The 57671-nt window shown below is 74.6% G+C and carries 49 protein-coding genes, 1 pseudogene and 1 riboswitch (2 of these 51 running past the window's edge); of the genes and pseudogenes, 15 read left to right on the top strand and 35 right to left on the bottom strand.

Annotation, left to right across the window (positions count from 1 at the left end):
- The 13 genes from ACI789_RS09915 to ACI789_RS09855 all read right to left on the bottom strand — a co-directional run.
- Nucleotides 1-714, bottom strand: the 5' portion of a protein-coding gene (locus ACI789_RS09915; RefSeq protein WP_457008490.1) for a hypothetical protein. The gene continues 168 nt to the left of window position 1, outside the view; 714 of the gene's 882 nt are visible here — the first part of the coding sequence; its start codon is at nucleotides 712-714; its stop codon lies beyond the left edge, outside the window.
- Between the two features lie 318 nt (nucleotides 715-1032).
- Nucleotides 1033-1494, bottom strand: a complete 462-nt coding sequence (locus tag ACI789_RS09910; RefSeq protein WP_456920742.1) for a chemotaxis protein CheW — start codon at nucleotides 1492-1494, stop codon at nucleotides 1033-1035.
- 1 nt (nucleotide 1495) lies between these two features.
- Entirely contained in the window at nucleotides 1496-3931 is a 2436-nt protein-coding gene (locus ACI789_RS09905) for a chemotaxis protein CheA (RefSeq protein ID WP_457008488.1), read from the bottom strand.
- A gap of 385 nt (nucleotides 3932-4316) precedes the next feature.
- A complete protein-coding gene (locus ACI789_RS09900; RefSeq protein WP_457008486.1) occupies nucleotides 4317-5930 on the bottom strand; it encodes a methyl-accepting chemotaxis protein in 1614 nt (537 codons plus the stop codon).
- Nucleotides 5931-6554: 624 nt separating this feature from the next.
- Entirely contained in the window at nucleotides 6555-8162 is a 1608-nt protein-coding gene (locus ACI789_RS09895) for a methyl-accepting chemotaxis protein (protein WP_457008484.1), read from the bottom strand.
- Between the two features lie 630 nt (nucleotides 8163-8792).
- Nucleotides 8793-10427: a methyl-accepting chemotaxis protein gene (locus tag ACI789_RS09890; protein ID WP_457008482.1), complete on the bottom strand. Its 1635-nt coding sequence runs from the start codon at nucleotides 10425-10427 to the stop codon at nucleotides 8793-8795.
- Nucleotides 10428-10518: 91 nt separating this feature from the next.
- Nucleotides 10519-12162: a methyl-accepting chemotaxis protein gene (locus ACI789_RS09885; RefSeq protein WP_457008480.1), complete on the bottom strand. Its 1644-nt coding sequence runs from the start codon at nucleotides 12160-12162 to the stop codon at nucleotides 10519-10521.
- Between the two features lie 522 nt (nucleotides 12163-12684).
- On the bottom strand, nucleotides 12685-13428 hold the full coding sequence (gene otsB, locus ACI789_RS09880) for a trehalose-phosphatase (protein WP_457008477.1): 744 nt from the start codon (nucleotides 13426-13428) through the stop codon (nucleotides 12685-12687).
- Nucleotides 13425-14840 carry an alpha,alpha-trehalose-phosphate synthase (UDP-forming) gene (locus ACI789_RS09875; protein WP_457008475.1) on the bottom strand — a complete coding sequence of 472 codons (1416 nt, stop codon included), beginning with the start codon at nucleotides 14838-14840 and terminating at the stop codon, nucleotides 13425-13427. The genes otsB and ACI789_RS09875 overlap by 4 nt, the downstream gene beginning before the upstream one ends.
- Nucleotides 14841-14891: 51 nt before the next feature.
- Complete coding sequence (locus ACI789_RS09870; protein WP_456921000.1) at nucleotides 14892-15245, bottom strand: fluoride efflux transporter FluC; 354 nt, start codon at nucleotides 15243-15245, stop codon at nucleotides 14892-14894.
- Complete coding sequence (gene crcB, locus ACI789_RS09865) at nucleotides 15242-15664, bottom strand: fluoride efflux transporter CrcB (protein WP_457008472.1); 423 nt, start codon at nucleotides 15662-15664, stop codon at nucleotides 15242-15244. The genes ACI789_RS09870 and crcB overlap by 4 nt, the downstream gene beginning before the upstream one ends.
- 119 nt (nucleotides 15665-15783) lie before the next feature.
- The gene (gene ngg / locus ACI789_RS09860) at nucleotides 15784-17541 is read right to left on the bottom strand and encodes an N-acetylglutaminylglutamine synthetase (RefSeq protein WP_457008470.1); all 1758 of its coding nucleotides are present in this window, start codon (nucleotides 17539-17541) and stop codon (nucleotides 15784-15786) included.
- On the bottom strand, nucleotides 17538-19328 hold the full coding sequence (locus ACI789_RS09855; protein WP_457008468.1) for an N-acetylglutaminylglutamine amidotransferase: 1791 nt from the start codon (nucleotides 19326-19328) through the stop codon (nucleotides 17538-17540). The genes ngg and ACI789_RS09855 overlap by 4 nt, the downstream gene beginning before the upstream one ends.
- Before the next feature lie 290 nt (nucleotides 19329-19618).
- Here ACI789_RS09855 and ACI789_RS09850 point away from each other — a divergent pair, with 290 nt between their 5' ends.
- Entirely contained in the window at nucleotides 19619-21289 is a 1671-nt protein-coding gene (locus tag ACI789_RS09850) for an alpha/beta hydrolase (protein ID WP_457008466.1), read from the top strand.
- A gap of 31 nt (nucleotides 21290-21320) precedes the next feature.
- Here ACI789_RS09850 and ACI789_RS09845 read toward each other — a convergent pair whose 3' ends face one another.
- The 4 genes from ACI789_RS09845 to ACI789_RS09830 are packed head-to-tail and all read right to left on the bottom strand — an operon-like array spanning nucleotide 21321 to nucleotide 25152.
- The gene (locus tag ACI789_RS09845) at nucleotides 21321-22079 is read right to left on the bottom strand and encodes an iron ABC transporter ATP-binding protein (RefSeq protein ID WP_457008464.1); all 759 of its coding nucleotides are present in this window, start codon (nucleotides 22077-22079) and stop codon (nucleotides 21321-21323) included.
- Nucleotides 22076-23092 (bottom strand): iron chelate uptake ABC transporter family permease subunit, encoded by a 1017-nt coding sequence (locus tag ACI789_RS09840; RefSeq protein WP_457008462.1) that lies wholly within the window; start codon nucleotides 23090-23092, stop codon nucleotides 22076-22078. Before ACI789_RS09840 ends, ACI789_RS09845 begins: the two co-directional genes overlap by 4 nt.
- On the bottom strand, nucleotides 23082-24101 hold the full coding sequence (locus tag ACI789_RS09835) for an ABC transporter permease (RefSeq protein ID WP_456921007.1): 1020 nt from the start codon (nucleotides 24099-24101) through the stop codon (nucleotides 23082-23084). The genes ACI789_RS09840 and ACI789_RS09835 overlap by 11 nt, the downstream gene beginning before the upstream one ends.
- A 37-nt stretch (nucleotides 24102-24138) precedes the next feature.
- Nucleotides 24139-25152 carry a siderophore ABC transporter substrate-binding protein gene (locus tag ACI789_RS09830; protein ID WP_457008460.1) on the bottom strand — a complete coding sequence of 338 codons (1014 nt, stop codon included), beginning with the start codon at nucleotides 25150-25152 and terminating at the stop codon, nucleotides 24139-24141.
- Between the two features lie 124 nt (nucleotides 25153-25276).
- Here ACI789_RS09830 and ACI789_RS09825 point away from each other — a divergent pair, with 124 nt between their 5' ends.
- Nucleotides 25277-26269, top strand: coding sequence for an aldo/keto reductase (locus ACI789_RS09825; protein WP_457008458.1), 993 nt, complete (start codon nucleotides 25277-25279; stop codon nucleotides 26267-26269).
- Here ACI789_RS09825 and ACI789_RS09820 read toward each other — a convergent pair.
- Complete coding sequence (locus ACI789_RS09820) at nucleotides 26239-27084, bottom strand: PaaX family transcriptional regulator (RefSeq protein ID WP_457008456.1); 846 nt, start codon at nucleotides 27082-27084, stop codon at nucleotides 26239-26241. The two genes, ACI789_RS09825 and ACI789_RS09820, sit on opposite strands and share 31 nt — an antisense overlap.
- Nucleotides 27085-27219: 135 nt before the next feature.
- On the opposite strand from ACI789_RS09820, the gene ACI789_RS09815 reads away from it, so the two are divergent.
- Together ACI789_RS09815 and ACI789_RS09810 are read left to right on the top strand one after the other, a co-directional pair.
- Complete coding sequence (locus ACI789_RS09815; protein ID WP_457008454.1) at nucleotides 27220-27585, top strand: hypothetical protein; 366 nt, start codon at nucleotides 27220-27222, stop codon at nucleotides 27583-27585.
- Nucleotides 27578-28018 (top strand): hypothetical protein, encoded by a 441-nt coding sequence (locus ACI789_RS09810; RefSeq protein WP_457008452.1) that lies wholly within the window; start codon nucleotides 27578-27580, stop codon nucleotides 28016-28018. The genes ACI789_RS09815 and ACI789_RS09810 overlap by 8 nt, the downstream gene beginning before the upstream one ends.
- Nucleotides 28019-28040: 22 nt before the next feature.
- Here the strand turns inward: ACI789_RS09810 and ACI789_RS09805 are convergent, their stop codons facing one another.
- Nucleotides 28041-28760 carry a hypothetical protein gene (locus tag ACI789_RS09805; protein ID WP_457008450.1) on the bottom strand — a complete coding sequence of 240 codons (720 nt, stop codon included), beginning with the start codon at nucleotides 28758-28760 and terminating at the stop codon, nucleotides 28041-28043.
- 146 nt (nucleotides 28761-28906) lie between these two features.
- Here ACI789_RS09805 and ACI789_RS09800 point away from each other — a divergent pair, with 146 nt between their 5' ends.
- Nucleotides 28907-31201 (top strand): SpoIIE family protein phosphatase, encoded by a 2295-nt coding sequence (locus tag ACI789_RS09800; RefSeq protein ID WP_457008448.1) that lies wholly within the window; start codon nucleotides 28907-28909, stop codon nucleotides 31199-31201.
- A gap of 41 nt (nucleotides 31202-31242) precedes the next feature.
- Here the strand turns inward: ACI789_RS09800 and ACI789_RS09795 are convergent, their stop codons facing one another.
- Entirely contained in the window at nucleotides 31243-31764 is a 522-nt protein-coding gene (locus tag ACI789_RS09795; RefSeq protein ID WP_457008446.1) for a flavin reductase family protein, read from the bottom strand.
- A 65-nt stretch (nucleotides 31765-31829) separates the two neighbouring features.
- Nucleotides 31830-32768 carry a hydroxymethylglutaryl-CoA lyase gene (locus ACI789_RS09790; protein WP_457008444.1) on the bottom strand — a complete coding sequence of 313 codons (939 nt, stop codon included), beginning with the start codon at nucleotides 32766-32768 and terminating at the stop codon, nucleotides 31830-31832.
- 154 nt (nucleotides 32769-32922) lie between these two features.
- On the opposite strand from ACI789_RS09790, the gene ACI789_RS09785 reads away from it, so the two are divergent.
- Nucleotides 32923-33801: a diguanylate cyclase domain-containing protein gene (locus ACI789_RS09785; protein ID WP_457008442.1), complete on the top strand. Its 879-nt coding sequence runs from the start codon at nucleotides 32923-32925 to the stop codon at nucleotides 33799-33801.
- 70 nt (nucleotides 33802-33871) lie between these two features.
- On the opposite strand, the gene ACI789_RS09780 is transcribed toward ACI789_RS09785, so the two are convergent.
- The 4 genes from ACI789_RS09780 to ACI789_RS09765 form a co-directional block, all read right to left on the bottom strand.
- Complete coding sequence (locus tag ACI789_RS09780; protein WP_457008440.1) at nucleotides 33872-34291, bottom strand: hypothetical protein; 420 nt, start codon at nucleotides 34289-34291, stop codon at nucleotides 33872-33874.
- 364 nt (nucleotides 34292-34655) lie between these two features.
- Nucleotides 34656-35741, bottom strand: a complete 1086-nt coding sequence (locus ACI789_RS09775; protein WP_457008438.1) for a M20 family metallopeptidase — start codon at nucleotides 35739-35741, stop codon at nucleotides 34656-34658.
- Between the two features lie 52 nt (nucleotides 35742-35793).
- On the bottom strand, nucleotides 35794-37428 hold the full coding sequence (gene pgm / locus ACI789_RS09770; RefSeq protein WP_457008436.1) for a phosphoglucomutase (alpha-D-glucose-1,6-bisphosphate-dependent): 1635 nt from the start codon (nucleotides 37426-37428) through the stop codon (nucleotides 35794-35796).
- A gap of 110 nt (nucleotides 37429-37538) precedes the next feature.
- Nucleotides 37539-38384 carry an alpha/beta fold hydrolase gene (locus ACI789_RS09765; RefSeq protein WP_457008434.1) on the bottom strand — a complete coding sequence of 282 codons (846 nt, stop codon included), beginning with the start codon at nucleotides 38382-38384 and terminating at the stop codon, nucleotides 37539-37541.
- A gap of 98 nt (nucleotides 38385-38482) precedes the next feature.
- Here ACI789_RS09765 and ACI789_RS09760 point away from each other — a divergent pair, with 98 nt between their 5' ends.
- From ACI789_RS09760 to ACI789_RS09740, 5 genes are all read left to right on the top strand, one after another.
- Nucleotides 38483-40234 carry a helicase gene (locus ACI789_RS09760; protein ID WP_457008432.1) on the top strand — a complete coding sequence of 584 codons (1752 nt, stop codon included), beginning with the start codon at nucleotides 38483-38485 and terminating at the stop codon, nucleotides 40232-40234.
- Nucleotides 40235-40357: 123 nt separating this feature from the next.
- Nucleotides 40358-40452: riboswitch (TPP riboswitch) on the top strand.
- Nucleotides 40445-41242: a hydroxyethylthiazole kinase gene (gene thiM / locus ACI789_RS09755; RefSeq protein ID WP_457008430.1), complete on the top strand. Its 798-nt coding sequence runs from the start codon at nucleotides 40445-40447 to the stop codon at nucleotides 41240-41242. It overlaps the preceding riboswitch by 8 nt.
- The gene (thiE, locus tag ACI789_RS09750; protein ID WP_457008428.1) at nucleotides 41239-41907 is read left to right on the top strand and encodes a thiamine phosphate synthase; all 669 of its coding nucleotides are present in this window, start codon (nucleotides 41239-41241) and stop codon (nucleotides 41905-41907) included. Before thiM ends, thiE begins: the two co-directional genes overlap by 4 nt.
- Entirely contained in the window at nucleotides 41904-42797 is an 894-nt protein-coding gene (gene thiD, locus ACI789_RS09745) for a bifunctional hydroxymethylpyrimidine kinase/phosphomethylpyrimidine kinase (protein WP_457008426.1), read from the top strand. Before thiE ends, thiD begins: the two co-directional genes overlap by 4 nt.
- Entirely contained in the window at nucleotides 42794-43504 is a 711-nt protein-coding gene (locus tag ACI789_RS09740) for a TenA family protein (RefSeq protein WP_457008423.1), read from the top strand. Before thiD ends, ACI789_RS09740 begins: the two co-directional genes overlap by 4 nt.
- Before the next feature lie 44 nt (nucleotides 43505-43548).
- Here the strand turns inward: ACI789_RS09740 and ACI789_RS09735 are convergent, their stop codons facing one another.
- Both ACI789_RS09735 and ACI789_RS09730 read right to left on the bottom strand, forming a co-directional pair.
- A complete protein-coding gene (locus ACI789_RS09735; RefSeq protein ID WP_457008421.1) occupies nucleotides 43549-45129 on the bottom strand; it encodes a flotillin family protein in 1581 nt (526 codons plus the stop codon).
- On the bottom strand, nucleotides 45120-45671 hold the full coding sequence (locus ACI789_RS09730; protein ID WP_457008419.1) for an NfeD family protein: 552 nt from the start codon (nucleotides 45669-45671) through the stop codon (nucleotides 45120-45122). The genes ACI789_RS09735 and ACI789_RS09730 overlap by 10 nt, the downstream gene beginning before the upstream one ends.
- Nucleotides 45672-45816: 145 nt before the next feature.
- Here ACI789_RS09730 and ACI789_RS09725 point away from each other — a divergent pair, with 145 nt between their 5' ends.
- Nucleotides 45817-47187, top strand: a complete 1371-nt coding sequence (locus ACI789_RS09725) for a DNA polymerase IV (protein WP_457008417.1) — start codon at nucleotides 45817-45819, stop codon at nucleotides 47185-47187.
- Here the strand turns inward: ACI789_RS09725 and ACI789_RS09720 are convergent.
- The 4 genes from ACI789_RS09720 to ACI789_RS09705 form a co-directional block, all read right to left on the bottom strand.
- Nucleotides 47153-47422 carry a hypothetical protein gene (locus ACI789_RS09720; RefSeq protein WP_457008415.1) on the bottom strand — a complete coding sequence of 90 codons (270 nt, stop codon included), beginning with the start codon at nucleotides 47420-47422 and terminating at the stop codon, nucleotides 47153-47155. The two genes, ACI789_RS09725 and ACI789_RS09720, sit on opposite strands and share 35 nt — an antisense overlap.
- A 379-nt stretch (nucleotides 47423-47801) precedes the next feature.
- The gene (locus ACI789_RS09715) at nucleotides 47802-49085 is read right to left on the bottom strand and encodes a CoA transferase (protein ID WP_457008413.1); all 1284 of its coding nucleotides are present in this window, start codon (nucleotides 49083-49085) and stop codon (nucleotides 47802-47804) included.
- A complete protein-coding gene (locus ACI789_RS09710; RefSeq protein WP_457008411.1) occupies nucleotides 49082-49660 on the bottom strand; it encodes an RBBP9/YdeN family alpha/beta hydrolase in 579 nt (192 codons plus the stop codon). The genes ACI789_RS09715 and ACI789_RS09710 overlap by 4 nt, the downstream gene beginning before the upstream one ends.
- Before the next feature lie 31 nt (nucleotides 49661-49691).
- On the bottom strand, nucleotides 49692-50879 hold the full coding sequence (locus ACI789_RS09705) for a PucR family transcriptional regulator (RefSeq protein ID WP_457008409.1): 1188 nt from the start codon (nucleotides 50877-50879) through the stop codon (nucleotides 49692-49694).
- 107 nt (nucleotides 50880-50986) lie between these two features.
- Between ACI789_RS09705 and ACI789_RS09700 the strand changes: the two genes are divergently transcribed.
- Nucleotides 50987-52084 (top strand): ferredoxin reductase, encoded by a 1098-nt coding sequence (locus ACI789_RS09700; RefSeq protein WP_457008407.1) that lies wholly within the window; start codon nucleotides 50987-50989, stop codon nucleotides 52082-52084.
- Between the two features lie 52 nt (nucleotides 52085-52136).
- Nucleotides 52137-53351 (top strand): fatty acid desaturase family protein, encoded by a 1215-nt coding sequence (locus tag ACI789_RS09695; protein WP_457008405.1) that lies wholly within the window; start codon nucleotides 52137-52139, stop codon nucleotides 53349-53351.
- Here the strand turns inward: ACI789_RS09695 and ACI789_RS09690 are convergent.
- From ACI789_RS09690 to ACI789_RS09675, 4 genes and pseudogenes are all read right to left on the bottom strand, one after another.
- A complete protein-coding gene (locus ACI789_RS09690) occupies nucleotides 53266-53784 on the bottom strand; it encodes a DUF7715 family protein (protein ID WP_457008536.1) in 519 nt (172 codons plus the stop codon). The two genes, ACI789_RS09695 and ACI789_RS09690, sit on opposite strands and share 86 nt — an antisense overlap.
- Nucleotides 53774-53881 (bottom strand): annotated as a pseudogene (locus ACI789_RS09685) (DUF7715 family protein); the annotation flags it as partial. The pseudogene ACI789_RS09685 and the gene ACI789_RS09690, both read right to left, overlap by 11 nt.
- 116 nt (nucleotides 53882-53997) lie before the next feature.
- Complete coding sequence (dnaB, locus tag ACI789_RS09680; RefSeq protein ID WP_457008403.1) at nucleotides 53998-56613, bottom strand: replicative DNA helicase; 2616 nt, start codon at nucleotides 56611-56613, stop codon at nucleotides 53998-54000.
- Nucleotides 56614-57088: 475 nt separating this feature from the next.
- Nucleotides 57089-57520, bottom strand: coding sequence for a cupin domain-containing protein (locus ACI789_RS09675; RefSeq protein ID WP_457008401.1), 432 nt, complete (start codon nucleotides 57518-57520; stop codon nucleotides 57089-57091).
- Nucleotides 57521-57594: 74 nt separating this feature from the next.
- Between ACI789_RS09675 and ACI789_RS09670 the strand changes: the two genes are divergently transcribed.
- Nucleotides 57595-57671, top strand: the start of a protein-coding gene (locus ACI789_RS09670; RefSeq protein ID WP_457008399.1) for a MarR family winged helix-turn-helix transcriptional regulator. 421 nt of this gene lie beyond the right edge of the window; only the first 77 of its 498 coding nucleotides appear in the window; the start codon lies at nucleotides 57595-57597; its stop codon lies off the right edge, out of view.

Below are 57671 nucleotides of genomic sequence, written 5' to 3'. Positions count from 1 at the left end.
CAGGGTGCGGGTGCGCCCGGAGACGTGCGCGGCCCAGGACGCCTCGTGCATCGCCGCGGCCCACGGGCGGCGCTCGGCCCGGCGGGCGTCGACGGTCGCCTGCCACCGCGCGCGGCCGGCGGCGTCCAGGCCGCGCAGCTCGTGGAGCAGCGCGGTGAGCTCCCCGGTGGCCGGTCCGAGGTCGGGCACCGCGCTGCCGACTCCGCCTGCGGCAGCCGCCGCGGCGAACGGCCCGGTCAGCCGGCGGCGCACCAGCGGCGGCAGGACGGCGGCGGCCCAGGAGCCGATCGCGGCGTCGGCCAGGACGTCGGCCGCGGCGGCCAGCGTGTCGTCGTCCACGAGGCCGACGGCGGGGTGCTCGGGGCCGAGGACGTCCTCGCGCAGGACCCGCTCCAGGGCCGCGGCGTCCCCGATGGTGCTGCGCTGCAGCTGGTCGACCAGGACGGCGGCGCGGTCGGCGGCCGGCAGGTCGACGGCGAAGTTGCGCACGTGCGGGATGCCCACGGCCAGCTCGCGCGCCTTGCGAGCGCGGACGGCGAGCACCGCGCGCTCCTCGCGGTCGCGCCCCGCGGCGGGGTGCGCGGCGGCCAGCTGCTCGAGGGTGGCGGCGTCGGCGGCCAGCCCGGCGAGCAGGGCGTCGGCGACGTCCCGGCCGGCCGGGATGCGGACCAGGTCGAAGCCGAGTGTCGCGGCACTGACCAGTGAGTACGGCATGGCGGCGCCTCCCTTTCCGTCCCCCGAGGCGAGTCGACCCATGCTGACCGTGATCGGGGGGAAGCGCCACGTCACCGTCACCCGATGGCTGGACCCCTCCAGCGGGGCGCACGCGTGTCCGGTGCGGATCGGTGAGGACTCGGTAGCTCAGCGTGATGAGCCGTGGAGACGCCGCGACCCCCGGCCGGACGACCCTCCGGAGAGAGGGGCCGCCCGACCGGGGGTCGGGGGTGATCAGGCGTCGGCCGCCGGGGAAGTCCGGCCGTGCCCGGGTCAGGCGTCGGTCCCCGCGGGAACCGACGGGAGGGAGGGTTCAGTTCAGGCGCTGACCGCCTTGTGGACGTCGAGTGCCAGGAGCAGCTGCCCGTCGAGCTTGAACGCCCCGCGGATCAGCTCCCGCGCGGACCCGTCGAGGGTGTCCGGCGGCGCCTCGAAGTCGGCCGGGTCGACGTCCACGACGTCGGCGATGGCGTCGACGAGCAGGCTGACCGCCTCGCCGTGCAGCCGGACGACGATGACGACGGCGTCGGTGTCGGCCGGCCGCGGCGGACGACCGAGCCGCTCGCGCAGCTCGATGGCGGTGACCACCTGGCCGCGCAGGTTGATCAGGCCGGCGACGGCGGCCGGCGCCAGCGGGACGCGGGTCAGGCCCTGGCTCTTCAGCACCTCCTGCACGTGCGCCACCTCGACGCCGTAGAGGTCGCCGTCGAGCCAGAAGGTGGCCAGCTGGCCGCCGATGGCCGGGGCCGCGGTGTCGACGCGCCGGGTGTCGGTGGGCATCTCAGACCTCCAGGAGGGACGCGGGGACGCCGTCCGGCGTCGCGTTCGCGGTGTAGAAGGCGGGGTCGGCGGCGAGGATCGCCGCGCGGACGTCGAGCAGCTCGGTGACCTTGTCGCCGAGGACGGCGGAGCCGAGCAGGCCCAGGTCGTCGATGTCGCTGCGCACCGCGGCCTCGCCGTCGACGATGTCGAGGATCTCCTCGACCACGATGGCGACGCTGCGGCCGTGGTCGGAGTAGACGATCACCTCGAGCACCTCGCTGTCGGTCTCGCCGTAGGCGCCCAGGTGCCGGTCGAGCCGGACGATCGGCAGGATCGCGCCACGGTACTGCACGACCTCGCGGTTGCCGACGCGCTCCACCGACTCGAGGCGGACCTGCTCCAGGCGGGTGACCGTGTCCAGCGGGATCGCCACCCGGCGGCCACCGCCGATGGCGGCCAACAGCATCCGCTGCCGCTCGGAGTCGGCCGCCGCCGCCTGCAGCGCCGCCTCGCGGGACTCCTGACGCTCGGTGGTCTCGGTGCGCAGCGCCCGGCGGGCGAGGGCCTGGACGTCGAGGATCAGCGCCACCGTGCCGTCGCCGAGGACGGTCGCGCCGGAGTAGAGGCCGATCGCCTTGAGCTGGCCGCCGACGGCCTTGACCACGATCTCCTCGGTGTTGATCACGCGGTCGACGACGAGGCCGAAGCGCCGGCCCTCGGAGCGGAGGACGGCGATGACGACGTGGCCGTCGTGCCGGTCGGAGGTCAGCCCGAGGACGTCGGTGAGCCGGACCAGCGGGAGCAGCTCGCCGCGCAGCCGGTAGACGGGGGCGCCGCCGACCTCCTCGACGGCGTTGGCCGCCTTCTCGGCGTCGAGGGAGACGAGCTCCTGCAGGCTGATCTGCGGGATCGCGTACCGGTCCCCCGCGCACTCGACGGTCAGCGCCGGGACGATCGCCAGCGTCAGCGGGATCCGCAGCCGGCAGACGGTGCCCTTGCCGGGGACCGACTCGACCTCGATGGTGCCGCCGATCGCCTCGATGTTGGTCTTGACGACGTCCATGCCGACGCCGCGGCCGGAGACGTTGGTGACCTTCGCCGCCGTCGAGAAGCCCGGCAGGAAGATCAGCTGCAGGACGTCCTGCGGGCCCATCCGGTTGAGGGCCTCCTGGGTGACCAGCCCGCGCTCGACGGCCTTGGCCCCGAGCTTGACCGGGTCGATGCCGGCGCCGTCGTCGGCGACCTCCACCACGACCTGGCCGCTCTCGTGCCGGGCGCGCAGGGTGAGCACGCCCTCGGCCGGCTTGCCGACCCGGAGGCGGGTGTCGGCGTCCTCGATGCCGTGGTCGACGGAGTTGCGGACCAGGTGGGTCAGCGGGTCCTTGACCGCCTCGAGCAGGGTCTTGTCCAGCTCGGTCTCGCGGCCCTCCATCTCCAGCCGGATGGTCTTCTCCAGCTGCAGGCCCAGGTCGCGGACGACGCGCGGCAGCTTCGACCAGATGTGGTCGATCGGCTGCATGCGCGTCTTCATGACGCCCTCCTGCAGCTCGCTGGCGATCAGGTTGAGCCGCTGCGAGGCGCGCACCAGGTCGGTGTCGTTGGAGCGGCCGACGTACTGGACGATCTGGTTGCGGGTCAGCACCAGCTCACCGACGAGCAGCATCAGCTCGTCGAGCAGGTCGACGTCCACGCGGATGGTGCTGTCGGCGACGGCCCGCCGGGCCTGGCCGCCACCGTTGTCGGCGGCGGGGGCGACGTCGCCCTCGGCGTCCCGCTCCGGGGCGGTCGCCTCGGGCGCGGGGCGGGGCGCGGGGACGGGCGTCTCGGCCACGGGGGCGGGCACCTCCACGACGGGGGCGGGGACGGCGGCCTCGGCGGGCTCCGCGGTCTCGACGGGCTCGGCGGTCTCGGCGTCGGCGACGGGCTCGACCTCGGCGACCGGGGCCGCGGCGGTCGCCGCGCTCGTCGTCGCGCGGGCCGTGGTGGTGGCGCGCTCGGTCCCGGCGGTCTCGGCCGCGGTCACCGGGGCGGGCTCGGCCGCGACCTCGGGGGCCGGCTCGGGCGCGGGCCCGTCCTCCATGGCGGCGCTGATGGCGGCGACGACGGCGGAGACGTCGACCGATCCCTCGCCGCCGGTCGCCTCGATCGAGGCCAGCAGGGAGCGCACGGTGTCGACCATCTGGAGCAGGACGCTGGTCCGGTGGGGGGTCAGCGCCAGGGCGCCGTCCCGCAGCCGGGAGAGCATGTTCTCCCCGACGTGGGTGACCTCCTCGAGGCGGTGGAACGCCAGGAAGCCGCTGGTCCCCTTGATCGTGTGGATCGTGCGGAAGATGCTCGACAGCCGCTCGCGGGAGTCGGGCTCCTGCTCGAGGGCGACCAGGTCGGTGTCCAGCTGGTCGAGGTTCTCGTGGCTCTCGACCAGGAACTCCTCGACGATGTCGTCCAGACCGTCCACGTTGCTCTTCTCTCTCGTCTCCGGCGCTGCGGGCGCTTCGGAGGGGTCATCGGCCGGATGGGGTCGGTATCAAGGCGAACCCGCGCGCCGGCCGTCGTCTGTTCTGTCGTTGCGCGGGCCCGCCGGAGACGGGCTGCGCCCTCCCGCCTCAGCGCGAGGAGGTGCCGCACGGGAACGGCCCGGGAGAACCCGTTGCGACCGGCGCCGGCCGGTACGGACACGGGCAACCTAGGAGCTCCTGGGGCATCGGCGGCCGTGTCGGGGACCGTGTCGCACGACGGCCGCAAGAGAGGTCGGCGACCGTTCTCCCGGGTGTCGACTCCGCCGGTCCCGGAGGGGGCGGAGCGCCCGACCGTGCACCGATCGGGCGCTCCGCCTCCGGTTCTCAGTAGGTGAAGCGGGCGACGCTGGTGCGCAGGTCGGCGGCCATGCGGGACAGCTCGTCGACCGCGGTGCGCGTCTGGGTGAGCGCCTGGGTGGTCGAGTCGGCCGCGCCGGAGACGCCGGTGATGTTCTGGGCGATCTCGCCGGCACCGCCGGCGGCCTCCACCACCGACCGGCTCATCTCGTTGGTGGTCGCGGTCTGCTCCTCCACCGCGCTGGCGATGGTCGTCTGCCGGTCGGAGATCTGCGCGACGATCGAGCTGATCTCCCCGATCGCGGCCACCGCCGCGGTCGTGTCGCCCTGGATCGCCTGCACCCGCTTGGCGATGTCCTCGGTGGCCTTGGCCGTCTCCTGGGCCAGCTCCTTGACCTCGTTGGCCACCACCGCGAAGCCCTTGCCCGCCTCCCCGGCCCGTGCCGCCTCGATGGTCGCGTTCAGGGCCAGCAGGTTGGTCTGCTCGGCGATCGAGGTGATCACCTTCACCACGTTGCCGATCTCGATGGAGGACTCGCCCAGCTTGGCCACCGTCGCCGTCGTGGTCTCCGCCGCGGTCACCGCACGCGCGGCCACGTCGGAGGCCTCCGCCGCGTTCGTGGCGATCTCCCGGATCGACGCGCCCATCTGCTCGGCCCCGGCGGCGACGGTCTGCACGTTCCGGCTGACCTCCTCGGCCGCCGACGCCACCACACCCGACTGGGCCGAGGTCTCCTCCGCCGACGCCGAGATCTGCGCCGACGAAGCGCTCAACTCCTCCGAGGACGCCGCCACCGCGTCCGCCGACGCGGCAACCGACGCCAGCACCCCGCGGAGGTTCTCCTGCGCGCTGGTGAGCGCGCCGGCCATCCGGCCCAGCTCGTCGCGGCCGTTCACCTCCGGTGCGACGGTCAGGTCGCCCTCGGCGAGGGCCTCCACCGACCGCTGCACCGACGTGACGGTGGACACGATGCGTCGGACGACGAAGACGGTCAGCGCACCCGCGACGGCAACGCCCGCGGCCAGGGCGAGCCACAGGGTGAGGACGGCGGACGAGGCGATGGCGCTGGCGTCGTCGGTGTCGGACTGGCCGGCCGCGACCCGCCGCTCCTGCATGGCGTTGTACTCGTCCATCAGCTTGTCGGAGGAGTCCTGCAGCGGGCCGGTGATCAGCGCGGAGGCGGTCCGCAGGTCGCCGGCGTTCGCTGCCGGGACGAGCTGGTTGTCGGCGACCTCGTAGTAGTCGTCGACGTACCCGCGGAAGACCTCGAACGCCTCCCTGTTGACGGTCACCTCGGCATAGGCGTCCAGCTGCGCCTCGATGGTCTCCCGCCGCTCGGCCAGGTCGGCCATGAGGGCGGCCCGGGTCTGCGGATCGGCCAGCGGGTAGGTGTTGAACCGCGATCGATCGCCCTGCCACGAGCGCTGGATGTTCGACAGGTCCGCCAGGGTCACGACGTTCTCGTTGATCCGGGTCGACGCCGCATCGAGGGCGTTGATCCGGCTGACCGCGAGGACGGTCATGCCGACCGCGACCGCGGCGAGCACGGCCAGGGCCGCGCCGATCTTGACGCCGATCGGGCGGTCGGCGAACCAGCCGCCGGACCGGCGGTCGGCGACGGGCGGGGCGGGGGTGCTCATGGGGCGTCTCCTGGACAGGCGGGTGCTCGGCGGGTTCGGGTCTCCGTCGACCCGGCGTTCGTTTTTCGGCAGCGCCCAGAACCATTTCAGGGACCTTGGTCCCTATTCGGGAGATTTCCGGTCACACTGCCGAAAATGGCACGCGACCGCCACTCCGAGGGAAACACGGACACATGTCGACAGTCGCCGTTCGACGCCATTCTCGGCATGGTCGGCGCAAACCCCGCCACTCCTGGCCCTCCTGCAGGGACCCGCCGCGAGCCTGCGAGCGGTGGGGGCAGGAGGGTCCTTTCCCAGGAGCTGAGCGGGCGACGCCCGTGCGCAGGTCGGCGGCCATGCAGGCCAGCTCGTCGATCGCGGTGCGGGCGGCGGCGCAGCGCGGGACGCGTGGTGCGGGTGGTGCCGCGCGGAGGTGTAGGGCGATACAGCACCGGCCCGTGCCGCCATTCGCGGCGCGTCCCGGGAAAGGCGCGGTAGAGCTCGGTCACCGCCTCCCCGTGTCGACTCGGCGCCATTTACGGCTGCCTGCACGCGCTCGTTCCCCGACGGCGGGGAGCCCGTCCTCGAGACGAGGAGAGCGCCCGGCCGGGAGTTCCGGCCGGGCGCTCTCTCGTGGGCGGTGGGTCAGTAGGTGAAGCGGGAGACCCCCGTGCGCAGGTCGGCGGCCATGCGGGAGAGCTCGTCGACGGCGGTGCGGGTCTGGGTCAGCGCCTGCGTGGTCGCCTCGGCCGCGCTGGAGACGCTGCCGATGTTCTCCGCGATCTGCCCCGACCCGCCGGCGGCCTCGGCCACCGACCGGGACATCTCACTGGTCGTGGCGGTCTGCTCCTCCACGGCGCTGGCGATGGTCAGCTGGAAGTCGTTGATCCGCCCGATCACCTCGCTGATCCGCCCGATCGCGGCCACCGCCCCGGTCGTGTCGCCCTGGATGGCCTCCACCCGCTTGGCGATGTCCTCGGTGGCCTTGGCCGTCTCCTGGGCCAGCTCCTTGACCTCGTTGGCCACCACCGCGAAGCCCTTGCCGGCCTCCCCGGCGCGCGCGGCCTCGATGGTGGCGTTCAGGGCCAGCAGGTTGGTCTGCTCGGCGATCGAGGTGATCACCTTGACCACGTCGCCGATCTCCCGCGAGGAGTCGCCGAGCTTGGTGATCGTCGCGGTGGTGGCCTCGGCCTCGCTCACCGCGGCCGCGGCGACCTTCGCCGCCTCGTTCGCGTTCTGGCTGATCTCCCGGATGGAGGCGCCCATCTGCTCGGCACCCGCGGCCACCGTCTCCACGCTGCGCGAGACCTCTCCGGCCGCGCTCGCGACCACGCCGGACTGCGCCGAGGTCTCCCCCGCCGACGCAGCGATCTGCGCCGACGACGCCGACAGCTCCTCCGAGCTCGCCGCCACCGCGTCCGCCGACGCCACCACGCCCGCCAGCACCTCGCTCAGTGCGGCCCGGGTGGAGTCGAGCGCCGCAGCCATCCGGCCCAGCTCGTCGGCGGACTGCACGCCGGTGGCGACGGTCAGGTCACCGGCGGCCATCGCCTCGGCGGTCCGCTGCACGGAGCGGACGGTCCGGGTCATGCGGCGCACGACGAAGACGGTCAGCGCCGCCGCGGCGGCCACCGACGCCAGAGCGGTGACCACCAGCAGGGTCACGGCGGACTCGGCCGCGTCGGCTGCCTCGGCGTTGCGCGCCGCCGCCTCGGCGGACTGGGCCACGCCCTCCACCTCGAGCTCGTCGGCGATGACCTGCAGCAGCGGCTGCAGCAGCTCGGTCTGGACGGCGGCGAAGCCGGCCAGGTCACCCCGGTCGGCGGCGGGGAACAGGTCGCTCTGGACCCGCGCCAGGAACTCGTCCCGGGCGTCGGAGAAGCTCGCCATCGCCTCCTCGTCGACGACGTAGGGCTCGTACGCGGCCAGGCCGGCGAGCACGTCGGCGTTCTTGTCCACCAGCTCCTCCCGGAGCTCGGCGCGACGCTCGGGGGAGGAGACCGCGTACTCGAGCGTCCGGGCGCGGTACGCCGCGTGCCCCCGCTGGACCTCGGAGAGCGCGTTCAGCGGGAGGAGGTTCTCCTCGTAGATCGTCGCCTGGCTCTGCCGCAGCTCCGAGATGCGCAGGACGGCCAGGAGGTTGGTGGCCAGGACCACCGCGGCCAGCAGGGCGACGACCGCCCCGATCTTCACGCCGAGGGGTCGGTCGGCGAACCAGCCGCTGCGGCGGCCGGAGGTCGTGCTGTGGGACATGGCGGGGACTCCTGCTGTCACGGTGGGGGAGTGGAGCGAGCAGCCCGCCACCATTCCTCGGCCGCGGTCGCTACAGCTGGAAAAGTAGGTGCAAGAACCCCTCCGACAACAGCTGTGGCGCGTGTCGCAACCATTCCGATACGCATTCCCGAAGGCCTGTCGAATTGTCGACGACGAGGCGGCGGTGACCGTTCTGGAGAAAGTCGACACCCGCGTCTCGGTGGCACACGACAAGGCCCCGGCCGCGCGACCCGTGCAGGGAGCCGGGCGACGCCGGGTGGTCGCTCCCGCCGCCTGCGAGGCGCCGGTGGTGCTCTCCGTGATCTACCCCGAGTCCCGGCGGCCTCGACCACCGACAGAGACATCTCGTCGGTGGTCGCGGAAGTGCACACAGAAACGGGCCGAGCGGCGTCCCTCACGACTCGGTGACCATTCCGACCGGGTCGACTCGGCGCCTTCTCGCCTCCTCCAACCATTTCCCCCGGAATGCCACGGAGCGCCTGACCGGCGGACCGGTCAGGCGCTCCGTGGCTGGTCACCCAGCGTCTCGCGGGGCCGGGGCGGCGGGGGAAGACGCCGCGCCGGCCCGGGCCGTGCCGCGGGGGAAGACGCGCCACGGACCGGGGTGGTTCAGTAGGTGAAGCGGGCGACGCTGCTGCGCAGGTCCGACGCCATCCGGGAGAGCTCGTCCACGGCGGTGCGGGTCTGGGTCAGCGCCTGGGTGGTGGAGTCCGCCGCCTGGGAGACCCCGGTGATGTTCTCCGCGATCTGCCCCGACCCCTGCGCCGCCTCCTGCACCGAGCGGGACATCTCGTTGGTGGTCGCGGTCTGCTCCTCCACCGCGCTGGCGATGGTCGTCTGCCGGTCGGAGATCTGCGCGACGATCGAGCTGATCTCCCCGATCGCGGCCACCGCCGCGGTGGTGTCGCCCTGGATGGCCTGAACCCGCTTGGCGATGTCCTCGGTGGCCTTGGCCGTCTCCTGGGCCAGCTCCTTGACCTCGTTGGCCACCACGGCGAAGCCCTTGCCGGCCTCGCCGGCCCGCGCCGCCTCGATGGTGGCGTTGAGCGCGAGCAGGTTGGTCTGCTCGGCGATCGAGGTGATGACCTTGACGACGTTGCCGATCTCGGCCGAGGACTCCCCCAGCTTGGCGACGGTCACGGTGGTGGTCTCGGCCGCCGTGACGGCGCGGGCGGCGACCTGGCTCGCCTCGGCGGCGTTCGACGCGATCTCCCGGATGCTCGCGCCCATCTGCTCGGCCCCGGCCGCCACCGTCTGCACGTTCCGGGACACCTCCTCGGCCGCGCCGGACACCACCCCGGACTGCGCCGAGGTCTCCTCCGCCGACGCCGAGATCTGCGCCGAGGAGGCGCTCAGCTCCTCCGAGCTCGCCGCCACCGCGTCCGCCGAGGCGGCCACCGACGCCAGCACGTCACGCATCGAGTCGACGGCTGCGTCGATGGCAGCGGCCGCCCGGCCCACCTCGTCACCCTGGCGAACGCCGGTAGACCGGGTCAGGTCACCGGCGGCCAGCCCCTCCGCGACCGCGGTCACAGCCTGCAGGGGACGGACCACCTTCCGGGCGACCGCCAGTGCGAGCGCCGCGACGCCCAGCGCCCCCAGGGCGATGATCGCGAGGACCATCGACCGGCTGCGGCTCGCCTGCGCGTCTGCTGCCGCGTCGGCGGCCGCCACCCGCGCCGCGACCGACTCCCGGAGCTGCGCGGTCTGCTCCAGGACGTCGAAGTACACCTCGTAACCGGGGCCCAGGATCAGTGCGTCGGCGGCCTCCACCCCCTGCGGCGTCCCCTGGGAGTAAGCCTCGACGACCTGGTCGTCGACGTCGAAGTAGCCCTCCCACGCCGTCCGGATGCCGGCGAAGCTGTCGGCCTCCGCGGCCGTCAGGCGGTCCTCCGGCATCACGTCCAGGCGGTCTCGCAGCACCTCGGCGGCGTCCAGGAAGCCTGCCCGGTTCGGGTTGTCCGGCTGCACCGCGGCGATCGGGTCCATGCGCCGGGCGTCCCAGGCGTAGGCGGTCTGCCATCCGGTCACGTCGGCGTTGGACGTCTGGATCTCCTGGACCGTGGTGAGCACCTCCTGGAGCGCAGTGACGTCGTCGCGGGACTGGTCGGCGTCACCCAGCCCGACGAGGCCGACGCCGCCGGCGAGGGCCGCTGCGGCCATGCCGGCGGCGCCGACGGTGAGGACCCGGCCGCGCACGCCGATGCGGCGGCCGGCTCGGTCTGCGGAGCGTGCGGTGGACATCGGGAGTGGGTCCTCGTGGTCGGGGGAGTGGTCGGTCGGTGTCCGGGACCGGCGCGGCGGGGGAAGGCGCCGCGCCGGCCTCCGGCCGTTCTCAGTAGGTGAAGCGGGCGACGCTGGTGCGCAGGTCCGCGGCCATCCGGGAGAGCTCGTCCACGGCGGTGCGGGTCTGGGTCAGCGCCTGGGTGGTGGAGTCCGCCGCCTGGGAGACCCCGGTGATGTTCTCCGCGATCTGGCCCGACCCCTGCGCCGCCTCCGACACCGACCGCGACATCTCGTTCGTGGTGGCGGTCTGCTCCTCCACCGCGCTGGCGATGGTGGTCTGCCGGTCGGAGATCTGCGCGACGATCGAGCTGATCTCCCCGATCGCGGCCACCGCCGCGGTGGTGTCGCCCTGGATGGCCTGCACCCGCTTGGCGATGTCCTCGGTGGCCTTGGCCGTCTCCTGGGCCAGCTCCTTGACCTCGTTGGCCACCACGGCGAAGCCCTTGCCCGCCTCGCCGGCCCGCGCCGCCTCGATGGTGGCGTTGAGCGCGAGCAGGTTGGTCTGCTCGGCGATCGAGGTGATCACCTTCACCACGTTGCCGATCTCGGCCGAGGACTCCCCCAGCTTGGCGACGGTCACGGTGGTGGTCTCGGCCGCCGTGACGGCGCGGGCGGCGACCTGGCTCGCCTCGGCGGCGTTCGACGCGATCTCCCGGATGCTCGCGCCCATCTGCTCGGCGCCGGCGGCCACCGTCTGCACGTTCCGGGACACCTCCTCGGCCGCGCCGGACACCACCCCGGACTGCGCCGAGGTCTCCTCCGCCGACGCCGAGATCTGCGCCGACGAGGCGCTCAACTCCTCCGAGGACGCCGCCACCGCGTCCGCCGAGGCGGCCACCGACGCCAGCACGTCGCGCATGGAACCGATCGCCTCGTCCAGGGCGGTGCCGGCGCGGCCGACCTCGTTCCGCGTGCGCAGGCCGGTCGAGCGGGTCAGGTCACCGCGGGCGAGGGCCTCCGCCGAGTCCTGCATCCGGCGCAGGCCGAGGGCGAACGAGCGGGCGATGAGGAAGCCGACGCCCAGCGCCGCCACGAGGCCGATGAGCAGCACCGCGAGCAGTGTCGTGCGGGTGCTCTCGTAGCTGTCCTGCGCGGCCACCGCATCAGCCTCGGCACCGGCCTCCGTGCGGGCGGTCACAGCCTCGAGGTCCTCGACCATCTCCTCGGTCAGCGGGGTGATCTTGTCCTTGCGGAGGGCGTTGAACTGGTCCATCTGGCCGGCCGCGACGAAGCCGTCCATCTGCAGCCCGAGGTCGAAGTACTCGTCCAGGTCGGCGAGGAACTCGTCGACCGCTGCGGTCTCGTCCGCGGTGACGTCCGGCAGCTGCTTGTACGCCTCGGCAGCGTCGCCCAGATCTGTGCGGGCCTGCTCACGGAGCTCGGTGTACGTCTGCTTGAGCTCGGGGGTGTTGGCGTAGGAGCGGCTGGTGCTGGCGAACCGGATGTTCATCAGCTGGTAGCGCATCTCCTCGGCCAGCTGGACGCCGACGACGTTCCGGGCGTGCATGTGCTCGGTGCGGTCCGCCGAGCTGCTCAGCGAGTTCAGGCCGAGGACGCCGACGACCAGGGCGGCGACGGCGGCGACGGCGACGGCGGCCAAGACCTTGGTGCGGACACCGAGGTCCCCCCACCAGGAGCGACGGGAGGAGGGCACCGGTGGTGCGGCGGGGGAGAGGGTGGAGCGGGTGGTCATGGCGGTCCTCGGAGGGCGTGGAAGCGGTGGCACTGCACCCCACCCGCCATTCCAGGAATGGCGGTGCCGGTTGAACTCGTGGTGTGCGGCGTCATGGTGTGGCTTTCCGCACGACGCTGTCGCACATCCACCCGGCGTGTCGCACCGAATCGACCAGAAAGGTGGGTGACCTCATTTCTCCGGCCCCTTTGTCGACATGTTGCGCACGTCGCTGCCGACCATTCCCGGGCGGACGGCGGCACATCCTCGCCCCGGCGATCCTCAGCAACCGGATCTGACCCACCGGCGGCCGCTCGGCGGACCACGACGGCGGGGCGGGGGAGCGGACTGCGGGTGCACGGGGATCTCCTGCGATCTGCCCAGGTAGTGGGAACCGGTGACAGGAGTCATCTTTGGAATGGCTACAAGTGTGATGTGGCTCCCACGACGCGCCGTCACCGAATCGTGTCCGGAATGGCGGTCACCCGACCCCGGAAAGGCGTCATGTCGACCGCGGTCGAGCCATTTGCGCGGAACCGCCGATCAGGCGAGGAGCTCGGCCAGTTCGTCGAGGAACGGCACCACCGCGGCGGGGCCCTCGAGCCGGAACCGGGCTGCGGTCTCGCCGTCCCCGACCTTCACCGACACGTCGCCGGGGGAGAGGGCGCGGAAGGCGTCCTCGTCGGTGCGGTCGTCGCCGAGGTACAGGGCCCCGGCGACCCCGAGCTCGTCCCGCAGCCGCCGGAGGGCCCGCCCCTTGTCGGCGTCGGTGACGGCGAGCTCGAGCACCTCCTTGCCGGGCTTCTTCGTCAGTGACGGATCGGCGGCGGCATCGGCCTGGAAGAGCAGCTGGGCCGCCGCGGCGCGGTCCGCCACCTGCCGCACGTGCACCGCCACGCTGGCCGGCTTGACCTCCAGCCGGGCACCGGGGACGGCGGCCACGAGGGGGGCCAGCCGCTCGGCGAGGGCGTCCCGCCGTCCGGCCAGCTCGCCGGTGAGCGGGCCGTCGAACTCCGCGCCGTGGCTGCCCACCCAGCGGTAGGGGCCGGTCAGCCCGCTGACCGCCTGCAGGTCGGCCACCCCGCGCCCGCTGACCAGCGCGACGACCACACCGGGCCGGGCGGCCACGCGGGCCAGCGCCTCGGCGACCCCGGGGGAGGGGACCGCGGCCGACGGGTCGCCCACCAGCGGGGCCAGCACGCCGTCGTAGTCGCTGGCGACCAGCACCGGCCGCCGTCCGGCGAGCTGCCGGAGCGCGGCGGTCAGGTCGGCGGGGACGGCGCTCATGCCTGCGCGCGCAGCGCGTCGAAGAACGAGGTGGCCCAGTGCTCGAGGTCGTTCTTCGCCAGGTGGCGGCGCATGGCTCGCATCCGCTTGGCGAGCTCGGCCGGCTCGGCGCGCAGGGCCCGCACCAACTGGTTCTTGACGCCGGCGATGTCGTGCGGGTTGACCAGGAAGGCCTGCTTGAGCTCGGCGGCAGCGCCGGCGAACTCCGACAGCACCAGGGCGCCGCCGAGGTCGGTGCGGGCGGCGACGTACTCCTTGGCGACCAGGTTCATCCCGTCCCGGTACGGGGTCACCAGCATGACGTCGGCGGCGCGGTAGAGGGCGGCCAGCTCCTCGCGGGGCACCGACTGGTTGATGTAGTGGACGGCCGGGCCACCGAGGCTGCCGAAGACGCCGTTGATGTGCCCGACCTGCTGCTCGATCGTCTCGCGCATGTGCACGTAGTGCTCGACGCGCTCCCGGCTCGGCGTGGCCACCTGCACCATCACCGTGTGCGGGGCCTCCAGGGCGCCGTCCTCCAGCAGCTCCTGGAAGGCGTTCAACCGGACGACGATGCCCTTGGTGTAGTCCAGCCGGTCCACCCCGAGGATGATCTTGTCGGGGTTCCCGAGCTCGGCACGGATCTCCGCGGCCCGCTTCACGACGTCGGGGGAGTCCGCCAGCTGCTCGAAGCCCTTGACGTCGATGGAGATCGGGAACGCCCGGGCGGTGACCGTCCGGCCGTCGTACTCGATGGTCTGGCCGCGGGCGGGCAGGTCGTGCAGCCGCCGGGCCAGCTGGACGAAGTTCGTCGCCGCGTTGGGACGCTGGAACCCGACGAGGTCGGCGCCGAGCAGGCCCTCGACGATCGCCGACCGCCAGGGCAGCTGGGTGAACAGCTCGTAGGGCGGGAACGGGATGTGCAGGAAGAAGCCGATGGTCAGGTCGGGTCGCCGCTGCCGCAGCATCGCCGGCACCAGCTGCAGCTGGTAGTCGTGCACCCACACGATCGCGCCCTCGGCGGCGACCTCCGCGGCGCGGTCGGTGAACCGCTTGTTGACCTGGACGTAGGTGTCCCACCAGGTGCGGTGGTACTCGGGCTTCTCGACCACGTCGTGGTACAGGGGCCACAGCGAGGCGTTGGACATGCCCTCGTAGTAGCGGTCGACCTCCTCCTCGGAGAGCTCGACCGGGATGAGCGACATGCCCCCGGACTCGAACGGCTCCGGGGCCTCGCCGGCCGACCCCGACCAGCCCACCCACGCGCCGCCGCGGCCGGCGACGAACGGCTCCAGGGCGGTCACCAGACCGCCGGGGCTGCGCTGCCAGCGCGTCGTCCCGTCCGGGTCGGTCACCTGGTCGACCGGTAGCCGGTTGGCCACCACGACGACGGGGCTGTCCGCCCGCTCGTTGCCTGTCGATGTCCCAGCCATACCGCCTCCGACCCTACTGACCGCGGTGCCCGGCGGCAGCCGCGGCCCTCGTCACCGCACCAGCAGGTAGGCGCCGGCGGCCACTCCCAGCCCCAGCACGACGGTGCCGCCCGCGTAGGCCAGCGCGCGGGCCAGCGCCCGCTCCTCCACCAGCCGGACGACGTCGTTGCCGTACGTCGAGAAGGTCGTCAGCGTGCCGCAGAAGCCGGTGCCGACCAGCGCGACGACGGCGGGGGAGACCGATCGCAGCCCGAGCACGACGCCGAGCACCGCGCTGCCGACGACGTTGACCGTGAGGGTCCCCAGCACGCTGCCCCGGCCGCGCCGGGCGACCGCGAGCCGCTCCGCGAACAGCCGCAGCGGCGCACCCACGAGGGCACCGGCGGCCACCAGCAGCGCCGTCACGCGACCTCCTCCTCGGCCGCGACCTCCGCGCCCAGGGACACCGGCTGCGGGGCCAGCGCGCGGCCGAGCACCACCCCGGCGGCCGCGGCGAGCACCCCGCCGAGCACGGACACCGCGACGTAGGCCACGGCGGTCGTCCACGCACCCACGTCGGCCAGCTCGACGGTCTCCACGGCGAAGGTGGAGAAGGTCGTGTACCCGCCGAGGACGCCGGTGCCGAGGAACGGCCGCAGCCACGGGTGGTCGGGGTACCGGGCGAACAGCACCCCGAGCAGCACGCCGAGCACCAGGCACCCGGTGAGGTTGACCAGCGTCGTCGCCCAGGGCCAGCCGTCGGGGGAGCGGGGGAGTGCCGTACCGATGCCCCAGCGCGCCAGTGCACCCAGCACACCGCCGAGTGCGGCCATCAGGTACGCCACCCGCGACCTCCCCGGGCATAGGAGGCTGTGCATCCGTCTCGCCGCCTCAGGGCGTATGCATAGCCTCCTATGCCCGGGGCGGCACGTGGGGGGCCGTCGGCGCGCCGTGGCGCTCCGCTTCAGCGGCGGCGCGTCTCCGGGAAGAGCAGGTCGACGAAGCGCTCGACCGTGGGCTGCGGCTCGTGGTTGGCCAGCCCGGGGCGCTCGTTGGCCTCGATGAACACGTGCTCGGGGCCCTCGACGTCGGGCACCAGGAAGTCCAGCCCCGTCACCGGGATGCCGATCGCCCGGCTGGCCCGCACCGCGGCCTGCGCGATCGCCGGGTTCAGCCGGTCGGTGACGTCCTCGATGGTGCCGCCGGTGTGCAGGTTCGCCGTCCGCCGGACGCGGATCCGCTCGCCCGACGGCGGGACGTCGTCCATCGCGTAGCCGGACTCGGCGACCACCTCGGCGGTGGTGTCGTCCAGCGGGATCCGCGACTCCCCGCCGGTGGCCCGCTCGCGGCGCCGGCTGGTGGACTCCACCAGCCGGGTCACCGGGCTGCGGCCGTCGCCCACCACCTCGGCCGGACGGCGGACAGCGGCGGCCACCACCTCGTGGTCGATGACCACCACGCGCAGGTCGTCGCCCTCGACCAGTTCCTCGACGAGCACGTCGGGGCAGAACTGCAGCGCGAGACCGACCGCCCGCTCGAGCGCCTCGGGGGAGCTCACCCCGACGGTGATGCCGCGCCCCTGCTCCCCGCGGGCCGGCTTGACGACGACCTCCCCGCACTCGCCGAGCAGCCGGCGGGCGTCGTCGAGGTCGCCGTCGGCCGCCCGGACACCGCGGGGCACCCGCACGCCGGCGCGCTCCACGATCCGGCGGGTGACCCGCTTGTCGTCGCAGCGGCTCATGGCCACCGCGGTGGTGAACTCCGACAGCGACTCCCGGGTGAGCACCGTCCGGCCGCCGAGGGCCAGCCGCATCTCGCCCCACTCGGGGTCGGTGACCTCCACCCGCACCCCGCGCTCGAGCGCCTCCTCGGCGATGATCCGGGCGTAGGGGTTGAGCTCCTCCAGCCCCGGCGGGCGGGAGGCGAACAGCGGGGTGTTGATCGGGTTCTTCCGCTTGACGCACAGCGCGGGCACCCGCTGGAACCCGAGCTTGCGGTAGAGCGCGATCGCCCCCGCGTTGTCGTGCATGACCGAGAGGTCGAGGTAGGCCCGGCCGCGGCCGACGTAGCGCTCGGCGAGCACCCGCACCAGCGCCTCCCCGGTGCCGGGCGGGGCGTCCTGGGCGTGCACGGCCAGGCACCACAGGCTCGTGCCACCCTCGGGGTCGTCGAAGGCGAGCACGTGGTCGACGCCGGTGACCGTGCCGACGATCGCGCCGGTCCGGCGGTCCTCGGCGACCAGGTAGGTGAACGTGCGGGTCCGGTGGTTGGCCCACATCGTCTCCGCGTCGCCGGTGACCATGCCGTTGCGGGCGTAGATCCCGTTGATCGCCTCCATCTCCGCCAGCGCGGTCACCGTGCGCACGAAGACGCCGCGGATGAGCTCCGAGCGCGGCCGGTAGCGGTGCAGGTCCAGCCGGTAGGTGTAGCTCGGGTCGATGAACAGCTCGTCGGGGGCCAGGCCGACGAGCACGTGCGGGTCGCGGGCGTAGATGCAGATGTCGCGGCGGCCGGTCTCCTCGGCGCGCAGCGCGTCGACGATGCCGCGCAGGTCCGGGAAGGTCTGGCCGAAGACCAGCCGCCCCCAGCCCATGTCCAGGACGGCGTCGGTACCCATGCCCTGGCGCTGGTGCTCCGAGGGCTGCTGCCAGGACCGGCTGGTGAACGAGGGGGTGTCGGTCACCGCCGTCCGGCGCCGGTGGCCGGCGACTCGAGGACTCACCCGGCGCCCACCCCGTGCGACTGCAGCCAGAGCTCGAGCAGGCCCAGCTGCCACAGCTTGTTGCCCCGCAGCGGCGTGAGCTCGCCGTTCGGGTCCGACAGCAGCGCGCGCACGTACTCCGGGCGGAACAGGCCGCGCTCCCGGGCCGCCTCGCCGGTGAGCGCGTCGCGCACCAGGTCGAGGACCTTGCCCTCGAGGTGGGTGATCGCCGGCACCGGGAAGTAGCCCTTGGGGCGGTCGATGACCTCCGGCGGGATGACCCGCCGGCCGATCGCCTTGAGCACGCCCTTGCCGCCGTCGGCGAGCTTCAGCTCCGGCGGGCACATCGCGGCCAGCTCGACCAGGTCGTGGTCGAGGAAGGGCACCCGGGCCTCCAGGCCCCACGCCATGGACATGTTGTCGACCCGCTTGACCGGGTCGTCGACGAGCATCACCTCGCTGTCCAGGCGCAGCGCGGCGTCCACCGCCGTCTGCGCGCCGGCCATCGACATGTGCCGGCGGACGAACTCCAGGCTGGGGTCGCCGTCCACCGTGTAGCGGTCGGTCACCAGGCGGGCCATGTCGGCGGCGCCGCGGTCGAAGAACGCGGCGGCGTACCGCTCGACGGCCTCCTCGCGGTCGACGTCGGCCAGCGGCGGGTACCAGTGGTAGCCGGCGAAGACCTCGTCGGCGCCCTGGCCGGACTGCACCACCCGGATGGACTGGCTGACCCGCTCGGAGAGCAGGTCGAAGGCGACGACGTCGTGGCTGACCATCGGCTCGGCCATCGCGCCGATCGCGTGCCCGAGGGCGGCGGCGAGCTCGTCGGAGGCCACCCGGATGCGGTGGTGGTCGGTGGCGAACCGCTCGGCGATGACGTCGGAGTACTGGAACTCGTCGCCCTCCCGGCCGCCCACCGCCTCGAAGCCGATGGAGTAGGTGGCCAGCCCGGTCTGCCCCTCCTCGGCGAGCAGGCCGACGATCAGGCTGGAGTCCAGGCCGCCCGACAGCAGCACGCCGACCGGGATGTCGGCGACCAGCCGCCGGCGGACGGCGACCCGCAGCGCCTCCTCGATGGCGTCCTCCCAGTCGCGGGCGGACCAGGAGGCGTGCTCGGGACGGCGCTCGTAGGTCGCGTTCCAGTAGCGCTCCTCGCGGGAGGTGCCGTCGGCCTCGACCACCCGCACGGTGGCCGGCGGGAGCTTGCGGACCCCGTTGAGGATCGTCCGCGGCGCCGGGACGACGGCGTGCCAGGTCAGGTAGTGGTGCAGGGCGACCGGGTCGATGGAGGTGTCGACGTCCCCGGCCCGGAGCAGTGCCGGCAGGGACGAGGCGAACCGCAGCCGGCCCGGGCCCTCGGCCAGGTAGAGCGGCTTGATGCCCAGCCGGTCGCGGGCGAGCACCACCCGGCCGGTGTCCCGCTCGTGGATGACGAACACGAACATGCCGTGCAGGTGCGAGACGACGTCGGTGCCCCAGTGGTGGTAGCCCTTGAGGATCACCTCGGTGTCGCTGGTGGAGAAGAAGCGGTAGCCGTGCCCCTCGAGCTCGGCGCGCAGCTCCTTGTAGTCGTAGATGCACCCGTTGAAGACCGCGGTCAGGCCCAGCTCGCTGTCCACCATCGGCTGGGAGCCGTGCGGGGACAGGTCGATGACCGACAGCCGGCGGTGCCCGAAGGCCACCCGCCCGTTGCTCCACATCCCCTGCCCGTCCGGGCCGCGGGGGACGAGGGCGTCCACCATCCGCGCCACGGCGGTGGTGTCGGCCAAGGAGCCGTCGAACCGGATCTCGCCGGAGAGGCCGCACATGCCGTCGATCCAACCCCACGTCTCGGGGCCCCGCGACGGGGCGGGGAGAACGTCACACCGACGCAACACGACCCGGTTCCACGTGGAACAGCCGGCCCCGCCGGCGACCTGCGGGTGCCCGCACCGGAACGGTCCGGTGACCCCGCGTGGTCGGCGCCCGCGGGGCCCTTCCGCGGCCGGTCGCCCTCCCGGCACAGTCCTCCCGGAGGGGCCGGACGCGGCCGGTGGAGGCCCGGGCGGCCCGAGTTCCCGAGCCGGTGCCGGGGCCGGTCCGGACGCCGGAGGTGCCCATGTCCATCGCCGTTCCCGCCCCCCTCCGGCGCCGTGCCGCAGCCGCCGCCTGCGCGGTCGCCGCGTGCGCCGCCCTGCTCGCGGTGCCGCTCGGCGGCGTCGCCGCCGCCGCCCCGGAGATCCCCGCCACCGCGGAACCCGGCGAGCCGCCACCGGGCGGCGTGCCGGGCGTGCCGGTGCCGTCGATCGTCTGGGCCGACGCGGGGGAGGGCTTCCAGCAGGCCGACGTCGACGTCCCCTACGACTACGCCGACCCGACCGGCCCGACGTTCCGCCTGCACGCGGTCCGGCTGCCCGCCACCGACCCGGCGAACCGGATCGGCGCGCTGTTCGTCAACTTCGGGGGTCCGGGCGGCGGCGCGGCGGCGACCGTGCGGGCGGCGGGCCCGCTCCTGGTGCCACCGGAGGTGCTCGCGCACTACGACCTGGTCGGCGTCGACCCGCGCGGCACCGGCGAGAGCCGGCCGGTGCGCTGCACGGGCAGCACCGCGGAGCAGGCCGCCCTGCCCTACGCCACGCTCGCCGACTTCCCCACCGACCGGGTCCAGGAGGAGCAGGCGATCGCGCAGGTGCGCGCGTTCGCCGAGGAGTGCCGGGCGCGCAACGGCGACCTGCTCGACCACGTCGGCACCCTGCAGTTCGCCCGCGACCTCGACGTGCTGCGCGCGGCGATGGGCGACGCGCGGATCAACCTCTACGGCCTGTCCTACGGCACCTTCCTGGGCCAGGTGGTCGCCAACACCTTCCCCACGCGCACCGGCGCCCTGGTGCTCGACGGCGTGGTGGACCCCGGCTGGGCGGTCGGTCCGCCCGACTCCGTCAGCTGGGTCCGCGAGGGCGCGGCCGGGGGCAGCACCGAGACCCTGGACCGGTTCTTCGAGCTGTGCGCGCAGGCCGGGCCGCCGCTGTGCGCCTTCGCCGCCGACGGCGCCCCGGCCCAGAAGTACGCCGAGCTCGCCGCCCGGCTGCGGGCCGAGCCGCTGCCGGTCCCGGTGCCCGACCAGCCGCCGCTGCCGCTGACCTACTCGGCGGTGGTCGGGCTGACCGTGGCCCTGCTCTACGACGGGGGCACGTGGCCGGACCTCGGCCGGCTGCTCCAGGCGGCCCACAGCGGGGACGGCGCCGCGGTCGCCGACGTCCTGGGGACCCTGCCCCAGCCGACCCCGCAGGGCTACGACAACTACCCCGACGCGAACGCCGCCATCACCTGCGCCGACACCGACAACCCGGTCGACCCCCACCGCTACGGCGAGGTCGCGCGCGAGCTGGACGCCACGACCGACCCCTACGTCGGCTCCCGCTGGGCCTACCTCGGACTGGTCTGCGCACCGTGGTCCGGCCGCTCGACCGAGCGGCACACCGGCCCCTGGGACAGCTGGACCCGCAACCCGGTGCTCGTCATCGGCACGCGGTACGACCCCGCCACCCCCTACCGCAACGCGGTGGCGGTGCACGACCTGCTGCCGAACAGCACCCTGCTGACCGTGGACGGCGTCGGGCACACCTCGCTCGGCAGGAGCACCTGCGCCGCCTCGCTCACCTCGCAGTACCTGCTCACCGGCGCGACCCCGCCGGCGGGGACGGTCTGCGCGGCCGACCACGGCGCGTTCGAGCCGGTGCCGGTGCCCGCCGTCGCGGCCGCCGTCCGGCCGGGCGTGGTGCCGTGGTGAGCCGGCGGTCCCGCGCCGGCCGGCTCGACGGTCAGCCGTAGTACAGGGCGACCGGCCGGCCGTCGATCTCCCGGACGTCGACGGTCGTGTCGTACACGGCCGCCAGCACCTCGGGGCGCATGACCTCGCGCGCCGGTGCGTCCGCCACGACCCGGCCGTCGCGCATGGCGACGATCCGGTCGGACCAGGTCGCGGCGAAGTTGATGTCGTGCAGCACGACGACGACCCGCTTGCCGAGGTCGTCGGCCATCGTGCGGACCAGCCGCATGATCTCGGTCATGTGCCGCAGGTCGAGGTTGTTGAGCGGCTCGTCGAGCAGGACGTACTTCGTGTCCTGGGCGAGCACCATCGCGATGAAGGCCCGCTGGCGCTGACCGCCCGAGAGCTCGTCGAGGAACCGGTTCCGGTAGGGGTCGAGGCCGAGGTAGTCGATCGCGCCCTCGATGTGCGCGCGGTCCTCCACGGTGAGCCGCCCCCGGGAGTGCGGGAAGCGACCGAACTCGACGAGGTCGTGCACGGTCAGCCGCGCGGCGACGTGGTTGTCCTGGCGCAGCACCGCGAGGGTCCTCGCGAGCTGCTTCGACGGCGTCCGCGCGACGTCCATCCCGTCCACCGTGACCCGGCCGGCGTCGGGCTGGACGAGGCGGCCGACGAGGCCGAACAGGGTGGACTTGCCGGCGCCGTTGGGGCCGATGAGCGCCGTCACGCCCTCCCCACCGAACCCGATGGAGACGTCGTCGACCACCGGCTGGCCGGCGTAGCGCTTGGTCACGCCCTCGAGCGCGATCATCGCGCCCCCTTTCGCAGGACGAGGTACAGGAAGAACAGGCCGCCGGCGAAGTCGATGACCGTGGAGAGGGTGCCGCCGAGGTCGAGCACCCGCTCGAGGACCAGCTGCCCGCCCAGCAGGCAGACCACGCCGATCAGCACCGCGGTGGGCACCGTCCACACGTGGCGGAAGGACCCCGCGTAGGAGTAGGCGAGGTTGGCGACGATCAGGCCGAGGAACAGGATCGGCCCCACCAGCGCGGTCGACGCGGCGATCATGACCGAGACGATCGTGAAGAGGGTCATCACCGCGCGCCGGTGGTCGATCCCCAGGCCCACGGCCGTCGGCTCGCCCAGCGTCAGCACGTCCAGGGTGCGCAGCAGCGGCACGACCGCGGCACAGCCGAGGACGACGAGGACGCCGGTGAGCAGCAGCAGCGTCTCGTCGGGCCGGGTGAGCGAGGCGAACATCGCGTCGGAGAGCACCTGGAAGTCCAGCGGGTCGAGCATCCGCTGCATCCACTCGGTGAAGGCGCGGAAGAACGTGCCCAGCACGATGCCGACCAGCAGCATGAGGTGGATCGACCGTCGCTTGCCGCCGAACAGCCAGGTGAACAGCACGACGCTGAAGGCCACCATGACGACGACCTGGACCAGCCACAGGGTGAGCGGGTCGACCGCCAGGAACGAGGCTGAGCCGGCGGTGAACACCAGAACGGTCGAGATCAGCACGTAGAACGCGTCGAACCCCATGATCGACGGGGTGAGGATGCGGTTCTGCGTGATGGTGTGGAAGACCACCGTGGAGACCCCGACCGCGGCCGCCACGACCAGCATGGCGAGCACCGTGAGGCTGCGGATCTCCAGCGCGAAGGCGAGCGAGCCGGGGACGTCGGTGAGGCAGTAGACCGCGGCCAGGCCCACGACGGCGGCGCCGAGCGCGGCCAGGCGCACCCCGGGCCGGGCCCAGCGCGCCCGGATCCCGGGGCGCTCGGTGCGGGGGAGGGACGTCGTCCCGGGAGCGTCAGTGAGCACGGCTCCGCCTCCGCAGGAGCAGCCACAGGAACAGCGCCGCGCCGATGATGCCGACGATGACCGACAGCGGGATCTCGTAGGGGAAGCGGACGACCCGCGCGAGGATGTCGCAGCCGAGGACGAACACCGCCCCCAGCCCGGCCACCCAGGGGATAGAGCGGCGCACGTTGTCGCCGATGAGGAGGCTGACCACGTTCGGGACGACGAGCCCCAGGAAGGGGATCAGCCCGGCCGTGACCAGCACCGCCGCCGTGATCACCGAGACGACCACCATGCCGACAGCCACCCACCGGCGGTGGTCGAGCCCCAGGTTGGTGGCGAACTCCTCGCCGAGGCCGATGACGCTGAAGCGGTCGGCGGCCAGCCAGGCGACCCCGACCATGGCTGCTGCGAGCCACACGAACTCGTAGCGCCCCTGCATGATGCTGGCGAAGCTGCCCTGCGACCACTGGCCGAGGGACTGCAGGAGGTCCAGGCGGTAGGCGAAGAAGGTCGTGACGGCACCCACGACACCGCCGAGCATGATGCCGACGAGCGGGACGAGCACGAGCTGGCGCACGGGCACGACCCTGACCACCTGGAGGAACAGCCAGGTGCCGACGAGCCCGAAGACGGCGGCCACGGCCATCTTCCCGATGACGGCCAGGCCCGGGGCGAACACCGTCGTGACGAGCACGCCGAGCATGGCGAACTCGCTGACGCCGGTGGTGCCGGGCTCCACGAACTTGTTGCGGACCAGCATCTGCATGATCAGGCCGGCGATGCCCAGGGAGGCGCCGACGAGGACCACGGCGACGGTTCGCGGGATCCGGCTGACCACGAGCAGGAAGGCGGCGTTGCTCTCCGGCCCGCCGGCCAGGACCGAGACCGGGGAGACGTCGGAGACGCCGACGAACAGGCTCGCGAGGGCGAGCACCGCGAGCAGGACGCCGACGAGCACCCCCACCCAGGCGCGGCGGGGGCGCGCGCGGGCGGGGGTGCTCGTGGCGGGAGGAGCGAGCGCCGTCACGGACGACGGGGGAGGCGCTCGGCCGGTGCCGGGTCGGTCATGCGGCGATCTGCAGGACGTCGTCGATCATGATCTTCGTGGTGTCGATGCCGCCGAACACGATGTACCAGGCGACCGGGTCGAGGTAGACGATGTGGTCGTCCTGGTAGGCCGTCGTCTGCTTGACGATGTCGTTGTCGAGCACCGCCGCGGCTGCCTGCGCACCCTCGGCGCCGGTGGCGGCGTCCCGGTCGACGACCCACAGGTAGTCGGGGTTGGTCTCGAGCAGGAACTCGAAGGAGACCGGCTCGCCGTGCGTGGCGGCCTCGACGTCGTCCACGACGGGCTGGACGCCGAAGGCGTCGTAGATCAGGCCGCCGCGCGCGCCGCGCCCGGACGCGTCCTCGCCGGCCGGGGCCATCGCGCTCAGCTCACCGCCGGAGACCATGAGGCCCAGGCCGGTGCCCGCGCCGGCGGTGGCGGCGCGCGCCTGCTCGATGCCCGCCTCGATCTCGCCGATCGCGGCGACGGCCTCGTCCTCGGCACCGAGGACCTCGCCGAGGAAGGTCGCGGTGCGCTCCAGGTTCTCGGTGTACGAGCCGCGCAGGCTCAGGTCGACGGTCGGCGCGATCTCGCTGAGGTCCTCGTACAGCGCCGAGGAGCGCCCGCCGATGACGATCAGGTCGGGCTGCTGCGACTCGATCTCGACGAGGTCGGCCTCGAACAGCGTGCCCGCGTTGAAGGCGTCGTCGGCGAGGTACTCCTGGAGGTAGTCGGGCACCGAGTCCAGCGGGGCGCCGGCGATCTCGCCGCCCAGCGCGCCGATGGTGTCGAGGCTGGCCATGTCGAACACGACGATGTTCTCGGGGTTCTTGGGGACCTCGACCGTGGTCTCCTCGAGGACGGGCTCCGCGTCCTCCGCGGCGGTGTTCCGGTCCCACGTGAAGGAGACGGTCTCGGTCTCCGCGGCGCCGGCTTCGGCCGTGTCCTCACCCTCGCCGCACGCGGACAGGGTCAGGGCGGTGACCACGGTGAGGGAGAAGGCGGCCAGCGGCCGGGCGGCGGTACGCATCGTGCTCCTGAGGTAAGGCTTGGCTAACTGAGGGCACCCTAACGTGCCACACGACCTGCGCCCGCTGTCAACCGGGTCCCGGCCCGCCGGTTGAGTGCTGGGTCACACGGGCAGGGGCAGGGGCATGGAGACGCGCACCATCGGAGACCTGACCGTGTCCGCCCAGGGCCTGGGCTGCATGGGGATGAGCGAGTTCTACGGCACGGGTGACCAGGCCGAGGCCGAGGCGACCATCCATCGGGCGCTGGACCTCGGCGTGACGTTCCTCGACACCGCCGACATGTACGGCCCGTTCACCAACGAGCGGCTGGTCGGCCGGGCGATCGCCGGTCGCCGCGACGAGGTCGTGCTGGCCACCAAGTTCGGCAACGAGCGCGGCGAGGACGGCTCCTTCCGCGGCATCAACGGCCGGCCCGAGTACGTCCACCGCGCCTGCGACGCCTCGCTGCAGCGCCTCGGCGTCGACGTCATCGACCTCTACTACCAGCACCGGGTCGACACCGCGGTACCCGTCGAGGACACCTGGGGCGCCCTGCGCGAGCTGGTCGAGGCCGGCAAGGTCCGGCACGTCGGCATCTCCGAGGCCGCGCCGGAGACGATCCGCCGTGCGCACTCCGTGCAGCCGGTGACGGCCGTGCAGACCGAGTACTCGCTGTGGACCCGCGACCCCGAGGACGACGGCGTGCTGGCCACCTGCGCCGAGCTGGGCATCGGCTTCGTCGCCTACTCGCCGATCGGCCGCGGGTTCCTCTCCGGGCAGATCCGCAGCCTCGACGACCTCGCGCCCGACGACTTCCGGCGGCGCAACCCGCGCTTCCAGGGTGAGAACTTCGCCCGCAACCTCGAACTGGTCGACCGGGTCCGCGAGATCGCCGAGGAGAAGGGCGTCACCGCCACCCAGCTGGCGCTGGCGTGGGTGATGGCGCAGAGCGGGCGCGACGGTGGGCCGGTCGTCGTGCCGATCCCCGGCACCAAGCGGGTCGCCTACCTGGAGGAGAACGCCGCGGCCGCCGACGTCCGGTTGTCCGACGACGACCTGCGCCGGCTGGACGAGGCCGCCCCCGCCGGCGCCACGGCCGGGGACCGCTACCCGGACATGTCCACCGTGCACCGCTGACCCGAGCGCGGCCGGTCCGGCTGCGCGAGCACGGTCGCCACGTGCTCGCGCGCCGGGGGGTGCAGCAGGGCGCAGAGCTCCTCCCAGGCCGCCCACAGCTCCGCGCCCGGCCAGCCGTGCGGCCGCAGCGCGTCGGGGAGCATCGGGTCGCTGACCCCGATCCGGCGGATCTCGGCGAGGACCCGCAGGTGGGTCACCAGCGCGGGCCTCCCGTCGGGGGGCGGATCGGCCAGCACCGCGCGGATGCGGTCGATCACCCGCCGGTACGCGGCGGCGACCCCCTGCAGGTCCCAGCAGCGGGCGGCCAGGTCGACGTCCGAGCCACCGGTCTCGGGGGTCACCTGGGCGGTGAGCACGTCCAGCCGGCTCAGCGGCTCCCGGGCCAGGGCGGTCCGGACGTCGTCCAGCGCGACCTTGTGCGGGGACAGCCAGGTGGCCGGGGCGAGCGGGCCGAACCCGTGCCGGGTGAGCGTGCGGCGCACCCGCTCGCGGGCCGACCGGTCGGTCTCGGGCACCGTGTAGATGACCATCCGCCAGCGGCCGTCCCAGGGGCCCAGCCGCTCGTCGAGCCGCGCCCACCGGGCACGGACGGCGGCCCGCAGGTCCTCGGTCGGGGTGTAGAGGGTCTCCCGGCCGCGGCGGGAGGCGGCCAGCCAGCCGGACCGGCGCAGCGCGGCAGTCGTCATGCGCGTGGTGGGCTCGGCGACGTCGAAGGCCTCGAGGAGGCGCACCAGGGCCTGGAGGCGCACCGGCTCCTCGGTCACGGCGTCCAGGTGCTCGGAGAACAGGTCGACGACGAGGTCGCGGACGGTCATGGCGGTCCTTTCGGCACGCCCGTCGCTGAGCGCGCCCCCGTGGTGTCCGTCCCGGCCGAGGGCGGTGCCCGGGACGTTCCCCCTACGCGGGAGGATGGCATCCGTGCGCGCCGCCGTCCCACCGAGGTCCCCTCGGTGACCCCGGTGCTGGTCGTGGCGGTGACCGTCCTCGCCGCCGCGGTGGCCCTCGCGGGCCTCGCCTCCACCGTCGCGCGCCGGCGGATCGGCCTGCTGCACCTGTGGGGCGCCGCGCTGCTGGAGGTGCTCCTGCTGGTCCAGGCGGGCATCGCCGTCGCTGCGCTGGTGGCCGGCGACCGCCCCGCCGAGACCGCCACCTTCCTCGGCTACCTGGGCGGGATCGTGCTCGTGCCGGTGGCCGGCGCGCTGTGGGCCCGCTCGGAGCCGACGCGCTGGTCCGGCGCCGTGCTGGCGATCGCCGCCGGCGCGGTGGGGGTCATGATCTGGCGGTTGCTGCAGCTGTGGGAGGCGACGGGTGGCTGAACCGGGACGTCGGGGCGTCGACGACGCGGGGGAGCAGACGGCCGGCTCGACCGGCGGCGGCCCGGGGCGGGTGCTGGTCGCCGTCTACGGCGTCTTCACGCTCGCCGCGGGGTCGCGGGCGGTCGTCCAGCTGGCGACGCGGTTCGCCGAGGCGCCGGTGGCCTACCTGCTCTCCGCCCTGGCCGCGGTGGTCTACCTCGTGGCGACGGTGGCGCTGGCCCGCGGTGGCCGGCGCACCGCGCTGACCGCCATCTCGGTGGAGCTGGTCGGCGTGCTCGTGGTGGGGACGCTCTCCCTGGCCGACCCGGCCGCCTTCCCCGACGAGACCGTCTGGTCGGCCTACGGCAGGGGCTACCTGTTCATCCCGCTGGTGCTGCCGGTGGTCGGCCTGCTGTGGCTGCGGCGTGTGGGGCGGGAGGCCGCGACCGGCTGACGGTCGCGGCCTCCCGGCGGGCTCAGAACTCGCCGCCCCCGCCGAAGTCGCCACCGAAGTCGCCACCGCCGAAGTCCCCGCCGGAGTCCCCCCAGCCGCTGTCGGCACCGCCGGCGAAGTCGCCGCCCGGGTCCCCGCCGGGGTCCCCGGAGTCGGCGCCGTCGGCGTAGCCCTCCGCGTAGGCCTCCTCGTCCCCGCCGCCGAACAGGCCGCCGTCGCCGAGCCCGGTGTCGAACAGGGCGTCGGCGACCGCGGTCCCCACGACCAGGCCGCCCACGGTGCCCAGCAGGCTCGCGCCCATCATGCTGCCGAAGCTCGGCCCGCCGAAGCCGGGCCCGTAGCCCCCGCGGCCGTAGCCGCCCCCGTAGCCGGGGCCAGGGCCGTACCCGGGGCCGTACCCGCCGCCGAAGGCCCGCTCGAGGATGCCGGGCTGGCGCATCTCCGCCCGGGTCGCGGCGCGGGCCAGGCTGCGCGGGTCGTCGCCGCGCGCCTGCTCGCCCGCGGCGGCCAGCTGGTCGAGGACCTGCCGCCGCTGCTCCGGGTTGAGCTGCGCGAACGCCTCGGCGTGCGCCTCCTCGATCTTGTCCGGCGGCGCGGTCCGCAGCAGGTAGCGGTAGCGCTCGATGGCGCGCTCGTCGTCCGAGCCGCCGCGGGGCGGTGGCGGCGGCGCGTCGTACCCGTGCTCGCTGCCGTACTGGTGTCCGGGCCGGCGGCGGCCGAAGAGCCGGTCGAGCAGTCCCATGGCGATCGTCTCCCTCCACCTGGAGCACGGCGTGCCCCGTCGCTGGGTTCCCGCGCGACGCCCGCCCACACCTGCACCGACGGAACCGCAGGTCAGCGGCGTCCCGGTGCTGGCCGACACCGACGAGCCGCGGTTACTGTCGTCCCGTGCCGGCCGACCGGGACGACCTCCCCGAGGTGCCTCCCCTCCACGACGACATCGACGACATCGGGCAGGCCGGCATCGTGACCGCCGCGACGGCCGTGGTCTCCCGGCACGAGTCCTCCGGCACCGCCTCGGCGGCGCTCCCCGGCGTCCTGGCCGACGTGCCGGTCGCCGTGCTCGTGATCGACCAGAGCGCCGGGGCGGTCACCTACGCCAACACCGCCGCGGTGGACATGGCCGGCAACGTGGCGCTGCCCGTGGACATCGACACCTGGGGCACCTCGGCGGGCCTGACCGACCTCGGCGGCCGGCCGCTGGCCAGCACCTCCGGGCCCCTGTCCCTCGTGGCGCAGGGCCAGCCGGTCAACGGCGAGGCGGTGCGCCGCGCGCCGGACGGCGGCACCGCCGCGGGGGAGGGGTCCGGCGACCTGGGCCAGCTGCTCTGGGTGACCGGGTTCCCGCTGTCCCACCCCACCAGCCACCAGCAGCTCGCGCTGGTGGTGTTCCTGGAGGTCGACCCCGGCGCCCCGGCCGACGGCGACCCCGACCGGTACCTGCGGGCGCTGCGGGAGCGGGCCGTCGTCGCCACCGACATCGCCTTCACGATCACCGACCCCCGCGAGCCGGACAACCCGCTGATCTGGGTCAACCCGTCGTTCACCCGGATCACCGGCTACGGGTACGAGGAGGCGGTCGGGCGCAACTGCCGCTTCCTGCAGGGGCCGGCGACCGACGCCGCGGCGGTCCGGGAGATCCGGGCGGCGCTCGAGGAGCGCCGCCCCCTCACGACGACGCTGCTCAACTACCGCGCGGACGGCACGGCGTTCTGGAACCAGCTGTCGATCAGCCCGGTCTTCGACGGCGAGGGGTCCCTCGTCAGCTTCGTCGGCGTGCAGACCGACGTCACCGAGCGCGTGCGGGTCGAGGGGGAGCGCGAGGCGGCCTTCGCGGCCGAACAGACTGCCCGCCGGGAGGCCGAGCTGGCCCGCGCGACGGCCGAGCAGGCACGGGCCGACGCCGAACGGGCCCGCGTCGAGGCCGAGCGGGCGCAGAGCCGGCTGGCGCTCATGGCCGAGGCGACGAGCACGCTGATCGCCACGCTCGACCTCGGGGACCTCCTCGACCGGCTGGCCCGGCTGTGCGTGCCCCTGGTCGCCGACTGGGCGTTCATCACCCTCGTCGACGACTCCGGCACGGTGGAGCGCACGGCGTGGCGGCACCGCGAGGGACGCGAGGAGGAGCTGCGGCTGCTCGAGACGACGCACGTCCCGCACCTGCCGGAGGGCTCGCCGACCCGCCGGACCATCGCGACGGCCCGCCCGGTGGTGGTGCAGCAGGCCGAGGAGTCCCCGGCCGGGGCGTTCGCCACCGAGGCGGCGCGGCAGGCCTTCGGCCGGATCGGCGGGGCCTCGTTGCTGGCCGTGCCGATGGTCGCCCGACGGCGGACCCGGGGCGCGATCCTGCTCGGGCGCACCGCGGCGGAGCGACCGTTCAACCAGGACGACGTCGACCTCGCCGAGGACCTCGCCCGCCGCGCGGCGCTGGCCATGGACAACGTGCGCCTCTACGAGCAGGAGCACACGGTGGCCGACACCCTGCAGCGCTCCCTGCTGCCGCAGCTGCCGGACATCCCGGCCGTCGAGTCGGCCGCGCACTACGTCAGTGCGTCGGAGGCCGCCGACGTGGGCGGTGACTTCTACGACCTGCTGCACCTGCCCGACGGGTCGGTCGGCATGGTCATCGGCGACGTCGTCGGCCACGACATCGCCGCCGCGGCGGCGATGGGGCACCTGCGCGGGCTCATCCGGGCCTGCGTGTGGGAGGCGCCCGACCCCGACCCGGGCGCCGTCCTCGCCCGGGTCGACCGGCTGGTGCAGGGGCTGGGCGTGGCGTCCATGGCCACGCTGGTCTACGCGCGGGCGGAGCCGCCGGCCACGCCCGGGGCGCCGTGGCGGGTGCACCTGGCCAGCGCCGGTCACCCGCCGCCGCTCCTGCGCGCGCCGGACGGCACGGTCCGGGTCCTCGAGGAGGTGGCCGGGTTGCTGATCGGCGCCGACGGCAGCGTGCGGCGGCCGTCGACGTCCCTCGACGTCCCCTCGGGGATGACGCTGCTCGGCTACACCGACGGGCTGATCGAGCGCCCGGGCACCGACCTCGACGAGGGCCTGGCCGAGCTGGTCACCCGGGTCGCCGCCGCGCCGCGGGACGCCTCACCCCGGCAGCTGTGCGACGCGGCGGTCGCCGTGTCCCTGGACGGCCGGGACGACGTCGCGCTGATCGCCGTCCGGTTCTGCTGACGTCCCGGCCGGCTCCGGTTCCGGTGCCCGGCCGGGACCGGTCAGCCGTCGGTGCCCGCGAGCAGGCCGTAGGCGCCGCGGTGGAACAGCAGCGGACGCCGGCCACCGTCGGCGCCGAGGTCGAGCACGCGCGCGGCGACGAGGGTGTGGTCGCCGCCGTCGTACTCGGCCCACAGCTCGCAGTCGATCCAGGCCACGACGTCGTCGAGCACCGGCTGCCCCTGCCGGCTCGGCCGCCAGTGCACGCCGGAGAACTTGTCCGCCCCGGAGCGGGCGAAGGCGCTGGACAGGTCGTGCTGGTCCTCGGCGAGGACGTTGACGCAGAACCGGCCGATGTCCCGCAGCTGCGGCCAGGTGCGCGAGGTGCGGGCGGGCGCGAACACCACCAGCGGCGGGTCCAGCGACAGCGAGCTGAACGACTGGCAGGTGAAGCCGACCGGGCCGTCGTCGGCGAGCGCGGTGACCACGGTGACCCCGGAGGCGAAGTGCCCGAGGACCTCCCGCATGACCAGCGGGTCGATGACCTCGACCGCGCCCTCCGCCCCGGACCCCGCGTCGCTCATGACCCCAGCCAACCACGGCGGCCCGGATCCGGCCGCCGGTCTTCCGTCAGGCGTCAGTCGCGGGGTCAGCCGACGGCCGCGGCGTCGCGGGGGACCGAGCGGCCGCCGGCGCGGTACAGCGAGCTGGGCAGCTCGTGGCCGACGACGTCCTCGGTCACCCGCGCGGCGACCAGGACGGCGTCGAGGTCCAGCCCGGTGCGCACGCCGGACTCCTCGAGCATGTAGACCAGCTCCTCGGTGGCGATGTTGCCGCTCGCGCCGGGAGCGAACGGGCAGCCGCCGAGGCCGCCGACCGACGAGTCCAGCTGGGTGACCCCCGCCTGGACGGCGGCCAGCGCGTTGGCCTGGCCGGTGCCGCGGGTGTCGTGGAAGTGGACGCCGACCGGGACGCCGGGACAGGCGCGGCGGACGGCGTCCAGCAGTTGGACCACCCGCAGCGGCGTCGTCGTCCCGATGGTGTCGCCGAGGCAGAGCTGGTCGGCGCCGGCCGTGACCGCGGCCCGCGCGACGTCGACCGTCCGGCCGATCGGGGTGCGGCCGTCGAACGGGCAGTCCCAGGCGGTGGCGATGATGACCTCCAGCGAGCCGCCCGCGCCGTGGGCGAGGCCGGCGATCTCCGCCACGGCGCCGACCGCCTCGGCGGTGGAGCGCCCGGCGTTGGCCCGGCTGTGCCCGTCGGAGGCCGAGACGACGTACTCCAGGTTCGGCACGCCGGCGTCCACCGCCCGGGTCGCGCCGCGCGGGTTGGCGACCAGGGCCGACCAGTGGACCCCGCCCCACCGGGAGAGCTCGGCGGCGACCGCGTCCGCGTCGGCCAGCGCGGGTACCGCCTTCGGCGAGACGAAGGAGGTCGCCTCGATCCGCCGCACACCGGTCGCGACCAGGGCCTCCAGCATCCGCAGCTTGGCCTCCAGCGGCACCGGCGCCTCGAGCTGCAGCCCGTCGCGCATGCCCACCTCGCGGACGTCGACGGCGGCCGGCAGCACCAGGTCGAACTCGTTCACGGCAGCCCTCTCCTCGCGCGGTCAGGTGCAGCCCCATCCTGCCCCGCGGCGAGGTTCCACGTGGAACCGGACGGGGCATCCCAGACTGAGGACTTGCAGCGATTCGCCCATGATCTGCGCAGAATGTGCGGCAGGGAGGTGGGATGTGACGAACGTGGCCGGCACGCTCCCCCCGGCGGATCGCCGGAGCGCGTTCGCCAACGCCCCGATGGGCATCGTCCTCGCCACGCCGTCCGGCCTGCTCGTCGACGCCAACCCCGCCTTCGCCGCGATGCTCGGCCGGAGCACCGACGACCTCTACGGCTGCTCGGTGCTCGAGCTCATCCACCCCGAGGACGCGATGTCCACGGCCGAGGCCTACACCGAGCTGGTCGAGCGGCGCCGGACGATGCGCCACGAGACCCGCCTGGTGCGCCAGGACGGCAGCGTGGTGCCGGTGCAGGTCACGTCGTCGTGGGTGGAGGCGTCGCCGGAGGGCGACCCGCCGCACGTCGTGGCGATCGTCGAGGACATCACCGAGCGCAAGGAGCTGGAGGCCGCGCTGGTCCACCGCTCGCTGCACGACCCGCTCACCGGCCTGCCCAACCGGATCCTGTTCGGCGACCGGCTGCGCCACGCGCTGGAGCGCGGGCACCGGGAGCGCACCCCCACCTGCGTGCTCGGCATCGACCTCGACGGGTTCAAGGAGATCAACGACCAGTACGGCCACCCGGTCGGCGACGCCGTCCTCATCGCCTTCGCCGAGCGGCTGACGTCGGTGCTGCGGGCCAGCGACACCGCCGCCCGCGTCGGTGGGGACGAGTTCAGCATCGTCTGCGAGAACAGCGAGCGCGAGGACGCCGAGGCGCTGGCCGACCGGCTGCGGCACACCGCCACCGAGCCCCTGCGGCTGGACGCGGTGACCATCCCGCTCGGCATGAGCATCGGGATCGGCACGGTGGGCGGCGGCACCGACCCGGAGCTGGCCTTCGAGCTGCTGGTGCGGGAGGCCGACGAGGCCATGTACGCCGACAAGGCCGCCCGCCGCCGCTGACGGGTCGCGCACCCGCGCGTGGCTGCGCCCCGTCCCGAGGCTCACCCCGAGCCCGGCCCCGCCCGGCCGGTCACCCGGCGGCTGCTCCCGCCCAGCCGGTCACCCGGCGGAGCCGGGCGTAGACCGCGGTGAGCACCGGTAGCGGCGCGGCCAGCAGCAGGAACACCGTCACCCCCACCCGGTCGTCGCCGTCGTCGAACGCAACCCAGCCCGTCACGAGCGTCAGCAGCAGCACCGCGACCGCGGCCACCGCGGACCCGAACAGCAGGGTCGGCGTACGGCGCTGCAGCAACTGGGCCGCCCCGGCGATCAGTCCCACGGCGCAGGGCAGACCGAGCAGGAGGAGCACCGTGACCGGATCGTTCCCGCCGGAGGCCACGGCGACCAGGAAGAACAGGGAGGCCAGCGCGGTCAGCCCGCCGGTGACGAACCCGAGGACGATCGCCGCGGTGGCCACGCCGGGGCGCGCCGGCCCATCAGGCCACGCCACTGCTGCCGGCGACCACCCCCAGCCGGGACCGTGTCCCGGTGGAGGGCCGTAGGACGGCGGGGGGCCGTACGCCGGTGGAGGGCCGTACGCCGTCGGAGGGCCGTACGCCGTCGGGGGGCCGTACGTCGGTGGAGGGCCGCACGTCGGTGGAGGGCCGTAGGACGCCGACGGGTCGTGGCCGGGGACACGCACGGAGGGCGGCGGCGGTCCGTAGCCGGCTGGGACGTGCCCCGGAGGCTGTCCGTGGCCCGCCGGCGTCGACTGCTGTCCCGGCGGGACCGCGTCCCAGCCGTGCTCCCATCGGTCCCCGTGCATGCGGCCAGTCTGCAGCCGACCGGTGCTGCCGACGTGCAGGCGCGGGCCGTCACCCCCGCCAACGGGTGACGACGTCGGAGAACACCGCCGCGGCCTGCTCCAGCTCGGCGAGCTCCACGTACTCGTCGACGGCGTGCATCACCGCGGGCGTGCCCGGCCCCCACACGACGATGGGTGCGCCACCGACCACCTGGCCGAGCACCGACGCGTCGGTGAAGTAGGTGGCCGGCGTGGGCCGCACGGTCGCGGGCAGCGAGGCGACCCACGGGTCGTCGGCGGGGGTGCCGACCGGCGGCAGGTCCACCCGGACCTCCACGTCGGCCACCTCCGGCTGGTCGCGCCACCACGCCAGGAGCGGTGCGCCGTCGGCAACGGTGCGCATGTCGATGACGGCCTCGGCGCGGTCGGGGACGACGTTGGGAACGGTGCCCCCGGTGACCACGCCCGGGTTCCACGTCTCGGTGCCGAGGAACCCGTCGCTGCGCAGCGGCAGCGCACCCCCGGCCCGCCCGAGGACCGCCACGAGGTCCAGGACGGCGTTGTGCCCCCGCTCGGGCGTGCTGCCGTGCGCGGCCCGGCCCGCCGTCCGGGCGGCCAGCCACAGCGCGCCCTTGTGCCCGAGGACGACCTCGTTGCCGGTCGCCTCGGGGACGATGACCGCCCCCACCGACTGGTCGGCGACCGCGGCGGCCGCGGCCGCGGCGCCCTTGGAGCCGATCTCCTCGTCGCTGGTGAGCAGCAGCGCCACCGGCGTCTGCGGGTCGGCGGCCGCCAGCGCCGCGGCCGCGGCCACCACCCCGGCCTTCATGTCGCTGGCGCCCCGGCCCCACACCCGGCCCTGGTCGAGGTCGGCGCCGAAGGGGTCGCGCTGCCAGGCGGCGGGGTCGGGCACCGGCACGGTGTCGACGTGGCAGGCCAGCAGCAGGTTCGGCCGGTCGGGGTCGGCCGGCGTCCGCAGCAGGGTCCAGGGGTGGTCGCGGTCGCGGCCCTCGGTCACCTGCAGGTGCGGGGCGCGCTCGCGGAGCACGTCGGTGAGCGCGCCCAGGAGGTCACGCTGCGCGGCCGCGTCCCCCGAGATCGTCGTCCGGCTGACGAGCTCCCGCACCAGGTCCACCACGTCGAGTTGCGCAGCCATCCCCCGATCGTCGCCGGTTTCCCCGGAAACCGCCGCTCGGCCCGGGCGGGACTCAGCCGCCGAGGGACGCGCTGACGACGGCGCGCGCCTCCTCCTGCACCTGCGCCAGGTGGTCGGGACCCTTGAACGACTCCGCGTACACCTTGTAGACGTCCTCGGTGCCCGACGGCCGGGCGGCGAACCAGGCGTTCTCGGTGACCACCTTGAGGCCGCCGATCGCGGCGTCGTTGCCGGGCGCCCGGGTGAGCTTGGCGGTGATGGGCTCCCCGGCCAGCTCGGTGGCGGTGACGTCCTCGGGTGAGAGCTTGGCCAGCTGGGCCTTCTCCTCCCGGGACGCCGGGGCGTCGACGCGGGCGTAGGCGGACTCCCCGTACTCCGCGGTCAGCTCGGCGTGCAGCTGGGACGGCGAGCGGCCGGTCACCGCCTGGATCTCGCTGGCCAGCAGCGCGAGCAGGATGCCGTCCTTGTCCGTCGTCCAGACGCGGCCGTCCCGGCGCAGGAACGACGCGCCGGCCGACTCCTCGCCGCCGAACCCGACCGACCCGTCGAGCAGGCCCGGGACGAACCACTTGAACCCGACCGGCACCTCCACCAGCCGCCGGCCCAGCCCGGCCACCACCCGGTCGATGAGGGACGACGAGACCAGCGTCTTGCCGACGGCGGTGTCCTGGCCCCACTCGGGCCGGTGGGAGAACAGGTAGGAGATCGCCACGGCGAGGAAGTGGTTGGGGTTCATCAGCCCGCCGTCGGGGGTGACGATGCCGTGCCGGTCGGCGTCGGCGTCGTTGCCCGTGGCGATCGCGTAGTCGGCGCGCTTGCCGATGAGCGAGGCCATCGCGCTCGGCGAGGAGCAGTCCATGCGGATCTTGCCGTCCCAGTCCAGGGTCATGAACCGCCAGGTGGGGTCGACCAGCGGGTTGACCACGGTGAGGTCGAGGCGGTGCCGCTCGGCGATCGCACCCCAGTAGTCGACGCTCGCCCCGCCCAGCGGGTCGGCGCCGATCTGCACCCCGGCGTCCCGGACGGCGTCGAGGTCGAGCACGTTCGGCAGGTCGTCGACGTAGGCGCCGAGGAAGTCGTGGCTCTGCGCCGCCGCCCGCGCCCGGGTGAAGGGGATCCGCTGGACGCCGTCCAGCCCGGCGCGGAGCAGCGCGTTGGCGCGGTCGGCGATGGTCTTCGTCGCGTCGGTGTCCGCGGGGCCGCCGGACGGCGGGTTGTACTTGAAGCCGCCGTCGCGGGGCGGGTTGTGCGACGGCGTGACCACGATGCCGTCGGCCGGCCCCGACGTGCGGCCGGCGTTGGCGGTGAGGATGGCGTGGCTCAGCGCCGGCGTGGGCGTGTACCGGTCGGCGGCGTCGACCAGGACCGTCACGTCGTTGGCGACGAGCACCTCCAGCGCGCTGGCCCAGGCCGGCTCGGACAGCGCGTGGGTGTCCCGGCCGAGGAACAGCGGACCGTCGTATCCCTGGGCCGCCCGGTACTCGCAGATCGCCTGCGTGGTGGCGAGGATGTGCGCCTCGTTGAACGCGGCGTCGAAGGCGGACCCCCGGTGGCCGGAGGTGCCGAACGCCACCTGCTGCGCCGGGTCCGCCGGGTCGGGTTCCCGCGTGTAGTAGGCGGTGACCAGCGAGGCCACGTCGATGAGGTCGCTCGGCCGGGCCGGCTGTCCGGCGCGGGGGTCGGTCATGTGCCGATCCTGGCCCGCCGGGCACCCCCGGCGCGACCGGTGCCGGTCCGGCGCCTGCCCCGGGGCGCGCGCCGCACCCGCGCCGGGCGCTGGGCTGCACCGCGGCCGGCTCAGCCCTCGACGCGCTCCAGGAACCGCTTCAGCGTCTCCAGGAACACCTGCGGCTGCTCCGAGTGGACCCAGTGTCCGGCGTTCTTGACCCGCACCAGCCGGGTGGCGGGGAACAGCTCCTCCATCCGCGCGCGGTCCTCGGGGAGCACGTAGTGCGAGTTCGCGCCCGCGATCCACAGCACCGGACCGTCGTAGCGGGCGCCCGGGGGCGGCTCGGGGAACCCGCGCAGCTCCCCGAGGTCGCGCTCCAGCAGCTCCAGGTTCAGCCGCCAGCGCCATCCGCCGTCCGCACCGAGGCCCTCGCGGACCAGGCTCTGCAGCAGGAAGGAGCGGACCATCCGGCTGGGGACGACGGTGCGCAGCGCGGCGTCGGCGTCCTCGCGGGTCCTCAGCGCGCCGAGGTCCAGCGCGCGCATGGCGGCGATGTACGCGGCGAAGGGGGAGGCCTCCTCGTCGGGGTCGTCGGTGCGTCCGCCGGACACCGGGTACTCGGTGGGGGAGATGTCGACGACGACCAGCGCGCGCAGCAGCTCCGGGTGCCGCACCGCGACCTGCATCGCCACCTTGCCGCCCATCGAGTGCCCGACGAGGGTGACCGGTTCGGCGAACGACCGCAGCTCGTCGGCGACCATCCCCGCCATGTCGAGGTAGTCGACCCGTTCGGTCCACGGCGAGTGCCCGTGGTTGGGCAGGTCCAGGAGGGTCACCCGGTGGTCGCCGGAGAGGCCCTTCGCGGCCGTCGTCCAGTTCTTGCCCTGACCGAACAGGCCGTGCACGAAGACCACCCGCGGGCCGCGCTCGCCCAGCGTCCGGGCGTGCAGCCGTTCCTCGGAGTTCTCCGTCACCCGGCGATTCCACCAGATCCCGTCGTCCGCCCCACCTACCGTCGACGGCCGACGAAGACACCGGTCGGCGTCCGCGCCGACGGAGGGGGAGCACACCCATGCCCGGACGGCGTCGCCGCACAGCCCGGTCGACCAGCCAGAGCCGCTCGACCACCACCCGCAGCACGACCACCAGCACCGCCGCCCGCCGCGCGGCACCGGCCCGCCGCACCGCGAAGCCGGCGCCGGAGCGCCCGGTCGCCGGCCCGGGGGAGCGGGTGTGGGTGCTCGCCGTCCCGTTCCGCGCGCCGGCGCCCGGGGCCCAGTGGCGCCCGGACCTGCAGGCCCACGTGTACGTCGGCCGCGAACTGCCGCCGGAGCTGGCGCCCTACGACCCGCCGCCGTACACGTTCGAGCGCTTCCTCGAGGACGAGCTCAACGCCACGCCGCGCCCGGTCCCCACCGGCCGCCCCATGCAGCCGCGCGACGAGCAGCTCACCGGTGCGGCCGCGATCGCCGCGTCGGCGAAGGCCGGGCACCGGGTCTTCCTGCTCGGTGACGACCCCGGCGTGGGCAAGACCGGCACCGCCGTCCTGGCCGCCCGCGAGGTCGTGGCGCAGCGCGGCGGCCGCACGGTGCTGGTGGTCGCGGACCGCCCGGCGGCGATCACCATCCCGCACTGGACGCGGTCGATCGCCGGCTTCGGCGACGGCGGCCTGCGCTGGTGCGTGACCACGTGGGACCGGCTGGCGAAGGTCGCCAAGCTCCGGTTCGACGTCGTCATCGCCGACGAGGCGCACATGGTGCGGCACACGACGACGCAGCGGTGGAAGCACTGGAAGGCGGTCTCCGGTGCCGGCCGGGTGAAGGACGCGCCGTTCGTCATCGCGGCCACCGCCACCCCCGCGCACACGCCGCTGGAGCTGCCCTACCTGGCGCCGCAGTTCGCCCAGCGGCACGGCGAGCCACTGCGCGCGTGGGCCGATCTGCCGGCGAAGCTCGCCGAGCACGGGTTCCACGTGGAACGGGGCCGGTACGGCTGGACCTGGACCGAGGACGCCGACCGCCGCCGCGCCGACCTCGCCCGGCTGCAGGACTGGCTGGCCGAGGGCTACCCGCCGGCGACGCTGCACCGCCCGGCGCCGTGGGGCCCGGTGTCGGTCACGGGGACGCCGGTGTCGCTGACGCCGGCGGAGCGGGCCGCCTACGAGTCGGAGTGGCAGGAGTTCCGCGCCGAGATGCAGCTGGCCCGCCGCGGCCGGCAGACCGCGCGGGGCCGGGCGGCGCTGCTGCGGTTCCGGCAGAAGGCCGGGCTGATCCGCGCACAGGCGACCGTCGACTGGGTCAAGGCCCAGGTGGAGGCCGAGCGGCAGGTCGCCGTCTCGGTGGAGTTCGTGGAGACGGCGGCCGACCCGATCCGGGAGGCGCTGCTGGACTCGGGCGTCGCCGTGGCCGCCATCTACGGCCGCGACCGGTTCGACGTCGAGGCCGAGCGGCTGCGGTTCCAGACCGGCGCCGCGCCGGTGTGCGTCTTCACGGTGACCGCGTCGATCAGCCTGCACGCCGGCGAGCTGCTGCCCGCCGGGACGCACGCCTCGGCCACGCCGCGGGTCGGGCTGTTCCACCAGCCGCGGTTCTCCGGCATCCAGGCCCGCCAGGTCACCGGCCGCACCCACCGCGACGGGCAGGTCTCGCCGTGGCGGGTCGCCTTCGCCGAGGACACCGTGGAGGAGCAGGTGGCGCGGGTGATGGTGGAGCGGCTGGCGGTCAGCGGCTCGACCGCGGGCGCGGACACGTCGTCCCTGCAGGAGATCGCCGAGCTGCTCGACGCCGACTGGCTGCCCTCGACCGCGCTCACCGGGAACGACTGAGCGTCCGGGAGGCCGCGCGGCGCCGAGTGGCGAGTTCCCGTGCCTCCCGGCGCGCTCGGACCACGGCAACCCGCCAGTCGGCGCCGCAGGACTTCCGCCCGTGACGTTGTTAGGTTCGGGACCGCAAGTGGCACGGGGTGCCCCCGCCCGGGGCTGAGAGCACACCCGTCGAACCTGCTCCAGTTCGTACTGGCGAAGGGATGTCACGGCGTGGGAGCCATCGACCTGCGCGCGGCCCGCGAGGAGCTGCGCACCGCTGCACCGCTGGTGCACTGCCTGACCAACACCGTCGTCCAGACGATGACGGCCAACGCCCTGCTGGCCGCCGGCGCGGCACCGGCGATGGTGGACGCACCGCAGGAGGCCGGGGACTTCGCCGCGGTCGCCTCGGCGGTGCTGGTCAACGTCGGCACGGTGCACGAGCGCACCGCCGAGGCCATGCGGCTGGCGGCCCGCTCCGCCGGCGCGGCCGGGACGCCGTGGGTGCTCGACCCGGTCGCGGTCGGTCCGCTGGCCTACCGGACGGCGCTGGCCGCCGAGCTGGTCGAGCTGATACCCACCGCCGTCCGGGGCAACGCCTCCGAGGTCCTGGCGCTGGCCGGGGCCGGCACCGGCGGCCGCGGGGTGGACAGCACCCACAGCACCGACGCCGCGGCCGAGGCCGCCCTCGACCTGGCCCGGCGCACCGGGGGAGTGGTCGCGGTCAGCGGCGAGGTGGACCTGGTCACCGACGGACGGCGGACCGTGCGGGTGGGCGGCGGTTCGGTCCTGCTCACCCGCACCACCGGCGCCGGCTGCGCGCTGGGCGCCCTGGTCGCCGCCTACCTCGCCGTCTGCGACGACCCGCTGACCGGCGTCGTGGCCGCGCACGCGCACGTGGCGCTGGCCGCCGAGGTCGCCGCCGACGTCGCCGACGGGCCCGGCACCTTCGCCCCGGCCTGGCTCGACGCCCTCGACGCCCTCGACGGGGAGTCCCTGAGCCGGGCGGACGTGCGGGAGGAGCGGTGAACGGGTTCGACCCGACCCTCTACCTGGTCACCGACACCGGGCTTGCCCGGCCCCGGCCGGTCGCCGACGTCGTCCGCGCCGCGGTGGCCGGCGGCGTCACCGCCGTCCAGGTGCGCGACAAGACGGCGTCCCGGCGGCAGCTGCTCGCCCTCACCCGGGCCGTGCAGGCCGCGCTGGCCGACCGGCCCGACGTCGCGGTCGTGGTCAACGACGCGGTCGACGTCGCCCTGCTGGCCCGCGCGGGCGTGCACGTCGGCCAGGACGACCTCCCGCCGGCCGAGGTCCGGCGGCTGCTGGGCCCCGGCGCGCCGCTGGGGCTGAGCGTCACCTGCGCCGCGGACCTGCACGCCGCGCTGGCCCTGCCTCCGGGCATCGTGGACCTGGTCGGCATCGGCCCGGTGTGGGCGACGCCGACCAAGCCCGACGCGGCTCCCGGCCTGGGGCCGTCGGGCACCCGGGAGCTCGCGGCTGCCGCCCGCTCGGCGGGGCTGGTCGCCGTCGCGATCGGCGGGATCGACGCCAGCCGGGCGGCGGAGGTGGCGGCGACCGGGGTGGACGGGATCTGCGTCGTCTCGGCGATCTGCGCCGCGCCCGACCCCGCGGCCGCCGCCCGGGAGCTGCGGGCGCGGATCGACGCGGGCCGCTCGGTGGGGGTCCACCGATGAGCGGACAGGGGCGGAAGCCCGGCAGCGAGGAACGAGCGAGGAGCGGAGCGCCCCGCGGGAGCGAACCAGGCAGCACGAGCGGCGTTCCGGTCGCGCTCACCGTCGCGGGCAGCGACCCGAGCGGCGGCGCCGGCATCCAGGCCGACCTGAAGACCTTCAGCGCCCTGGGTGCGTACGGGACGGCGGTGCTGACCGCGCTCACCGCGCAGAACACCCGCGGGGTCACCGGCGTCCACCCGGTGCCGGCGGCGTTCGTCGCCGCGCAGCTCGAGACCCTGCTCGACGACGTCGAGGTGCACGCCACCAAGCTCGGCATGCTGGGCAGCGCGGAGGTGGTCCGGACCGTGGCGCGGGTGCTGGCCGACCGCCGGGCGGGCCCGGTGGTCTGTGATCCCGTGATGGTGGCGACCAGCGGCGACCGGCTCATCGACGACGCCGCGGTGGACGCCGTCCGCACCGACCTGCTGCCGGTCACCGACCTCGTCACGCCCAACGTGCCCGAGGCGGCGGCGCTGCTCGACGCGGCGCCGGCGACGAGCGTCGACGACCTCCCCGGGCAGGCCACCGCGCTGCTGGCCCTCGGCCCGCGGGCGGTGCTGCTCAAGGGCGGCCACCTCGGCGGGGAGGAGAGCGTCGACGTGCTGGCCACCGCGGGCGCCGTCACCGTGAGCCGCCGCCCCCGGGTGCGGACGACGGCGACGCACGGCACCGGCTGCACGCTGTCCTCGGCCCTCGCCGCGCTCGCCGCCCGCGGGCGCACCGACGACTGGGCGCGGCTGGTCGACCCGGCGCGCGACTACCTGCACGCCGCGCTGGTCGCCGGGGCCGGCCTGGGCATCGGGTCGGGGCACGGGCCGGTGCACCACTTCGCCGGGATCTGGCCGTCGTGAGCGCCGCCGCGAACGCTCACGGGGACGCCGAAGCCCCGTTCACCGAGCGCGCCTGGGCCGCGACGGCCGGCCTGCGCGCGGCCATCGACGACCTCCCCTTCCTCGCCGAGCTGGGTTCCGGCGCGCTGGCCCCGGCCACGTTCCGGCACTACCTGGAGCAGGACGCGCTCTACCTCGCGGACTACGCCCGGGCGCTGGCCCTGCTCGCCACCCGCGCCCCGGACTCGGCCGCCGCGTCCTTCTGGGCGACCTCGGCGGCCACGACCGCGACCGTCGAGCGCCAACTGCACGCCGACCTGCTCGCCGCGGAGCTGCCCCCGGCCGACCGGCCGGGCGGCGACCCGGTGCCCTCACCGACCTGCCTGGCCTACGTCTCCTACCTGGTGGCCGCGGCGGCGACGGCTCCGTACGCGGTCGCCGCCGCTGCCGCGCTGCCCTGCTACTGGGTGTACGCCGACGTCGGCGCGCGCCTGGCGCGGACCGCGGCGCTCGTCCCCGGACACCCGTACCTGCGCTGGGTCGCCGCCTACGACGCCCCGGGGTTCCAGGAGGCCGCGCGCACCGCCCGCGCGCTGGTCGACGCGGCCGCCGGCGAGGCGCCCGGCACGCAGCCGGCCATGCTGCGCGCCTTCACCGTCGCCACCCGCTACGAGCTGGAGTTCTGGCGCGCGGCGCACGAGCGGGAGAGCTGGCCGGACCCGATCTGACCCCGACCCGACGGGCCCGGCCGGGGAACCCCCGACCGGCCCGGTCAGCTCGCCGGCGGTTGCCCGTCCGCCGGCACGATCGGGATCCGGGTGGCCGCGCCGTCGGCGGCCGTTGCGCCGTTGGTCGCCGGTGCGCTGCCACCCCCGGCCACGGCACCGCCCGCGCCCCCGAGCCGCCGCAGCAGCGCCGCGACGTCCACCCCGGTGAGGTCGCCGGACAGCTGCAGCCCCTGCGCCACGTTCGCGGCCACCGAGCGGCCGAGGGAGCCGGCGCCGTCGGCGGAGATGACGGTCATCTTGTCCACGCTCGACAGCGGGGCCGCGGCCGCCTGCACCACCTGGGGCAGCACCTTCACGAGCATCTCGAGGACCGCCGCCTCGCCGTACTTGGCGAACGCCTCCGAGCGGGCGTCGAGCGCCTCGGCCTCCGCCTGGCCGCGGGCGAGGATGGCGGCCGCCTCCGCGGCGCCCTCCCGCTCGACGGCGTCGGCGATGGCCTGCCGGCGCAGCCGCTCGGCCTCACCGCGCTTGGCGCCCTCGATCGCCTCGGCCTCGGCCAGTGCCGACCGGCGGGCCCGCTCACCCTCACCGGAGAGCTTGGCCTGCTCCGCGGCGGCCTGGGCGGCGGCGATCGTGCCCTGCCGCTGGGCCTCGGCGGCGAGGATCGCGGCGTTCTTGCGGCCCTCGGCCTCCTGCTCGACCTTGTACCGCTGCGCGTCGGCGGGCCGGCGGACCTGGGTGTCGAGCTGGCGCTCGGTCAGCGCCGCCGTCCGGACGGCGACCTTCTCCTGCTCGGTGAGGATCGCCTGGTCCTGCGCGGCCTGGGCCAGCGGTCCGGCGGCGGCCGCGCGGGCCTTGGCCGCGTCGGTCTCGGCGGTGATCTCCGCCTGGCGCAGCGCGAGCTGCCGCTGGGCGACGGCGATCGCCTCGTCGGCGAGCAGCTGCTCCTGCTGCGCGGCCTGCCGGGCCCGGGCCTCGGCGATGCTGGCCTCCTTGAGCACCCGCGCCGCCTCGGGCCGGCCGAGGTCGGCCAGGTAGCTGCCCTCGGCCTGGATGTCCTGCAGCTGGAAGGTGTCGAGCACCAGCCCCTGCCCGGTGAGCGAGGACTCGGCCTCCTCGGCGACGGCGGAGGCGAACGCGGCCCGGTCGCGGATGATCTCCTCGATCGTCAGCCGGCCGACGATGGAGCGCAGCGCACCGGCCAGCACCTCCGAGGTGAAGGTGTCGATGCCCTCCTGCTGGTTGAGGAACCGCTGCGCGGCGGCGCGGATGGAGTCCTCGGAGCCGCCGACCTTGACGATGGCCACGCCCTCCAGGTCGCACTTGACGCCCTGCTTGGACACCGCGCCGCGGATGCCGACCGGGATGCGCCGGCTGGACAGGTCCATCGTGTGCAGCTTCTGCACCACCGGCAGGACGAAGACGCTGGCCCCCATGACCACCTTCTGGCCCGACGCGTCGCGGGAGGTCAGCCCCGAGGCGCTGGTGACCTCGCGCCCCTGGCGGCCGGTCACGATGAACGCCTGGTTGGGCCCGGCGACCTTGATGCGGGACAGGACCAGCACCACGATCAGGAGCACCAGGACGGCGATGCCGCCGATGGCGATGAGCAGGGTCAGGTCCACGGGTTCTGGCCTCCGGTCTCGGGCAGGGGGTCGGGCGCGGTCGAGACCACCTGCACGGCGGTCTCGCTGAGCGCCTCGACGACGTACACGGGCGTGCCCGCGGGCAGCGGGACGTCGCTGCGCGCGGCGTACTTGAGCTGCTGGCCGGCGACGGTCAGGCGCACCTCACCGAGTCCCCCGATCGGGACGGCGGACACCACGACGCCCTGCCGGCCGACCAGGTGGGCCCTCGTGAGGGTCTCGGTGGTCGGCATGTCCCGCAGCGCGCGGGAGAGCCGGATCGCGCCCCACGCGAGCGGGATCGCCACCGCTGTCCCGATGGCCAGCGCGGCGAGCAGCCGGCCGGCGTCCGGGAGCCCGTCGGGCAGCACGGACGCGGCCGCGGCGCCGCCGAAGCCCACCCCGCCGACCAGCGCCGCCAGCGCCGGGACGGAGAACGGGCCGTCGGCGTCCCCGGCGAGATGGCCGAACTCGCCGACGAGCAGGGACAGCAGGAGGACGCCGAGGCCGATCGCACCCACGACGAGGAGGACTCCCGCCACGCTGCTCCTCCCTGTCGGTGTGGGCCCCGACAGTCGCAGCCACGCGGGAGATGATCAACCGGATCCGGCACCGACCCGTCCGCACTCACCCGCTCGGAGGACGGGCGACCATGGGGAGCGGCCGGCGACAGCGAGGAGGTGGGGCGTGCGGCGGGAGGCGAGCATCCTCCACCTGGACCTCGACGCCTTCTTCGCCGCGGTCGAGCAGCGCGACAAGCCGTCCCTGCGCGGGCGGCCGGTGGTGGTCGGCGGCGTGGGCGGGCGCGGCGTGGTGGCGACGGCGTCCTACGAGGCGCGCGCGTACGGGGCCCGGTCGGCGATGTCGACCGCCGAGGCCCGGCGCCGCTGCCCGCCCGGGACGGCGTTCCTCGGCGGCCGGTTCGCCGCCTACCGCCGGACCTCCGACGTCGTCATGGAGCTGCTGCGGGAGCTCTCCCCGCTGGTGGAGCCGGCCTCGCTGGACGAGGCCTACGTCGACCTCGCCGCCGGCCCGGGCCACGACCTCTCGGTGGACGGCGTGACCGCGCTCGGCCGCCGGCTCAAGGAGCGGATCGCCGAGGCCACCGGCGGGGTGACCGGGTCGGTGGGCATCGGCTCGTCGAAGCTCATGGCCAAGATCGGCTCCGACCTGGACAAGCCCGACGGGCTGGTCGTCGTCCCCCCGGGCGGCGAGCTGGACGTGCTGCACCCGCTGCCGGTGACCCGGCTGGGCGGCGTGGGCCCGGCGACCGCGGAGCGGCTGCGGCAGGTCGGGGTGCGCACCGTGGCCGACCTGGCCGCGAAGTCCCTGCCGGACCTGGTGGCACTGGCCGGCCGGGCGCACGGGGCGGGGCTGTACGCGCTGGCCCGCGCCGAGGACGACCGGCCGGTGGTCGCCGAGCGCGAGGCCAAGTCGATCTCGCAGGAGGAGACCTTCGAGCGGGACCTCACCGACCTCGCCGTCCTCGGCCGGGAGATCGACGCCATGGCCGCGCGGGTGGCCGCCCGCCTGCACGCGTCGGCCTACGCGGGGCGGACGGTGACGCTCAAGCTGCGCCGCTACGACTTCACCACGCAGACCCGCTCGCAGACGCTGCCGCAGCCCACCGACGACGTCCGGGTCATCGCCTCGATCGCCCGCCGGCTGCTCACCGAGGCCGGCGCCGGGGGCGGGCTGCGCCTGCTCGGCGTCGGGGTCTCCGGGCTGTCGCTCTACGCGCAGGGCGACCTGTTCGCGGCCGACGACGAGCCGGCCGACCTCGCCGAGGACGTCCCCGCCGAGGCGCCCACGCCGGCCGAGGAACCCGCTCCGGCCGCCGAGAGCCGGTGGTGGCCGGGGCAGGACGTGCGGCACGACGAGCTCGGCCCCGGCTGGGTGTGGGGCCGGGGGCTGGGACGGGTGACGGTCCGCTTCGAGGGGCCGCGCACCCCGCCCGGCCCGGTGCGCACGCTCGCCGCCGACGACCCCGCGCTGCAGCCCGCCGACCCGCCGGACTGGCGGGTCAGCGCGGGAACGCCAGCCAGCCCAGGACCGTGAGGTCCCGGTCGACCTGGACGACGACGTCCTCGCCGTAGGCGGTGACCAGGAACGCCGTGTACAGCCCGGCGGAGTCGACCTCGACCCGGTCGACCGTCGCGCCCGGGTGCTCGTCGAGCGCGGCGGCCGCCACGGCCCCGGCCAGGTCGGCCGGGAGGTCGGGGTCCGCCGGCGGGGTCAGCGTCCGCATCCGCATGCGCCGCCGGATCCGGCCCTCGCTCGTCCTGGTGCCCATCGGGGCCTCCTCTCCTCCCCGGCCCCGGTTGGGCCGCTCGGGGACGAGCCTCGGCCGCGCGGCTGTGCGGAGCCTGGGCCTCCGGTGCGGGTTCGATCGGGGTCCGACGAGGCCTGGACCCGACCGTGGGGCAGCTGTCGACCCGTGCGCCGGCGCGCCGACGAAGGGGAAGCGCCGGCGCGCCGGGTCGAGGGGGACGCGGAACCCGGCACAACGGGGGATGGCGGGCTCCGCGTCCCGGCGGGGACCGACGCCCTCGAGCCGGTCCCCGGTTCGCCGGGGGTGGCGTGGTGACGGGTGCTCCTACCCGTTCTCTCCCCAGCGACCACCAGCGTGGCCGCGTGCCCTGTGAGGGAGCTGGACGGGGACTGCCAGTCCGCTAGGCATGCCACGACGGGCGGACGCCGAACGCGGCGGCGGTCCGCCACGGCGGCGATCCCGGCGGTGCCACCACCGTCACCGTGCCCTCGGGCGAGGGCAGGGAGAGCAGGTACCGCGCCGGGTCGGCCGGCTCGCCGTCCTCCGGTGCCCGCCGCGGCAGGGCGAGCAGCTCGTGCGCCGTCCGGGCGAGGGAGAGCTCCCCGTGCCAGCCGCCCCCCTCGTCGCGCCGGCGGGCCACCGCGGCCAGCACGGTCGCCGCCGCCAGGTGCCCGGTGGCGTGGTCCAGCGCCTGGGCGGGCAGCACGCCCGGTGCCTCGGGGGAGCCGCACTCGAGCGCGATCCCGGTCGCGGCCTGCACCAGCGAGTCGAAGCCGCGTCGCTGCGCCCACGGGCCCTCGGTGCCCCACGCCGAGAGGCTGACCACGACCAGGTGCGGGTGCCGCTCGGCCAGCGCCGCGGGGTCCAGCCCGAAGCGGGCCAGCGCTCCGGGTCGGTAGCCCTGCACGACGACGTCGGCGGTGGCCAGGAGCTCCTCGACCGTCCGGCGGTCGGCGGCGGCCGCCAGGTCCAGCAGCGCGTGCCGCTTGCCCGGTCCGGTGTCGACCAGCGAGCCGGGGTCGTCGGGCAGCCGCGGGCTGTCGACCCGCAGGACGTCGGCGCCGTGCGAGGCCAGCGTCCGGGTGGCCACCGGGCCGGCGATCACGCGGGTCAGGTCGAGCACCCGCAGGCCCGACGCCGGTGCTGCCCGCACCGGTCCGTCGGCCGTCCGCCGCAGCGCGACCAGCGGCGCGGCCGCGACGGCCCGCCCCTGCGGTGACCCCGCCCACGCCGCGGCCGTGCGGACCGCGGCCGCCGCGCCGCCGGCGGCCACGACCGCGGACTCGAGCTCCTCCGCCGCCCACCCCCGCGCCGCCGACCCGGCGTCCTCCCCGAGCACGCGCAGCGCCGCGGCACGGTGGTGCGGGTAGTTGGCGTGCAGCCGCAGCCAGCCGTCGGCGGTCGGCCAGAACCGGGACAGCGGGTGGAACCCCGGCCCCACCGGACGGCCGTCGACCGCGGCGTACCGCTCGCTGCGGAAGGCGAGCCCGACGTGCGCGGCGTCCACCCGCACGGGGTCGCCGGGGGTGAGCAACCGGGCGGCGAGCAGCTGCGCCGCCACGGCGCCCACGGCCAGGTCGGGCACGGGCAGCGGGCCGTCGAGCCCGGTCGCGCCGGTCGCCGCGACCTCCGGGGCGGGGACGCCGGCCAGCAGCGGCCACGCGTGCGCCAGCAGGGCGTTCACCGCGCGGTGATCCGCACGGCCGGGTCGGTGCACCAGCGCAGCACCGACGGCCACGCGCCGTACCCGTCGTCCATCGCCAGGTGGCCGGCGCCGGGCAGCACGTCGACGTCCAGCCCGTGCGGCCGGGCGAACACCTCCAGCGCCCCGCCGGGGCAGTAGGGGTCGTCGTCCGAGGCGACCAACCGCACCCGCCGCCGGACGTCGTCGGGCAGCGGCGGGAGCGCGCCGGCCACGAAGGTGGCGACGGCGGGCTCGCCGCGCAGCCGCTCGACCGACGGCGGGGCCACCAGCAGCACGCGGTCGGGCTGCAGGTCGCCCAGGGACGCCGCGGTCCGCCACCACAGCAGCACGCCCAGGCTGTGGCAGACGAGCACCCGCTCGCCGGCCGGGTCCAGCGCGGCCAGGTGCCGGCGCAGCTCGGCCTGCCACTCGGCCAGCACCGGCTCGTCGGGGGAGGGGAACTGCGGGTAGACGACCGGGTGGCCCGCGGCGGCCAGCTCCCCGGCCAGCCAGTGCTGCCAGTGCCCCGCCGGACGGCGGTTCTCCCACCCGTGCGCCACCAGGAAGCTGATCACGGCGGCGATCGTAGGAAGGCCCTGGGTGTGCCTAGGGCCGCTGGGTCCCCAGCGCGAGGGTGAGCTCCAGCACGCACTGCGGGTCGTCGAGGCGGGCGCCGTAGAGCTCGCGCAGCTGCTGCATCCGGTAGCGCACCGTCTGGGGGTGGACGAACAGCTCCCCGGCGATCTTCTCCCGCCGCCCGTGGTGCAGCAGCCAGGAGCGCAGAGTCTCGAGCAGCTTCTCCCGCGGGCCGGGGCCCAGGTCGTCGAGCGGCGCGAGGACCTGCGCCCGCAGGTCGGCCAGCGCCTCGCCGTCGGCCCGCAGCACCAGCTCGGCCAGCCGCTGTTCGGTGTCCACCGGGGCGTCGCAGTCCGGGTGCAGGCCCAGCTGCAGCGCCCGCAGCGCCCGCGAGTAGGAGGAGCGCGCATCCTGCCAGGGCCGCGCGGGCCCGACGACGGCCTCCCGGCCGCGCAGGGCCTTGAGCAGCCCCGCGCGGGCGAAGCCCTCGGCGTCCGGGACGAGCAGCACCGCGCGCTCGGTCTCCGGCTCGGCGCCGGGGAGGTCCTCACCCGCCTGCAGGGTGCGCGCGTCGAGCACCGCCATCGCGCCGCGGGCCCGGGCCTCGGGCAGCAGCACCGCGGTGAGGGTGCGCGGTGGGGCCCAGTCGGCGCGCTCGGCCGCCGCGACCAGGTCGTAGGCCGGCCCACCGGTCAGCAGCAGCTCGGCCAGCCGCTCCAGGTGACGGCGGCGGACCCGCCCGCTGGTGGCCAGGTGATCGGCGTGGCCGGCGACGCTGGAGGCCGACAGCTGGTCGATGTAGGCGAAGACCAGCTCGGCGAAGCGGGCCAGCGAGTCCGACGGCATGCCCGCGGCCACCGCCGTCTCGCTCATGTGCCGCCACGCCACGCGCGCCCCCACCCGGTAGGCGGCCAGCAGCGCGTCCATGGTGCGGCCGCTCTTCGCCTCCCCGCGGCCGAGCGCGTAGGCGCCCTCCAGGGCCGGCCCGATCGGCCGGCTGGGGTCGGCGCCGCCGTGCGCCGTCGCCAGCTCGAGGAACCCACCGAGCGCCAGCTGGACCGCCTTCTCGATGGCCCGCCCCATGTCACCCTGGAACGCCTCGGCGTAGCTGGGCACCTCGACGACGATCGCGGCCACCGTCCGCTCGGCCACACGAGGCAGCTCCGCGCGCATGGCGGTGGCCACCTCCCGGGTGAAGGTCTCACTCTCCGGCGCCACGTCCACCTCACTGCCCTCGCTCGGTTGTTCGCAGGGGACAGTATCCGGGCGGACGTTCACGTCCTGAGCACAGGTAATTGCATGCACCGCTGGGAACGATCGATTGCATGACCGCGACCGTCCCGCGCCCTGCCCCGGCCCGGCCGGCCCTGGCCGCCCTGCGTGCCCGCGCCCTGCGTCTCGCCGAGCTGGTGACGACGCCGCTGCTGCCCGACGACTACCTCGACATGGTCAACCCCCTGCGGGCGGGCGCCGACCTGCGCGGACGCATCGAGGCGGTGCAGCGCGAGACGCGCGACGCGGCCACCCTGGTCATCCGCCCGGGCGCGGACTGGCGCGGTCACGTCCCCGGCCAGTGGGTGCGGCTCGGCGTCGACGTCGACGGCGTCCGCCAGTGGCGGGCCTACTCGCTCACCTCGGGCCTGGACCGCGCCGACGGCTGCATCAGCATCACCGTCAAGGCGATCCCCGACGGCCGGGTCAGCAACCACCTCGTGCACCGCACCCGGCCGGGCACGCTCGTCCACCTTGACCAGGCGGCCGGCGAGTTCGTCGTCCCGCAGGAGCAGGGCAAGGTCCTGTTCGTCACCGCCGGCTCCGGCATCACGCCGGTCATGGGCATCCTGCGCAACCGCCCGGACCTCACCGACGTCGTCCTCGTGCACTCCGCGCCGACGCCGGACGACGTCGTCTTCGGTCCCGAGCTGCGCGCCCTGGCCGCCACCGGCAGGCTGCGGCTGGTGGAGCGGCACACCGACACCGAGGGCCTGCTCGACGCCGCCGGGATCGAGGCGCTCGTCCCCGACCTGGCCGAGCGGGCGACCTGGGCCTGCGGCCCGGTGGGGATGCTCGAGGCGCTGGAGGAGCACTGGACCGCGGCCGGCCGCGCCGACCTGCTGTTCACCGAGCGCTTCCGGCCGGCGGTCGTCGTCGCCGGCGAGGGCGGCACGGTCTCCTTCACCAAGGCCGGCACGACCCTGGAGGCCGACGGCGCGACCCCGATCCTGGACGCCGCCGAGGAGGCCGGCGTCCTCGTGCCCAGCGGCTGCCGCATGGGCATCTGCTACGGCTGCGTGCTGCCCCTGCGCGAGGGCGCCGTCCGGGACCTGCGCACCGGCGAGGTCACCACGGCCGCCCCCGGGGACGGCGTTCTCGTCCAGACCTGCATCAGCGCCGCCGCCGGCGCCTGCTCCATCGACCACTGACCCGACCGCGAACCCGACCGCGACCCAGACCGCGACCTCCGGAGGACCCCGCGTGACCGTGCTGCAGAAGAAGCCCGTCAACCCCATCGCCCACCTGACCCCCGGCGACATCGAGCTGATCGGCAAGGAGCTCGACGAGATCCGCCAGGAGGTCATCGACAGCCGGGGCGAGGCCGACGCGGCGTACATCCGCAAGGTCATCGACGTCCACCGCAAGCTCGAGCTGGGCAGCCGCGCCGTGCTGCTGGCCTCGGGGTTCCCGCCGGCCTGGATCCTGGGGACGATCGGCCTCTCGGTGGCCAAGATCCTCGACAACATGGAGATCGGGCACAACATCCTGCACGGCCAGTGGGACTGGATGCGCGACCCGAAGATCCACTCCACGACGTGGGAGTGGGACATGGCCAGCCCGGCCGACCAGTGGAAGCACTCGCACAACGAGCTGCACCACACCTACACGAACGTGATCGGCAAGGACAACGACCTCGGCTACGGCATCATGCGGGTCGACGAGGACCAGAAGTGGCTGCCGATGTACCTCGGGCAGCCGCTGTGGAGCTTCGTCAACGCGTGCTTCTTCGAGTACGGGATCGCCGCCTACGACCTGGAGCTGGGCAAGAACCTGGCCACCAAGGAGCGGCGGGCCGACCCGGCCTTCCGCGCCAACGCCAAGGCCGTGCTGCGCAAGATCGGCCGGCAGGCACGCAAGGACTACCTCGTGCACCCGCTGCTGTCCGGGCCCAACTTCCTGGCGACCCTGACGGCCAACTTCGTGGCCAACCTGGTGCGCAACCTCTGGTCGAACTCGGTCATCCTCTGCGGGCACTTCCCCGAGGGCGTGGAGACCTTCGAGAAGAAGTCGATCGACGGCGAGACGCGCGGCGAGTGGTACCTGCGGCAGATGCTCGGCTCGGCCAACATCTCCGGGTCCAAGGCGATGCACCTGATGACCGGGAACCTGTCGCACCAGATCGAGCACCACCTGTTCCCGGACCTGCCCAGCAACCGGTACGCCGAGATCGCCCCCAAGGTGAAGGACCTGTTCGACCGCTACGGGCTCAACTACCACGCGGCGCCCCTGCCGAAGCAGGTCGCGTCGGCCTGGCACAAGATCATCCGGCTGTCGCTGCCGAACGGCTGGCTGGACCAGACGACGTGGCGGAACCTGCCGACCCAGCTGGTCAAGCTCTACAAGGCGAGCACCGGCGGGCCGAAGGTCCGCCGTCGCCTGCTGGCCGAGATGCAGGCGCCCGCGGCGGCCGCCTGACCGGCGACCCGGCTCCGCGGAGGGCGGGGGAGGCAGCAGCGGCTGCCGACCCCGCCCTCCGGCGTCTCCGGCCGCGCCGGCGGCGGGTCACGCGTCGCCGGGCCCGGCGTGGTCCTCCGCCCCTGCCGGACGCGATCGTCGGCTCACCCAGTCCAGTCGCCGGCCCACGACGGTGCCCACGGGCCAGGGCTCCCCGAAGCTCACCGTCTCCTCGACGACCTGGTCGACGAGGTCGGCGAAGTCCTCCTCGCCCCAGCAGGTCGGGCGTGCACCCGCCGTCGATGAAGAACCCCGCCACGGCCAGCCGCAGGTCCTCGTAGGACAGGTCCACCTCCCGCACCACGGCCGTGGTCGTCGCGCGGTGCGAGTTCATGCCGGAGAAGGACCGCCCACACCCGCAGCCACCGTCGCCGATCGGCGCGGTCGGCGGCACACGCGTCGCCCACGAGGACGAGCTCGCCCTCGACGGCGTGGCAGAAGTCGCCCGGGTGGCCGCCCTGGCCCCGGGACGTCGCGGTCAGCAGCTTCACGGCGTCACCCTCGCAGTCGGGAGCGACAACCCCGGCGCCGTCCGGGAGGGCTGTGGGACAGCGCGAGAGGCCCGGAGCAGGGTGCTCCGGGCCTCTCGGGGTGCTGGGGGTCGGCGTCAGTTCGCCATGTCCACGAAGCGGCTGTAGTGGCCCTGGAAGGCGACGGTGACGTTCGCGGTGGGGCCGTTGCGGTGCTTGACCAGCATGATGTCGGCCTCGCCCGCGCGCGGGCTCTCCTTCTCGTACATGTCCTCGCGGTGGATCATCATCACCATGTCGGCGTCCTGCTCGATCGAGCCGGACTCGCGGAGGTCGGACAGCATCGGCTTCTTGTCCTGACGCTGCTCGGACCCACGGTTGAGCTGCGACATCGCGATGACCGGGACCTCGAGCTCCTTGGCCAGCAGCTTCAAGGCCCGGGAGAACTCCGAGACCTCCTGCTGGCGGCTCTCGACCTTCTTGCCCGAGGTCATCAGCTGCAGGTAGTCGATGACCACGAGCTTGAGGTCGTTGCGCTGCTTGAGCCGCCGTGCCTTGGCCCGGATCTCCATCATCGTCATGTTCGGCGAGTCGTCGATGTAGAGCGGGGCATCGGCGATCTCGCCCATCCGGCGGGCCAGCTTCGACCAGTCCTCGTCCGACAGCGTGCCGGCGCGCATGTGGTGCAGCGGCACCTTCGCCTCGGCCGACAGCAGACGCATGGTGATCTCGTGCTTGCTCATCTCGAGCGAGAAGATCACCGCCGGCATGTGGTGCTTCACCGTGGCCGAGCGCGCGATGTCCAGACCCAGGGTGGAGTTGTGGGTGGGGATGAAGCTGCGGCCGGCGAGGAACAGGTGGTCCTCGGCGTCGACCTGGATGCAGCGGACGGGCACACTCGCGACCGGCCGGACGTCGGTGATGAAGCGGACGCCACGCGCGGTGAACGTCCGCGCCCCACGCTCCTTGTGCAGCAACTTCTTGCGCTCCAGCCGGAACACCTCGTCGTCCGTGCTGAAGGTGAGCGTGTAGCAGGTGGAGGACGTCTCGCTGCGGCCCTTGACCCGCTTCCGGGTCATCCGCACCCGGTGACCCAGGCCGGCGATGAGCTCCCGAGCGTCCTCGGCGAGCCGCCGGTTCGTGACCGCGAACTGCACCGCACCGCTCCGCGCCACGGTGCCGTCGGTGTCGAGCAGCCCGGCGAGCAGGGCCCGCCGCTGGGCCACAGAAGCGCGCAGGTACGCCATCGGGATGTGCTTGTCCCTGAAGACGCCCAGCGACCGCAGGATGCCCTGCACGGTGCCGTGGTCGTCCCGGCACGCCTGGCACCGCGCCATCCCTGACGAGGGGCCGCCGCAGTCTGGGCAGGTCGCCTGGCGGCCCACGCCGCCAGCGGCACGCAGCCGCCCACCACAGGTCTTGCCACACGTCTGCACCTGGGAGGTCTTCGGCACGAAGAGCTGACCGCACATCGGGCACGGCCTCGGGACCGCCTCCGGTCGTGCGGGCAGACGCAGCGCGTACCGCCGGTCGACGCCCGTGGGCGCCACGACCAGGCCGTCGCCCTCGATGTACGCGGCGAGCTCGGGGTCGTCGCTGGTGAAGTGCGCAGCCCGGGAGGTCCCGTCGCCGAGCCAGACGCCCAGCGCGTACGGCGGCAGGGGGAGGTCGGCCTGCGGCAGCTCCAGCGGAGCGGCGTTCGTGACCGAGTGGTTGAGCCGGGCGTCCTTCGTCGTGCAGCGGACGGTACGGGCGATCTCCTCCGTCGTCCGGACCTGCGCGAACGTGCGCTGTCTGCGCGTCCGGTCGCAGCTGCTCCGAGCGGCCTGGGCCGACTTCCGGCTGGCCCGGGTCTCCGTCAGCCACTGGTGCTGGGCGTCGGCGACGATCACCGAACCGTCGGAGAAGTGCACCTCGTAGCAGGGACGGCCGGTCATCACCTCGGTGGCGGCGACGACCGTCGTCGGCCGGCCATCGGAACCGATCACCTGATCGCCGACGGCGACCTCGCCCATCGTCGTCCACCCGGTCGGGGTCGCGACGGGCGTGTCGAGCGCGAGCGCCTTGCCCACACCGGGCCGGGCCGCGATGACGACCATCTGGCCGGCCTGCAGGCCGTTGGTGAGCTCGTCGAGGTCGCGGATGCCGGTGGGGACGCCGCGGGCGGTGCCGCCGCGGGAGGCGATGGCGTCGAGCTCGTCCATCGTCGGCTGCAGGACGTCCTCGAGGCGCGAGTAGTCCTCGCTCATCCGCTTCTCGGTGACCTCGTAGATCTCCTGCTGCGCGCGGTCGACGATGTCGTCGACGTCGCCCTTGCCGCCCGCGGCGCCGTAGCCCAGCTGCACCACGCGGGTGCCGGCCTCGACCAGCCGCCGCAGCGTCGCCTGCTCGGCGACGATCGCGGCGTAGTAGCCGGCGTTGGCCGCCGTCGGCGTCGACTGGATCAGCGTGTGCAGGTAGACCGCGCCGCCCATCTTCGACAGCTGGTCGGTGCGGTTGAGCTCGGCGGCGACGGTGATCGCGTCGGCCGGCTCACCCCTCCCGTACAGGTCGAGGATGCAGTCGTAGATGACGGTGTGCGCGGGCCGGTAGAAGTCGTTGCCGTGCAGCACCTCGACGACGTCTGCGATCGCGTCCTTGCTCAGCAGCATGCCGCCGAGCACCGACTGCTCCGCCGCGACGTCCTGCGGCGGCTGCCGGTCGTACTGCGGAGCCGTCGGGGCCGGTCGGCTGAAGTCGTCGGCCACCGCCACGGGGGTTCCTCCATCCACTCACCGGCGCACCCCGGCACAGACCCCGGCCGATCGACCGGGGCCTGGTGGGGGAAGCACCAGAAACGACGTACGCCTGACTCGAACGTCTGTTCGGGTCATTGCTACCCCGGGGCACCGACAGTCCGGGCCGTCCGGAGGAGCTGGAGAGGACGTTAGGAAGAGCGGACGGACCCGTCCAACACCGGTGTGCACCCCGTTCTGCACAACTTGTGGACAAGTCGGTGGACACAGACGTGTCGACATGTGGAGACAGCAGGGGACGGCGGGGAGCTCGCCCGCGTATCCCGCACCTGACCTGCACGGGGACGACCCACGGGGTGTGGACGGGAAAAACCCTGGTGAAAACCGGGTGTCGCCCCCCGGCGTGTCGCCACCCCCGCACAGCAGCCCCACGGGTCACACGGTTCGCCCCACGCGGGCCGAGGCCGTCGACCGCCGGCACCGGGGCCGGGAATCAGCCCTGCAGGCCGGCCGGGACGGGTCCGAGCAGCTCGATGCCGTGCTCGGCGGCGACCCGGAGGACGGCATCGCCACCGGCCTCGTCCCGGGCGCCGAGCGCCGCTGCGGCACGCACGAAGCCCTCCATGGGTGCGCCCGGAGCATGGACGACGAACACGACGGCGTCCCCGGCGGACTCGTTGCGGACGGTGTGCGGCGTGCCCCCGACCAGGGGGACGACGTCGCCCGCCGCCGCGGTCGACCGGTGGACCACACCGTCTGGGCCGCCGGCGTAGAAGGTGACCTCACCGCTGAGCACCAGGTAGACCTCCCCCGGGTCGTGGCGGTGCATGACCGGCGGCCCGCCACCCGGGGGCATGTGGACGCGGACGGCGAACAGGGCGCCGCCGGTCTGCGCGCTGGTGGCCAGGACGGTGACCTCGTCCACCCCGAGGCGAACGGGATCCGGTGTGACAGGATCGACAGGGAGCATGTCCAACAAAGTGGACAGGTGGCCTGTCGATGTCAACACGGATCCCCGTCACCGGTGGTCGGCCCCGCCCGGCCAACCTGGGCGTCCTGCTGCGCGAGGCGTTCGT

The sequence above is a fragment of the Geodermatophilus sp. SYSU D00965 genome (genome assembly GCF_054050075.1).
Note: the sequence above shows the minus strand (reverse complement) of the source record. Positions and strands in the feature narration are given on the sequence as shown.

Excerpts from the sequence above, each read along its gene's own strand:
- ACI789_RS09910 (WP_456920742.1), bottom strand. The coding sequence starts at position 1,494 with ATGCCCACCGACACCCGGCGCGTCGACACCGCGGCCCCGGCCATCGGC.
- ACI789_RS09900 (WP_457008486.1), bottom strand. The coding sequence starts at position 5,930 with ATGAGCACCCCCGCCCCGCCCGTCGCCGACCGCCGGTCCGGCGGCTGG.
- ACI789_RS09895 (WP_457008484.1), bottom strand. The coding sequence starts at position 8,162 with ATGTCCCACAGCACGACCTCCGGCCGCCGCAGCGGCTGGTTCGCCGAC.
- ACI789_RS09890 (WP_457008482.1), bottom strand. The coding sequence starts at position 10,427 with ATGTCCACCGCACGCTCCGCAGACCGAGCCGGCCGCCGCATCGGCGTG.
- ACI789_RS09885 (WP_457008480.1), bottom strand. The coding sequence starts at position 12,162 with ATGACCACCCGCTCCACCCTCTCCCCCGCCGCACCACCGGTGCCCTCC.
- otsB (WP_457008477.1), bottom strand. The coding sequence starts at position 13,428 with ATGAGCGCCGTCCCCGCCGACCTGACCGCCGCGCTCCGGCAGCTCGCC.
- ACI789_RS09875 (WP_457008475.1), bottom strand. The coding sequence starts at position 14,840 with ATGGCTGGGACATCGACAGGCAACGAGCGGGCGGACAGCCCCGTCGTC.
- ACI789_RS09855 (WP_457008468.1), bottom strand. The coding sequence starts at position 19,328 with ATGTGCGGCCTCTCCGGCGAGATCCGGTTCGACGGCTCCTTGGCCGAC.
- ACI789_RS09850 (WP_457008466.1), top strand. The coding sequence starts at position 19,619 with ATGTCCATCGCCGTTCCCGCCCCCCTCCGGCGCCGTGCCGCAGCCGCC.
- ACI789_RS09845 (WP_457008464.1), bottom strand. The coding sequence starts at position 22,079 with ATGATCGCGCTCGAGGGCGTGACCAAGCGCTACGCCGGCCAGCCGGTG.
- ACI789_RS09830 (WP_457008460.1), bottom strand. The coding sequence starts at position 25,152 with ATGCGTACCGCCGCCCGGCCGCTGGCCGCCTTCTCCCTCACCGTGGTC.
- ACI789_RS09825 (WP_457008458.1), top strand. The coding sequence starts at position 25,277 with ATGGAGACGCGCACCATCGGAGACCTGACCGTGTCCGCCCAGGGCCTG.
- ACI789_RS09820 (WP_457008456.1), bottom strand. The coding sequence starts at position 27,084 with ATGACCGTCCGCGACCTCGTCGTCGACCTGTTCTCCGAGCACCTGGAC.
- ACI789_RS09805 (WP_457008450.1), bottom strand. The coding sequence starts at position 28,760 with ATGGGACTGCTCGACCGGCTCTTCGGCCGCCGCCGGCCCGGACACCAG.
- ACI789_RS09795 (WP_457008446.1), bottom strand. The coding sequence starts at position 31,764 with ATGAGCGACGCGGGGTCCGGGGCGGAGGGCGCGGTCGAGGTCATCGAC.
- ACI789_RS09775 (WP_457008438.1), bottom strand. The coding sequence starts at position 35,741 with ATGGCTGCGCAACTCGACGTGGTGGACCTGGTGCGGGAGCTCGTCAGC.
- pgm (WP_457008436.1), bottom strand. The coding sequence starts at position 37,428 with ATGACCGACCCCCGCGCCGGACAGCCGGCCCGGCCGAGCGACCTCATC.
- ACI789_RS09760 (WP_457008432.1), top strand. The coding sequence starts at position 38,483 with ATGCCCGGACGGCGTCGCCGCACAGCCCGGTCGACCAGCCAGAGCCGC.
- thiD (WP_457008426.1), top strand. The coding sequence starts at position 41,904 with ATGAGCGGACAGGGGCGGAAGCCCGGCAGCGAGGAACGAGCGAGGAGC.
- ACI789_RS09720 (WP_457008415.1), bottom strand. The coding sequence starts at position 47,422 with ATGGGCACCAGGACGAGCGAGGGCCGGATCCGGCGGCGCATGCGGATG.
- ACI789_RS09700 (WP_457008407.1), top strand. The coding sequence starts at position 50,987 with ATGACCGCGACCGTCCCGCGCCCTGCCCCGGCCCGGCCGGCCCTGGCC.